Source organism: Streptomyces hamibioticus (assembly GCF_047946815.1).
Classification (GTDB): Bacteria; Actinomycetota; Actinomycetes; order Streptomycetales; family Streptomycetaceae; genus Streptomyces.
On the sequence record NZ_JBKKQY010000001.1, the window covers coordinates 5729869 to 5786483 of the forward strand.

The 56615-nt window shown below is 72.8% G+C and carries 48 protein-coding genes and 3 pseudogenes (2 of these 51 only partly in view); 30 read left to right on the top strand and 21 right to left on the bottom strand.

The window, feature by feature from the left end; all coding sequences use genetic code 11:
- On the bottom strand, positions 1-142 hold the start of the coding sequence (locus ACLGIH_RS25965) for a class I SAM-dependent methyltransferase (RefSeq protein WP_416529474.1). It extends 671 nt beyond the left edge of the window; the window shows 142 of its 813 coding nt (coding positions 1-142); its start codon is at positions 140-142; its stop codon lies beyond the left edge, outside the window.
- Between the two features lie 435 nt (positions 143-577).
- Here ACLGIH_RS25965 and rpsA point away from each other — a divergent pair, with 435 nt between their 5' ends.
- The 4 genes from rpsA (at position 578) to ACLGIH_RS25985 (ending at position 4421) form a co-directional block, all read left to right on the top strand.
- Positions 578-2071, top strand: a complete 1494-nt coding sequence (rpsA, locus tag ACLGIH_RS25970) for a 30S ribosomal protein S1 (protein ID WP_416527699.1) — start codon at positions 578-580, stop codon at positions 2069-2071.
- Positions 2072-2323: 252 nt separating this feature from the next.
- Positions 2324-3262 (top strand): PAC2 family protein, encoded by a 939-nt coding sequence (locus tag ACLGIH_RS25975; RefSeq protein WP_416527700.1) that lies wholly within the window; start codon positions 2324-2326, stop codon positions 3260-3262.
- A 90-nt stretch (positions 3263-3352) separates the two neighbouring features.
- Positions 3353-3958: a dephospho-CoA kinase gene (coaE, locus tag ACLGIH_RS25980; RefSeq protein WP_416527701.1), complete on the top strand. Its 606-nt coding sequence runs from the start codon at positions 3353-3355 to the stop codon at positions 3956-3958.
- Positions 3959-4040: 82 nt separating this feature from the next.
- On the top strand, positions 4041-4421 hold the full coding sequence (locus tag ACLGIH_RS25985; protein WP_416527702.1) for a tetratricopeptide repeat protein: 381 nt from the start codon (positions 4041-4043) through the stop codon (positions 4419-4421).
- Between the two features lie 127 nt (positions 4422-4548).
- Here the strand turns inward: ACLGIH_RS25985 and ACLGIH_RS25990 are convergent.
- Positions 4549-4809: pseudogene (locus tag ACLGIH_RS25990) on the bottom strand (DUF6343 family protein); the annotation flags it as partial.
- A gap of 120 nt (positions 4810-4929) precedes the next feature.
- Here ACLGIH_RS25990 and ACLGIH_RS25995 point away from each other — a divergent pair.
- Positions 4930-5622 (top strand): class I SAM-dependent methyltransferase, encoded by a 693-nt coding sequence (locus tag ACLGIH_RS25995; RefSeq protein ID WP_416527703.1) that lies wholly within the window; start codon positions 4930-4932, stop codon positions 5620-5622.
- A 217-nt stretch (positions 5623-5839) separates the two neighbouring features.
- Here the strand turns inward: ACLGIH_RS25995 and ACLGIH_RS26000 are convergent, their stop codons facing one another.
- Positions 5840-6559, bottom strand: a complete 720-nt coding sequence (locus tag ACLGIH_RS26000) for an RNA-binding S4 domain-containing protein (RefSeq protein ID WP_416527704.1) — start codon at positions 6557-6559, stop codon at positions 5840-5842.
- 106 nt (positions 6560-6665) lie between these two features.
- On the opposite strand from ACLGIH_RS26000, the gene ACLGIH_RS26005 reads away from it, so the two are divergent.
- The gene (locus ACLGIH_RS26005) at positions 6666-7403 is read left to right on the top strand and encodes a uracil-DNA glycosylase (RefSeq protein WP_416527705.1); all 738 of its coding nucleotides are present in this window, start codon (positions 6666-6668) and stop codon (positions 7401-7403) included.
- Between the two features lie 77 nt (positions 7404-7480).
- Here ACLGIH_RS26005 and ACLGIH_RS26010 read toward each other — a convergent pair whose 3' ends face one another.
- Complete coding sequence (locus ACLGIH_RS26010) at positions 7481-7951, bottom strand: GNAT family N-acetyltransferase (RefSeq protein ID WP_416527706.1); 471 nt, start codon at positions 7949-7951, stop codon at positions 7481-7483.
- A gap of 294 nt (positions 7952-8245) precedes the next feature.
- On the opposite strand from ACLGIH_RS26010, the gene ACLGIH_RS26015 reads away from it, so the two are divergent.
- From ACLGIH_RS26015 to ACLGIH_RS26035, 5 genes are all read left to right on the top strand, one after another.
- Positions 8246-9022 (top strand): nucleotidyltransferase domain-containing protein, encoded by a 777-nt coding sequence (locus ACLGIH_RS26015; RefSeq protein ID WP_416527707.1) that lies wholly within the window; start codon positions 8246-8248, stop codon positions 9020-9022.
- Between the two features lie 403 nt (positions 9023-9425).
- Positions 9426-11216 (top strand): FUSC family protein, encoded by a 1791-nt coding sequence (locus ACLGIH_RS26020; RefSeq protein ID WP_416527708.1) that lies wholly within the window; start codon positions 9426-9428, stop codon positions 11214-11216.
- Between the two features lie 37 nt (positions 11217-11253).
- A complete protein-coding gene (locus ACLGIH_RS26025; RefSeq protein ID WP_416527709.1) occupies positions 11254-12603 on the top strand; it encodes an amidohydrolase in 1350 nt (449 codons plus the stop codon).
- Between the two features lie 163 nt (positions 12604-12766).
- Positions 12767-13456: a DUF899 domain-containing protein gene (locus ACLGIH_RS26030; protein WP_416527710.1), complete on the top strand. Its 690-nt coding sequence runs from the start codon at positions 12767-12769 to the stop codon at positions 13454-13456.
- Positions 13457-13611: 155 nt separating this feature from the next.
- Positions 13612-13797 carry a hypothetical protein gene (locus tag ACLGIH_RS26035; RefSeq protein ID WP_416527711.1) on the top strand — a complete coding sequence of 62 codons (186 nt, stop codon included), beginning with the start codon at positions 13612-13614 and terminating at the stop codon, positions 13795-13797.
- Between the two features lie 78 nt (positions 13798-13875).
- On the opposite strand, the gene ACLGIH_RS26040 is transcribed toward ACLGIH_RS26035, so the two are convergent.
- The 3 genes and pseudogenes from ACLGIH_RS26040 to ACLGIH_RS26050 form a co-directional block, all read right to left on the bottom strand.
- Entirely contained in the window at positions 13876-15741 is a 1866-nt protein-coding gene (locus tag ACLGIH_RS26040) for an ABC transporter ATP-binding protein (RefSeq protein WP_416529475.1), read from the bottom strand.
- 407 nt (positions 15742-16148) lie between these two features.
- Complete coding sequence (locus ACLGIH_RS26045; protein ID WP_416527712.1) at positions 16149-16607, bottom strand: hypothetical protein; 459 nt, start codon at positions 16605-16607, stop codon at positions 16149-16151.
- Positions 16608-16819: 212 nt separating this feature from the next.
- Positions 16820-17449: pseudogene (locus ACLGIH_RS26050) on the bottom strand (ATP-binding protein); the annotation flags it as partial.
- 375 nt (positions 17450-17824) lie between these two features.
- Here ACLGIH_RS26050 and ACLGIH_RS26055 point away from each other — a divergent pair.
- Positions 17825-18685, top strand: a complete 861-nt coding sequence (locus ACLGIH_RS26055) for a helix-turn-helix domain-containing protein (RefSeq protein ID WP_416527713.1) — start codon at positions 17825-17827, stop codon at positions 18683-18685.
- Complete coding sequence (locus tag ACLGIH_RS26060) at positions 18686-18961, top strand: DUF397 domain-containing protein (RefSeq protein WP_416527714.1); 276 nt, start codon at positions 18686-18688, stop codon at positions 18959-18961.
- Between the two features lie 229 nt (positions 18962-19190).
- On the opposite strand, the gene ACLGIH_RS26065 is transcribed toward ACLGIH_RS26060, so the two are convergent.
- The 3 genes from ACLGIH_RS26065 to ACLGIH_RS26075 form a co-directional block, all read right to left on the bottom strand.
- Positions 19191-20681, bottom strand: coding sequence for a glutamate synthase subunit beta (locus tag ACLGIH_RS26065; protein WP_416527715.1), 1491 nt, complete (start codon positions 20679-20681; stop codon positions 19191-19193).
- Positions 20682-20840: 159 nt separating this feature from the next.
- Complete coding sequence (locus ACLGIH_RS26070) at positions 20841-21320, bottom strand: anthrone oxygenase family protein (protein WP_416527716.1); 480 nt, start codon at positions 21318-21320, stop codon at positions 20841-20843.
- 133 nt (positions 21321-21453) lie between these two features.
- A complete protein-coding gene (locus ACLGIH_RS26075) occupies positions 21454-22242 on the bottom strand; it encodes a DUF2293 domain-containing protein (protein ID WP_416527717.1) in 789 nt (262 codons plus the stop codon).
- A 66-nt stretch (positions 22243-22308) separates the two neighbouring features.
- Between ACLGIH_RS26075 and ACLGIH_RS26080 the strand changes: the two genes are divergently transcribed.
- A complete protein-coding gene (locus tag ACLGIH_RS26080) occupies positions 22309-22950 on the top strand; it encodes a nucleoside/nucleotide kinase family protein (RefSeq protein WP_416527718.1) in 642 nt (213 codons plus the stop codon).
- A gap of 35 nt (positions 22951-22985) precedes the next feature.
- On the opposite strand, the gene ACLGIH_RS26085 is transcribed toward ACLGIH_RS26080, so the two are convergent.
- Positions 22986-24113, bottom strand: a complete 1128-nt coding sequence (locus ACLGIH_RS26085) for a magnesium and cobalt transport protein CorA (RefSeq protein ID WP_416529476.1) — start codon at positions 24111-24113, stop codon at positions 22986-22988.
- A 292-nt stretch (positions 24114-24405) separates the two neighbouring features.
- Between ACLGIH_RS26085 and ACLGIH_RS26090 the strand changes: the two genes are divergently transcribed.
- Positions 24406-25200 carry a methyltransferase gene (locus ACLGIH_RS26090; RefSeq protein ID WP_416527719.1) on the top strand — a complete coding sequence of 265 codons (795 nt, stop codon included), beginning with the start codon at positions 24406-24408 and terminating at the stop codon, positions 25198-25200.
- 161 nt (positions 25201-25361) lie between these two features.
- Here ACLGIH_RS26090 and ACLGIH_RS26095 read toward each other — a convergent pair whose 3' ends face one another.
- Positions 25362-26273 carry a carbohydrate kinase family protein gene (locus tag ACLGIH_RS26095; RefSeq protein WP_416527720.1) on the bottom strand — a complete coding sequence of 304 codons (912 nt, stop codon included), beginning with the start codon at positions 26271-26273 and terminating at the stop codon, positions 25362-25364.
- On the bottom strand, positions 26270-27178 hold the full coding sequence (locus ACLGIH_RS26100) for a pseudouridine-5'-phosphate glycosidase (protein WP_416527721.1): 909 nt from the start codon (positions 27176-27178) through the stop codon (positions 26270-26272). Before ACLGIH_RS26100 ends, ACLGIH_RS26095 begins: the two co-directional genes overlap by 4 nt.
- A gap of 99 nt (positions 27179-27277) precedes the next feature.
- Here ACLGIH_RS26100 and ACLGIH_RS26105 point away from each other — a divergent pair, with 99 nt between their 5' ends.
- Complete coding sequence (locus ACLGIH_RS26105) at positions 27278-27706, top strand: VOC family protein (RefSeq protein WP_416527722.1); 429 nt, start codon at positions 27278-27280, stop codon at positions 27704-27706.
- Positions 27707-27745: 39 nt separating this feature from the next.
- Here the strand turns inward: ACLGIH_RS26105 and ACLGIH_RS26110 are convergent, their stop codons facing one another.
- Both ACLGIH_RS26110 and ACLGIH_RS26115 read right to left on the bottom strand, forming a co-directional pair.
- Positions 27746-28300: a methylated-DNA--[protein]-cysteine S-methyltransferase gene (locus ACLGIH_RS26110; RefSeq protein WP_416527723.1), complete on the bottom strand. Its 555-nt coding sequence runs from the start codon at positions 28298-28300 to the stop codon at positions 27746-27748.
- Positions 28301-28394: 94 nt separating this feature from the next.
- Positions 28395-29303 carry a glycerophosphodiester phosphodiesterase gene (locus tag ACLGIH_RS26115; RefSeq protein WP_416527724.1) on the bottom strand — a complete coding sequence of 303 codons (909 nt, stop codon included), beginning with the start codon at positions 29301-29303 and terminating at the stop codon, positions 28395-28397.
- A gap of 279 nt (positions 29304-29582) precedes the next feature.
- Here ACLGIH_RS26115 and ACLGIH_RS26120 point away from each other — a divergent pair, with 279 nt between their 5' ends.
- From ACLGIH_RS26120 to ACLGIH_RS26145, 6 genes and pseudogenes are all read left to right on the top strand, one after another.
- The gene (locus tag ACLGIH_RS26120) at positions 29583-30461 is read left to right on the top strand and encodes an MHYT domain-containing protein (protein ID WP_416527725.1); all 879 of its coding nucleotides are present in this window, start codon (positions 29583-29585) and stop codon (positions 30459-30461) included.
- A gap of 40 nt (positions 30462-30501) precedes the next feature.
- On the top strand, positions 30502-32652 hold the full coding sequence (gene uvrB, locus ACLGIH_RS26125) for an excinuclease ABC subunit UvrB (protein ID WP_416527726.1): 2151 nt from the start codon (positions 30502-30504) through the stop codon (positions 32650-32652).
- 141 nt (positions 32653-32793) lie between these two features.
- Positions 32794-33372: a TerD family protein gene (locus ACLGIH_RS26130; RefSeq protein WP_416527727.1), complete on the top strand. Its 579-nt coding sequence runs from the start codon at positions 32794-32796 to the stop codon at positions 33370-33372.
- Between the two features lie 169 nt (positions 33373-33541).
- A complete protein-coding gene (locus tag ACLGIH_RS26135) occupies positions 33542-35578 on the top strand; it encodes a TerD family protein (protein ID WP_416527728.1) in 2037 nt (678 codons plus the stop codon).
- Between the two features lie 272 nt (positions 35579-35850).
- Positions 35851-36852: a TerC family protein gene (locus ACLGIH_RS26140; RefSeq protein ID WP_416527729.1), complete on the top strand. Its 1002-nt coding sequence runs from the start codon at positions 35851-35853 to the stop codon at positions 36850-36852.
- Positions 36853-36993: 141 nt separating this feature from the next.
- Positions 36994-37492 (top strand): annotated as a pseudogene (locus tag ACLGIH_RS26145) (hypothetical protein).
- Between the two features lie 27 nt (positions 37493-37519).
- Here ACLGIH_RS26145 and ACLGIH_RS26150 read toward each other — a convergent pair.
- A complete protein-coding gene (locus tag ACLGIH_RS26150) occupies positions 37520-38800 on the bottom strand; it encodes an MFS transporter (RefSeq protein ID WP_416529477.1) in 1281 nt (426 codons plus the stop codon).
- 314 nt (positions 38801-39114) lie between these two features.
- Here ACLGIH_RS26150 and aroQ point away from each other — a divergent pair, with 314 nt between their 5' ends.
- Positions 39115-39588, top strand: a complete 474-nt coding sequence (gene aroQ / locus ACLGIH_RS26155; protein ID WP_416527730.1) for a type II 3-dehydroquinate dehydratase — start codon at positions 39115-39117, stop codon at positions 39586-39588.
- A 52-nt stretch (positions 39589-39640) separates the two neighbouring features.
- On the opposite strand, the gene ACLGIH_RS26160 is transcribed toward aroQ, so the two are convergent.
- Together ACLGIH_RS26160 and ACLGIH_RS26165 are read right to left on the bottom strand one after the other, a co-directional pair.
- Complete coding sequence (locus tag ACLGIH_RS26160) at positions 39641-40297, bottom strand: MBL fold metallo-hydrolase (protein WP_416527731.1); 657 nt, start codon at positions 40295-40297, stop codon at positions 39641-39643.
- 58 nt (positions 40298-40355) lie between these two features.
- Positions 40356-41042, bottom strand: coding sequence for a maleylpyruvate isomerase family mycothiol-dependent enzyme (locus ACLGIH_RS26165; protein WP_416527732.1), 687 nt, complete (start codon positions 41040-41042; stop codon positions 40356-40358).
- 223 nt (positions 41043-41265) lie between these two features.
- Between ACLGIH_RS26165 and uvrA the strand changes: the two genes are divergently transcribed.
- Complete coding sequence (uvrA, locus tag ACLGIH_RS26170; RefSeq protein ID WP_416527733.1) at positions 41266-44280, top strand: excinuclease ABC subunit UvrA; 3015 nt, start codon at positions 41266-41268, stop codon at positions 44278-44280.
- 287 nt (positions 44281-44567) lie between these two features.
- Here uvrA and ACLGIH_RS26175 read toward each other — a convergent pair whose 3' ends face one another.
- Positions 44568-45476: a carbohydrate kinase family protein gene (locus tag ACLGIH_RS26175; protein WP_416527734.1), complete on the bottom strand. Its 909-nt coding sequence runs from the start codon at positions 45474-45476 to the stop codon at positions 44568-44570.
- Complete coding sequence (locus ACLGIH_RS26180) at positions 45473-46519, bottom strand: LacI family DNA-binding transcriptional regulator (protein ID WP_416527735.1); 1047 nt, start codon at positions 46517-46519, stop codon at positions 45473-45475. The genes ACLGIH_RS26175 and ACLGIH_RS26180 overlap by 4 nt, the downstream gene beginning before the upstream one ends.
- A 195-nt stretch (positions 46520-46714) precedes the next feature.
- Here ACLGIH_RS26180 and ACLGIH_RS26185 point away from each other — a divergent pair, with 195 nt between their 5' ends.
- Positions 46715-47140: a Rieske (2Fe-2S) protein gene (locus ACLGIH_RS26185; RefSeq protein ID WP_416527736.1), complete on the top strand. Its 426-nt coding sequence runs from the start codon at positions 46715-46717 to the stop codon at positions 47138-47140.
- A gap of 259 nt (positions 47141-47399) precedes the next feature.
- Here ACLGIH_RS26185 and ACLGIH_RS26190 read toward each other — a convergent pair whose 3' ends face one another.
- A complete protein-coding gene (locus ACLGIH_RS26190; RefSeq protein WP_416527737.1) occupies positions 47400-48347 on the bottom strand; it encodes a hypothetical protein in 948 nt (315 codons plus the stop codon).
- 305 nt (positions 48348-48652) lie between these two features.
- Between ACLGIH_RS26190 and uvrC the strand changes: the two genes are divergently transcribed.
- The 5 genes from uvrC to ACLGIH_RS26215 form a co-directional block, all read left to right on the top strand.
- Positions 48653-50758, top strand: coding sequence for an excinuclease ABC subunit UvrC (gene uvrC, locus ACLGIH_RS26195; RefSeq protein WP_416527738.1), 2106 nt, complete (start codon positions 48653-48655; stop codon positions 50756-50758).
- Positions 50755-51909, top strand: coding sequence for an RNase adapter RapZ (rapZ, locus tag ACLGIH_RS26200; RefSeq protein ID WP_416527739.1), 1155 nt, complete (start codon positions 50755-50757; stop codon positions 51907-51909). Before uvrC ends, rapZ begins: the two co-directional genes overlap by 4 nt.
- Positions 51906-52997 carry a gluconeogenesis factor YvcK family protein gene (locus ACLGIH_RS26205; RefSeq protein WP_416527740.1) on the top strand — a complete coding sequence of 364 codons (1092 nt, stop codon included), beginning with the start codon at positions 51906-51908 and terminating at the stop codon, positions 52995-52997. The genes rapZ and ACLGIH_RS26205 overlap by 4 nt, the downstream gene beginning before the upstream one ends.
- A complete protein-coding gene (whiA, locus tag ACLGIH_RS26210) occupies positions 52988-53977 on the top strand; it encodes a DNA-binding protein WhiA (protein ID WP_416527741.1) in 990 nt (329 codons plus the stop codon). The genes ACLGIH_RS26205 and whiA overlap by 10 nt, the downstream gene beginning before the upstream one ends.
- A 176-nt stretch (positions 53978-54153) precedes the next feature.
- On the top strand, positions 54154-56615 hold the 5' portion of the coding sequence (locus tag ACLGIH_RS26215) for a M14 family metallopeptidase (protein WP_416527742.1). Its footprint extends 538 nt past the window's final position; only the first 2462 of its 3000 coding nucleotides appear in the window; it begins with the start codon at positions 54154-54156; the stop codon falls past the right edge of the window.

Sequence of the window (56615 nt, forward strand, 5' to 3'; positions counted from 1 at the left end):
CGTCCCCGAGGAAGGTGCCGTGCTCGACCTGGTACTCGTCCGCGTTGCGGTCCCACCAGCCCCGGTTGGCGCGGGAACTCTCCGCGACCCCGGCGTCACGGCGGGTGGCCTCCGGTTCGGGCGCTTCGGACTCTTGGATGATCGGCTCCTTCGTCGTACTCTGCCGTCCGGCTCGGCCGGCCCCGGCCCACCCGGCTCGTCATCGGTGTCACGCCCGGTGCCGGCAAGACGGCGACACGGGCGCCCCGAAGCCGATACGGGGGCGACACGGGCCCGTGTGGCCTCGACGGACGCTTCTTGTGCCGGGTATGCGGCGATCCGTCCCGGGTGGGCGGCTTCGCGCATTGACCCTGCCCCGCTGCCCCCGTATGCTACAAGTTGCGCTGCGGGCCTGCGCACCTCAGACGTAGCAGGCTGCGCTCGCATCTGTTGTATGTCCCCTCGGTTGTCGAGGCGCCACCGGGCACCCGGTGTCTGGATTGGCGCTTCCTTGGCTGTCCGGCTTCTGCAGAGCGAAACGGGCTCCGGCGTAAGCAGTACCTACGACTTCAATGTCCGTACCGGAGCCCTTTCCCACATGACGAGCAGCACCGAGACCACCGCCACCACCCCGCAGGTAGCGGTCAACGACATCGGTAACGAGGAAGCTTTCCTCGCCGCGATCGACGAGACGATCAAGTACTTCAACGACGGCGACATCGTCGACGGCGTCATCGTGAAGGTCGACCGGGACGAGGTCCTGCTCGACATCGGTTACAAGACCGAAGGCGTTATCCCGAGCCGCGAGCTCTCGATCAAGCACGACGTCGACCCGAACGAGGTCGTCGCCGTGGGCGACGAGATCGAGGCCCTGGTCCTCCAGAAGGAGGACAAGGAAGGCCGCCTGATCCTCTCGAAGAAGCGCGCCCAGTACGAGCGTGCCTGGGGCACCATCGAGAAGATCAAGGAAGAGGACGGGATCGTCACCGGTACCGTCATCGAGGTCGTCAAGGGTGGTCTCATCCTCGACATCGGCCTCCGTGGCTTCCTCCCGGCCTCCCTGGTGGAGATGCGCCGCGTTCGCGACCTCCAGCCCTACGTGGGCAAGGAGCTCGAGGCCAAGATCATCGAGCTGGACAAGAACCGCAACAACGTGGTCCTGTCCCGCCGTGCCTGGCTGGAGCAGACCCAGTCCGAGGTCCGCCAGACCTTCCTCACCACCCTCCAGAAGGGTCAGGTGCGGTCCGGCGTCGTCTCCTCGATCGTCAACTTCGGTGCCTTCGTGGACCTGGGTGGCGTCGACGGCCTGGTCCACGTGTCCGAGCTGTCCTGGAAGCACATCGACCACCCGTCCGAGGTCGTCGAGGTGGGCCAGGAGGTCACCGTCGAGGTCCTCGACGTCGACATGGACCGCGAGCGTGTCTCCCTGTCGCTGAAGGCGACCCAGGAAGACCCGTGGCAGCAGTTCGCCCGCACCCACCAGATCGGCCAGGTCGTGCCCGGCAAGGTCACGAAGCTGGTTCCGTTCGGTGCGTTCGTCCGCGTGGACGAGGGCATCGAGGGTCTGGTCCACATCTCCGAGCTGGCCGAGCGCCACGTGGAGATCCCGGAGCAGGTCGTCCAGGTCAACGACGAGATCTTCGTCAAGGTCATCGACATCGACCTCGAGCGCCGTCGCATCAGCCTCTCGCTGAAGCAGGCCAACGAGGCGTTCGGCGCCGACCCGTCGGTCGTCGAGTTCGACCCGACCCTGTACGGCATGGCCGCGTCGTACGACGACCAGGGCAACTACATCTACCCGGAGGGCTTCGACCCGGAGACCAACGACTGGCTGCCGGGCTACGAGAAGCAGCGCGAGGAGTGGGAGCGCCAGTACGCCGAGGCGCAGTCCCGCTTCGAGCAGCACCAGCAGCAGGTCATCAAGTCCCGCGAGGCGGACGCCCAGGCCGCTGCCGAGGGTGGCGAGGCCGCCGCTCCGGCCGCGACCGGTGGTGGCTCGTACTCCTCCGAGGGCGGCGACAACTCCGGCGCCCTGGCGTCGGACGAGGCGCTGGCCGCACTGCGCGAGAAGCTGGCCGGCGGCCAGAGCTGAGCGCAGTCTGCCGAGTCTGCTGAGCAGGAGCTGCTGAGCAGGAGCTCTTGAGCGAGCGACAGCTCGCCGGACCGAGGGCCCGCACCCGTGAAGGGTGCGGGCCCTCGGCGTGTCCGCACGCACGGTGCCCGCACGCACGGTGTGCGTGGCCCGCAACTCCCGGTGAGGAGAGCCTGATCAGGAGCGTGTGACGGGGAATGCCCACGGCCCGGCGCGCGTTGTGCAGTACGAACACGAGGAGGAGCGGTCACTGTGCTTGATCCGCAGGGTTTGTACGCATGGGAGCCGAAGGGCCTGGCCGTGGTCGACATGGCGCTCGCCCAGGAGTCGGCCGGTCTTGTCATGCTCTACCACTTCGACGGATACATCGACGCCGGCGAGACCGGCGACCAGATCGTCGACCAGGTGCTGGGCTCGCTGCCGCATCAGGTCGTCGCGCGCTTCGACCACGACCGGCTCGTGGACTACCGCGCCCGCCGCCCGCTGCTGACCTTCAAGCGCGACCGCTGGACCTCCTACGAGGAGCCCGCCATAGAGGTGCGGATCGTCCAGGACGCCACCGGAGCGCCCTTCCTGCTGCTGTCCGGTCCCGAGCCGGACGTCGAGTGGGAGCGCTTCGCCGCCGCCGTCAAGGAGGTCGTCGAGCGGCTCGGCGTCCGCCTCTCGGTGAACTTCCACGGCATCCCCATGGGCGTCCCGCACACCCGCCCGGTCGGCATCACCCCGCACGGCAACCGCACCGACCTCGTCCCCGGCCACCGCAGTCCCTTCGAGGAGGCGCAGGTGCCCGGCAGCGCCGAGGCACTCGTCGAGTACCGGCTCCTGGAGGCCGGCCACGACGTCCTGGGCGTCGCCGCGCACGTGCCGCACTACATCGCCCGCTCCCCGTACCCGGACGCGGCGCTGACCGTCCTGGAGTCGATCACGGCGGCGACGGGGCTGGTCCTGCCCGGCATCGCCCACTCCCTGCGCACGGACGCGCACCGCACGCAGACGGAGATCGACCGGCAGATCCAGGAGGGCGACGAGGAACTCACCGCGCTCGTCCGGGGCCTGGAGCACCAGTACGACGCCGCCGCGGGCGCCGAGACCCGGGGCAACATGCTCGCCGAGCCGGTGGAGATCCCGTCGGCGGACGAGATCGGGCGGGAGTTCGAGAGGTTCCTGGCGGAGCGCGAGGGCGACAACTAGGATGGGCCCGGTGCTTCCGCGGTCGGCGGGTTTCCCGGGTTGCCGGGGCCGTCCGCCGCCGGGCCGGCATCAGGCCCTAAGCTTCCGCTCATGCTGAAGGTGGGCCTGACCGGCGGAATCGGCGCCGGCAAGAGCGAGGTGTCGCGGCTGCTCGTCGAGTGCGGGGCGGTACTGATCGACGCGGACCGGATCGCCCGCGAGGTGGTCGCGCCGGGGACGCCGGGGCTGGCCGCCGTCGTGGAGGCCTTCGGTGAGGAGGTGCTCGCCGAGGACGGCAGCCTGGACCGGCCGAAACTGGGCTCGATCGTGTTCGCCGACCCGGAGCGGCTGCGAGTGCTGAACTCCATCGTCCACCCCCTCGTCGGCGCCCGCTCCCGCGAGCTGGAGGAGGGCGCCGCCGAGGACGCCGTCGTCGTGCACGACGTCCCGCTCCTCACCGAGAACGGCCTGGCACCGCTGTACGACGTCGTGGTCGTCGTCGACGCCGACCCGGCCACCCAGCTCGACCGGCTGGTACGGCTCCGGGGCATGACGGAGGAGGACGCACGCGCGCGCATGGCCGCCCAGGCGACCCCCGAGCAGCGGCGGGAGATCGCGGACATCGTCATCGACAACGACGTACCGCTGGAGGACCTCCGGCGCCGGGTGAAGGACGTGTGGGCCGAACTCGCCCGCAGGGCGCACGCGCCCCGCTGAGCACCTCGGCCGCCTCGAACGCCCCAGGAATAGCGCCCCTTGCGCGGGCGTTGAACCCTCCCAGTGAGGGAAGGACTCAGCCGTGCCCGAAGCCAGCGGATCGAACGGACGTACGCCGGAGACGGACGTCATCGACTTCCGTGCCGCCGAGCAGTTGCTCGCGGCGCGAGACCCGCGGGGCGCCGTGAAACTGCTCGACAGCGTCATCGCCGCGCACCCCGAGAACACCGCCGCGCGGTTGCTGCGCGCGCGTGCGTTCTTTGCGGCGGCGCAACTGCGACCGGCCGAGCTGGAGTTCACCGTCGTCCTGGAGCGCGAACCGGACAACGCGTTCGCGCACTTCGCCCTTGCCCGCACCTATGAGCGCCAGGGCCGTGCCGACCAGGCCAGGCGCCACTTCCGCCTGGCCGCCGCCCTCGATCCCAACCCCCAGTACCTGCGCCGGGCCGACTTCGACGGCTGACGGCCCGGGGCCGGATCCCGCCGGGGCCCTACGGTGAGTTCTGCGGGCCGGGGTCCTGGCCGCCCGGCGGAGGGCGGTCCGGGGAGTCCGGCCCGGCGGGGTCCGGGGAGTCCGGCGGGGAACGGTGAGGGCCGTCCTGGACCGGACGGTACGGCGGGATGTCACGGCCCGGCTGGTAGTGCGGGCCTTGTCGGAGGTGCCGGAGGACCACGGCCAGGTCGATCGTCACGATCAGCCACAGCACCCCGCAGGCGAGGGCCCAGCCGGGCCGTCCGGCGATGGCGAACGCGGCCGTCCCGAAGACCGTCCAGACCAGCCCCCACACGCTCAGCCAGAATCGCGCTCGCAGCGCACTGCGCGCGGTCGCCGGTTCACTGCCCGTACGCATCGCGATCACCCGCTCCCTCAGGGAAACGTACCTCTTTGCCGCGATCGGCGCGTGTTCACTCGGACGGGTGAACGAGGCTGTGGTGGGAACGGGCGTGCGGACGCGGTCCGTTGGACGGGCATGGAGCTGAAAATGCGAGAGGGACACCAGGGGACGGGGCCCGGGGCGGTGACCCCGGACGGCTGCGCGGTGGAGCTCTACTCGCGGCTGCCCGTCGGCCCGGAGCCGGACATCATCGCCGCCGCCGTGCCCGCGGGCGCCCACATCCTGGAGCTGGGCAGCGGCGTGGGGCGGATGACGCACCCGCTGCTGGAGCGCGGGTTCACGGTCACGGCGGTGGACGAGTCCGCGGAGATGCTGGAGCGCGTCCAAGGGGCCCGGACGATATGCGGTCCGATCGAGCGCCTCGACCTCGGCGAGACGTTCGACGTGGTGATGCTGGCGTCGTTCCTCGTCCACACCGGGGACACCGAGGTGCGCCGAGGACTGCTGCGCACCTGCGCACGGCACGTCGCGAAGGACGGCTGTGTGCTGATCCAACGGGAGGGCGAGGACTACCACACGAACGTGCCGAGGGAGCGGACCGACCCCAGCGGCTTCACCGTGCGCATCGTGTCGTCGGAACCGGTCGGCGACGGAGTCAACTCCGTACACGCGGAGTACGTGTTCCCGGACGCCGTCTGGACCCAGACATTCCGGGCCAGGCCGCTGACCCGGGAGCGGTTCGAGGAGGCGCTCGACGAGGCGGGCCTGAGGGCGGACCGGTATCTGACCGAGGACCGGATGTGGGTGCGGGCGGTGCCTGTGGCGTAGCGGTGCCCGTGACCCGACGGTGCCCGTGACGGACCGGGCGCTCGGGCGTGCGGAGGGGATGCCGGCGCCCCGGCGACGGGTTCGTTCCGGTTTCCGGGGGACAGCAACTGCCCCGGGCCCGTCAGCGGTCTCGGGCCGGGGTCGGTCAGCGGTCTCGGTCCCGGGTGGGTCAGCGTCCTTGGTCCCGGGGCGGTCAGCGTCTTCCGTCTCGGGCCGGTCAGCGGCCTCGGGGCCGGCCTCCGGGTCCGCTGCCCGGACTGCCCGGACCGCCCAAGCCGCCCAGTCCACGCAGGCGCTCCAGCTCCCGGCGGTCGCGCTTGGTGGGCCGGCCGGCGCCGCGGTCGCGGATGCCGGCGGGCGCGACGGCCTCCCGGGGCGGGGGCGGAGGAGAGTTGTCGATGTAGCACTGGGCGGCCACCGGGGCGCCGACCCGCTTGCGGATCAGCCGCTTCACGACGACGACCCGTTCGCGGCCCTCGTGCCGGAGCCGGACCTCGTCTCCGACGCGCAGGGCGTGCGCGGGCTTCACACGCTCGCCGTTGACCCGGACATGACCGCCCCGGCAGGCGGTCGCGCCGATGGACCGGGTCTTGACCAGCCGGACGGCCCAGACCCAGCTGTCGACGCGGACGGTCTCGCCGTTCTTCGGTCCGGCTGCCTCGGCGGCGGCGATCGCGGCGGCGACCTTCGGGTCGACGGCTTCGACGACTTCGACGGCTTCGACGGCCCCGACCGGCTCGTCGGCCTGCCCTGCGGCCCGTTCAGCGGCCCGCTCGGAGGCCGCCCCGCCCTCGGACCGGACACGGGCCCCATCCTCGGACCGGCCCCCGGCCCCGCCCCCGGACTGTGTCCCGGCCCCACCCTCGGACCGCGGCGCGGCGGAGTTCCGTGCGTCGGCCGCTCCGCGGTACCAGTCCTCGTCACGCTCGGAAACCATGTCCCCGACCTTAGCCTCCCGGCCGTACCCGGCGGGGCCCGGAGCGTCGGCTCCCCTCGCCGGGCCGGGACACTCGTGGCCGGACCGGCGGCCCTACGGTGGAGGCATGCACACCAGTGGCCTCGACGAACTCGACCGGCGGATCGCGGGCTGCCGGGCCTGTCCGCGGCTGGTCGACTGGCGGGAGGAGGTGGCCCGTACCAAGAGGGCGGCGTTCGCCGACTGGACGTACTGGGGCCGGCCGGTGCCGGGCTTCGGTCCGCCGGACGCCCGGCTGCTGATCGTCGGTCTGGCCCCGGCGGCGCACGGCGGGAACCGCACGGGCCGGATGTTCACCGGGGACCGTTCCGGAGACGTCCTGTACCAGGCGCTGTATGACGTGGGCCTCGCCTCGCAGCCCACCGCGGTGTCCGCCGACGACGGCCTGGAACTCTACGGCGTGCGCGTCACGTCACCGGTGCACTGCGCTCCGCCCGCCAACAAACCCACGCCGGGCGAGCGGGACACCTGCCGGCCCTGGCTCGTGCAGGAACTGCGGCTGCTGCGGCCGACGCTGCGGGCCGTGGTCGTGCTCGGTGCCTTCGGCTGGCAGGCGGCGCTGCCCGCGTTCGCCGAGGCGGGGTGGCCGGTGCCCAGGCCACGGCCCGCCTTCGCGCACGGCACCCGGGTCGCGCTGGAGGGGCTCGACCTCTTCGGCTGCTTCCACGTCAGCCAGCGCAACACGTTCACCGGTCGGCTCACCCCCGAGATGCTCCGCGACGTGCTGCGCACGGCGGCGCGGACCGCGGGCCTGCCGGTCGCCCCCGCGGAAGACGAGACGAGCGGGCCACGGCACGGGCGTTAGGGCGCGCCGATGACCCTCTGTCCGGAGATCGAACCCCACGGCCACGGCATGGCGGACCCTGGTGGCGACCGGTGCTCTCACGGGCGCCACGCGTACCGCACGTCCGGTTCCCGTTCCTCGTTGCGGGCGCCGTCCGTGAACTCGGCGGCGACGAAGCCGTGGCGCTCGTAGAAGCGCCGGGCGGGGCCGTTGACCTGGAAGGTCCACAGGCTCAGCCCATGAGGCCGGCGCTCCTTGGCCAGTGCGACGAACCGGTCGCCGATGCCGCGCCCGCGCCGCGCGGGATCGAGGTACAGCTGGGCCAGCCACTCTCCGTCGAGCACCATCACGCCGACAATCCCGTCCGGGCCCGCATCCGGTGACTCCGCGACCCATGTCTCCAGCGAGGGCACCACGAAGTCGCGGAAGTAGCCGCGCACCTCGTCGTCGGAGCGGGGTCTGACGACGGTGGGCAGCGAGGCGGCGAAGGAACGCAGCCACACCTCGGCCGCGGCGGCGGCATCCGGGACGGCGGCCCGCCGCAGGAAGACCGGCTTCTCACCGCTCACGGGGCATCTCCTTCATCGTCATCGCGAACCACCGTCCCCCAGGGGGCGCTGCGGGGCGGCGAGCGGTGCACGCCCCGCCCGGCGCCTTGATCGTCCGTACCCGGGCCCACATCCGCATCCGAATTTCGCCCCGCCCCTCCATGCCCCGGCACCTGACCGCACTCCGGCCGCCGAAAGGCGGGTGCGCCTCGGCTCCCGCCCTGCCATCATTCCGGCGTCGTCACAGTGAGTGACGACTCCATTGATACCGCGCACCACTGACAATCGCCCCTGACCGGCAGGAGCCCACCTCCCGTGCACTCCCTCACCGATCACGCCTTCCTCGACGCCACCGCCGCCCGTCTCGCCGCTCTGCCCGCCGTCCGCGCGGTCGCCCTCGGCGGCTCCCGCGCGCAGGGCACCCACGGCCCCGGCAGTGACTGGGACCTGGCGATCTATTACCGAGGCCCCTTCGCCCCGGCCGACCTGCGCGCCGTCGGCTGGGAGGGCGAGGTCTGCGAACTCGGCGCCTGGGGCGGCGGCGTCTTCAACGGGGGCGCCTGGCTGACCGTCGACGGACGGCGGGTCGACGTGCACTACCGCGACCTGGACGTCGTCGAGCACGAGGTGACGGAGGCGGAGGCGGGCCGCTTCCGTGTCGAGCCGCTGATGTTCCACCTCGCGGGCATCCCGACGTACCTGGTCGTCGCCGAACTGGCGGTCAACGAGGTGCTGCGCGGCGAACTGCCCCGCCCCGCCTACCCGCAGGCGCTGCGCCGCACCGCCCCCGAGCACTGGCACGGCATGGCCACGGCCACCCTCGCCTACGCCAAGGCCGGCCACGCCCCCAAGGGCGCCGTCACTCAGGTCGCGGGCGCGATCGCCCTCGCCGCGACCCAGACGGCGCACGCGGTACTGGCGGCGCGCGGGGAGTGGGTCACCAACGAGAAGGGACTCGTCGAAAGGGCGGGGCTGCGCGACGCCGACTCGCTCCTGGCCGGGCTGTCACCGGACCCCGAGGCGCTGGTCCGGGCGGTCCAGGAGGCCGAGACGCTGTTCGGCCGGGCAGTGGAGTCGGCCCGTGCGAGGTAGTCGGATCGTGTGAGGTGATCGGATCGTGTGAGGCAGCCGGACCGTGTGGGGGTGGGCGGGTACCCTGCCCGGGCACGGTCCCGCTCGCGGCAACAGGTACGGGGGCGCGTCGGCCGTCACAGGCCCGCAATGCGTCCGTTCCCTCCGCGCCGAGAACACCCCCTACCCTGGACAGCACACCCCGGCCCGGCCACCGTCGTCCGCAGGCTCACCGCGCCCCGCCGTGACGACAGGAGCCCCGCCACCCGTGCCCCGCCCCGCACACCCCGGCCGCCGAGCAGACACCGCACGCCCCGACACCGCACAACTCGCTCGCCGAGCAGACGTCGCACACCCCGGTCGCCGTGCCGCCCGCGCGCTTCCGCCCTGGCTCGCCCACGCCTTCCGGACCCAGCGCGGGCCCGTGCCCTGGAGTGCGGTCGTCAGGGGGGCGCTGGCCGGCGGGCCGCTGCTGTTCGTCGCCGTACTCGCCGGCCACGCCTCCGTCGGTGTGGTCGCCGCCATCGCCGCGATGCTGGCCGGGATCAACGACCGGCCGGGCAGTCGGCGGGCCTCCGTCCGGCGGATCGGGTTGCCCGCGCTCGCGGGCGCCACCGGGCTGTTCGTCGGCACCTACGCCGGTGAGCACCTCGGGGCCGTCGCGCTGACCCTCGTACTGACCCTGCTCGGGCTCGTCGCCGGAGGCATCAGCGCCGTCGGGCCCGTGGCGTCCGGCGCCGGTACTCAGCTGCTGGTCGCCGGCGCCGTCGGGGCCGGGATGCCGCTGCCCGAGACCGGGTGGCAGCGGGTGCTCGCCTTTCTCGCCGGGGCCGGGTGGCTGCTGGTGCTGCGGCTGGCCCTGCCCACGCCCGGTTCGCTGAACGGCGGCTTCCGCTTCGACGGGGAGCGGGCGGCCGTCGCCGGTGTCTACGACGCCGTCGCCGCGCTCCTCGACGCCGCCGGCACGGAACACGCCCTCGCCCGCCGCGCCGCGCTCACCGCCGCCCTGGACCAGGCGCAGGACGCGCTCGCCGGGCCGCGACTGCGCCGGCACGCCTCGTCCGCGGCCGAGCGGCGGCTGCACGCGCAGTACGCCGCCGCCCTGCCCCTCGCCGAGGCCGCGACCGCGCTCGCCTGGGCGGGGGAGGCGGTCCCGGCACGGGCCGGTGCGGGTCCCCGGCGGCTGGCCGCGGCCGTGCGCGGCGGCACGCACACCGGGCCGCTGCCCGCCCCCTCCCGGTCGGTGCCCGCCCTCCGTGCCCTCGACGACGCCCTGCTGCACGCCGCCGAGGTGTTCGACGCGGGTGGCCCCGGCGGCGACCTGCACACCCGCCGACGGTCGCCAGCCGCCCTGGCGCGCACGGTCCTCGGTGCCGGCGGACGCGAGTACGGACTGCGGGTCGCCCTCTGCTTCGGGGCCGGCGCCGCCGTCGCCCAGGCTCTGCACCACGCCCACTGGTACGGACAGCACCAGCACTGGTACTGGCTGCCCGCCACCGCCGTCTTCCTGGTCAAGCCCGACCTCGGGCCGCTGGTGTCCCGGGTGCTGTGCCGCGCCGCCGGAACCGTGCTCGGGGCGCTGCTGTTCGCCGCCTGCGCCGCCGTGCTGCCCCACCCGGGGGGCCTCGTCGCGCTCGTCGCGGTCTGCGGTGCCCTCATCCCCGTCGCCGCCCGGCACTTCGCCGCCCAGACCGCCGTCGTCACCGTCCTCGTCCTGGCCCTGGTGATGGTCGGCGGGGAACCGCAGGCCTCGGCCGGTCGCATCGGCGAGACCCTGCTGGCCTGCGCGATCGTGCTGATCGCCGGCCATCTGCCGATGCCGGGACAGCGCGGCGGCGGCGTCCGGGCCCGGCTCACGGCGGCGGGCGCCGCCGCCCACGCCTACCTCGCCCATGTGCTCAGCGAGTCCGACGACCGTGCCACGCGCTGGACGCTGCGCCGGGAGGCCTACCGAACGCTGGCCGAGGCCCGTACCGCGATCGCCCTCGCCGCCGCCGAACTGCCCGCCCTCGCCCGGCACTCCGAGGGCGCCGACGACCTCGCCGCCACCCTCGAACTCCTCGTCGACACCACCACCGCCTGCGCCGTGCACCTCGACGACACCGGTCGCCTCACACCCCGCCACGTCCGGCGGCTCGCCGAGCTGCGCGACGAACTCGCCCGGCGACGGGAGCGGGTGGCGCTGCGGCTCCCCGGCCTGCCGTTGGCCGGGTAGCGGCCCCGGCCCGCCCTCCGCGCCGTACGTTGTCCCCATGACGCACCCCGCGGACCTCGTCATCACCGGCTGTACCGTCCTCGTCCACGACGCACAGGAGCGGATCGGCTTCCAGGGGGAGGCGGGCATCGTCGTCCGGGACGGTGCCGTCGAGTCCGTGACGACCGCCGGAGCCGTCCGCGACGTCCCCGCCGCCGAACGCATCGACGCCCGCGGCCAGGTCGCCCTGCCCGGACTGATCAACTCCCACACGCACGCGCCGATGGTCGCCCTGCGCGGCCTCGCCGAGGACCTGCCCACTGAGGAGTGGTTCCACGAGGTCGTATGGCCCGTCGAGGCCAACCTGACCACCAGGGACGTCGAGCTGGGCGCGCGGCTCGCCTGCGCCGAGATGATCCGGGCCGGCGTGACCTGCTTCGCGGACCACTACTTCGCCATGGACGCCGTCGCCGGCGTCGTCGCCGAGTGCGGGATGCGGGCGGTCCTCGGGGAGGCGTACTTCTCCTCCCAGGGCCCGGAAGGGCGCGCGAGGTCCCTGGAGTTCGCATTGCACCACCGGGGCGCCGCCGGCGGCCGGATCACCACCGCCCTCGCCCCGCACGCCCCCTACACCGTGACCGAGGCCGACCTCGCCGCCACCGCCGACCTCGCCCACGAGCACGGCCTGCCCGTGCATCTGCACGCCGCCGAGAACCGCGACCAGACCGCCGCCGGCCTCGCCCGGCACGGCCGCACCCCGATCGAGGTCCTGGAACGGACCGGAATCCTCGGTACCGACGTGCTCATCGCGCACGGCACCGGCATCGTCGAGCGCGATCTGCCCGTTCTCGCGCGCGCGGGAGGACGTACGGCCGTGGCGAGCGCGCCGCGCGGATACCTGAAGTTCGCCTGGCCCACCACCACGCCCGTACGTGCCCTGCGCGAGATCGGCGTCCCCGTCGGGCTCGCCACGGACGGCGCCGCCTCCAACAACTCCCTGGACGTGTGGGAGTCGATGGCGCTCACCGCCCTGATCCAGAAGTCGACCGAGCGCGACCCCAGATGGCTGACCTCACGTCAGGCCCTGCACCACGCCACGCTGCAGAGCGCCCGCGCGGTCGGCCTGGGCGAGAGCGTCGGCAGCATCGCGCCGGGGCGGCGGGCCGACCTCGTCCTCGTGGACCTCACCGGACCGCACACCCAGCCGGTCCACGACCTCGCCGCCACCCTCGTGCACAGCGCCCGGTCCTCCGACGTCCGGACCACGATCGTCGACGGGCGGGTGCTCATGCGGGACCGGCGACTGCTCACACTCGACGTCCCCGCGGTGGTCCGTGAGCTGGGGGAGCGGCTGCCCGCCCTCACCGACCGCGGCCACGGCCGGCGCATCCAGGAGTACGACACCTGAGAAAGAGCGGGTGAGCGGTCGGCGAGTCCCGCTGGGCAAGCCCTGCTGGACCCGGGAGCCCTGGTGGGCGGGGCCCGCAAAAAAATTCTTGCCGCATCGCGATGAGTTCGGCTCCTCCCGCCGGTCACCACCCCCGGACGGACCGTTGCACAGGAGGAGCCCCATGTCGCTTCCCGAGATCGTTTCGCGCGATGCCTGGCGCGCGGCGCGCGAGGCCTTACTGGCCAAGGAGAAGGCGGCCACGCGCGCGCGTGACGCGCTCAACGCCGAGCGGCGCGGACTGCCCATGGTGGAGATCGACAAGGAGTACGTCTTCGAGGGCGGCGACGGGAAGGCAGCCCTGCTCGACCTCTTCGAGGGGCGGCGGCAGCTCGTCGTCCACCACTTCATGTTCGCCCCCGAGTGGGACGCCGGCTGCCGCAGTTGCTCGGCGTTCCTGGACCAGATCGGACATCTGGCGCATCTGCGGGCGCGCGACACGTCGTTCGCCGTCGTGTCCCGGGCGCCGTACACCAGGATCCTGCCGTTCAAGGCGCGGATGGGCTGGACGCTGCCCTGGTACTCGTCGTACGTCAGCGACTTCAACACGGACTTCGAGGTGACCCTCGAACGCGCGGGCGAGTCGGTGGAGCGGCCGGGCCTGAGCTGCTTCCTGCGCGACGGCGACCGGGTCTTCCACACGTACTCGACCTACGAACGCGGCCTGGACGGCCTGGGCTCGACCACCAGCCTCCTCGACCTGACCGCGCTCGGCCGGCAGGAGGCGTGGGAGGAACCGGAGGGGCGCGCGTCCGCTCTCGGGGCGCCTGCGGGAAGTGACCGCATCCGATACCACGACGAGTACGAGGACTGATACGCAGCGTCACGAAAACGGCCGAACAGCTGAGATGTTCATCACTCTTTGCGGTGAACGAATGTCAACTTCGTCTCAGTACCATCACTTCGCGAGGCGTTCACCTCATGGTTGGCGTTTAACTCTACGAGTACAGCGCTACATGGAGGTGCAGGGTGAACGGGCGAACGGTGCTCGAACGCTTTCCCGCCGGCGGGCCTCGTGGCTCCTGGCCCGCGGAGGAGTTCGCTCATGCGCGGCGCGCCGAGGGCCTGCCCGCCGAGGTCGTGATGGATCTCTCGACGGACATGTTCCTGGTGATCGTCCGGGCCGGCGACGCGGCCGGTGACGCCGCGGCCTGAGCTCCCCGTGCCCGCCCGCCAGGCCCACTCGCGCCCGCTGCCAGGCTTGCCCCGTGCCCGCTGCCGGCCCGGCCCGCCTCAGCCCGCCTTGGGAGCGGGCACCGGCGCCTTCGCGAACTGGTCCGCCTGGAGGGAGTACAGCTCCGCGTAGACGCCGCCGGAGGCGAGCAGCTCGTCGGGCGTCCCGGACTCCACCAGCCGGCCCTGGTCCAGGACGTGCACCAGGTCCGCGTGGCGCACCGACGCCAGCCGGTGGGTGATCAGGACGACCGTCTGGCCACTGCCGGCCAGGGCGCGGATCTTCTCGAAGATCTCCAGCTCCGCCCGCGCGTCCAGCGCCGCCGTCGGCTCGTCCACGACGAGGATCCGTCCCCGCCGGTAGGCGGCGCGGGCGATCCCGAGCCGCTGCCACTGCCCGCCGGACAGCTGGTGGCCGCCGCTGAAGTTGCGCGCCAGCAGGGTGTCCAGCCCGCGGGGCAGATCCGCGACCACGTCCTCGGCCCCGGCCTCGGTGACCGCGTCGGCCACGTGCGCGTCGTTCAGGGGGACCGAGGCGCGGCCCACGGCGACGTTCACCCGCGCGGTGAACGGCCACCGCTTGAAGTCCTGCGCCACCATCGCGACCCGCTCGGCGAGCGCCTGCCGGTCCGCCGTCGCGGCGTCCACGCCGTCCCACACGATCCGGCCGCGGTCCGGGGTGTAGAGGCCGGCGAGCAGCTTGACCAGGGTGGTCTTGCCGGAGCCGTTCTCCCCGACCAGCGCCACGATCCGGCCCGTCGGGAGGACGAGCGAGACGTCGTCGAGCGCCGGCCGGGCGGCGTCCCCCGGATAGCGGAACGTGACGTTCTCGAATCGGATCTCGCGCGGTTCCTCGGGCAGCGCAGCGCCGCCGACCGGGATCGCCCGCTTGGCCGCCTCCACGTACAGCCGTTCCAGGTCGCCGACGAACAGCGCCTCCTCGTGCAGCGCGTTCACCTCCACGACCAGGGTCTCCAGACTCTGCGAGCCGGTGCGGATCGCGATCACGGCCGTGCCCGCCACGGACAGCGCCATCGCGCCGCCGAGCAGCAGCCCGCCCAGCGTCGCGTACGTCGCCGCCGTCGCCAGCCCCGTCCAGGCCGCCGCGATCAGACCGGTACGGGCCGCAAGTCCGGCCAGCCGGGCCTGTTCCGCCTCCGCGGTCTCCGACATCGCACGGAAGTGCCCCAGCAGGAAGGCGCCCACGCCGTGCACCCGGATCTCCGGGGCGGCCTCGGGCTCGATCAGCAGGTTGCCGAGCAGCCGCCCCGCGCGCGCGTGCTGCACCCAGGCGTGGAAGGACTCGTACCGGCGGCGGGCCATCGTCAGCGCGCTCCAGGCGCTCGGCAGGGTCATCGTCACCAGCAGCGGCAGCAGCACCGGGTGCAGCACGGTCAGTACACCGGCCGCCGCGATCAGCGAGATCACCGCGTTCACCACGCGCGTGCCGTACATGATCATCCGACGGGCCGAGGAGGCGCCGTACTGGGCGGTGTCCAGCAGCTTGTGGAAGGCGTGGTCCTCGATCGCGCTCAGCTCCACCGCCGCCGCGCGCTCCAGATAGCGTTCCGTCGCCACCCGCTCCACCTTGGGCTCCAGTCGCCCGGTGGCGTACGTCGAGGTCGCCCGCAGCAGGGCCGCGAGCAGCATCATGGCGGCCACTGTGACCAGTGCGGGCAGGGCGCCGCGCAGCCGCTCCTCGATCGGGCCGCCGGCCAGCAGCCGGCCCAGCACGCTGTTGACCGCGAGCAGGCTCACCGCCTGCGCCAGGCCCCGGCCCACCTCCGTCGCCATCACCGTCCGGGCCGCCCGCGGGTCGGCCTGCCGGGCGAGCCGGAGGCTGGCCGCCAGCAGGGACGGCAGCCGGCGCAGCATCGCCCGGAAATCCAGCTCCAGGAAGGCGTCGGCGTGCTGGTTCCAGCCCATGTCGTACCGCAGCGGTCCGCCGAACAGCAGCCGCTCCGACTCCGACACCCCGGCCGGCTCCGCGCCGCGCTTCTTTCGCACCCTCGGCCTCCCCGATCCCGATCGTGGACGAACGGCCACTATGGCGGGGGTGGCGGAGGCGGGGCAGGGCGTGCACGGGGGAGGCGGAAGCGCGCGGGCGCACACCCGGCCGGGCAGTGGCGGACGGGGTGTGCGCGGGGTGAAGGGCGTGCGTGCCGGACGTCTCCGTGCCCACCCGGGCGGCTCCGTGCCCACCCGGACGTCTCCGTGCCCACCCGGACGTCTCCGTGCCCACCCGGGCGGCCTCCGTGCCCACCCGGGCGGCTTGCGCGCTCGCCCGGAGGGCTTACGCCCTCGCCCGGACGCTCACGCATTCGTCCAGACAGTCACGCGCTCAGCGGCCGCGACCAGCTCGGCGTCGTGCCCGTCACGCGGCACAGCGCCAGATAGAGCGGAATCGGCGGGGTGTACGGAACCGTTCCGTCCGGGCGGTGGATGAGGCCCGGGACGCCGGGTGCGCCGGAGGGGCCGGGGACGACCGCCCCGGTGGCGTACTGCGCGGGCGCGGGCCACTCCATGGCGTAGTCGGAGTCGGACGGGACGATCCACCACCACTGTGCGTCGTCGGCGTAGACGCAGCCGACGCGCGGCAGCCGGGGCATCACCAGCGGGCCGAGGTGGGCGGGCACCGCCACCGCGTCGCAGCCCAGCGGGGCGGTCATGCCCTCCGGCACGGGAAGCCGTCGGGGAGTGGCCGGCGTGTGCAGGCCGCGCTCGAGGCGGACCAGCGTGTCCAGGCCGAGCACGCGGGCACCGGCCGAGGCCCTGGCAGACCTCACAGCCATACGCCCCCCGCCCTGCGGTGCGTCCGGGTCGGTGCCTCCGCGGGGGCGGGGGGCTGCGGTGCATGTCCGCGGGACGCGGGTGCCTGCGGGGCCCGTGCCTGGGCCGCGGGTGCCTGCGCGCGTGCCTGCGGTGGGTGCCCCTGCGCGGCCCGCGTCTGAGGCGGGTGTCCCTGCGGGGCCCGTGCCTGGTGCGGGTGTCCCCGGGGCGTCTGGGCCCGTGCCTGCGACTCGTCCTCGTTGTCCGAGCCGTCGCCGGCCGGGCCCGGCTTGGGGCGGGCGCCCCAGCCCAGGTCGTTGCGGGGTTCGCGGGGGTCGCGCGGCGCGTCCGCCTTGCGGGGCAGTTCGGCCCAGACCAGCAGTCCGGGGCCGTGCTCGTGGGCGCCCCACGCGTGGCACATGGCGTCGACGAGGAGCAGCCCTCGGCCGTGTTCCTCCTCGGGACGGCTGCGGGCCGAGGCCCGGGGCTGACCCGGCGCGTGTCCCTCGTCGCGGACGGCTATGCGCACCAGGTCGGCACCGTCGTGCAGCTCGCACACTATGTGCCGGCTCGCGGTGTGGACGATCGCGTTGGTGACCAGCTCGGAGACCACCAGGGCAGCGGTGTCGCAGGTGTCCTCGCACACGGACCAGCCGCTCAGCCGGGCACGCGTCAGGCGTCTTGCCTGTGCGGGGGAACCCGGGTGCGCGGCCAGCTCGAAGCGGAACCGGCGCTCGGCAGCCGTCCCGGAGGGACCGGCTCCCGTGGCGACGCCGAGGCCGTGGGGGCCCGCGGTGGCGTCTGTTCCTAAGGGCGCGGACGGAATCACGCTTGCCACTATCTCCTCGCCGTGAACACTTGGCAAGTGTCACTCTGAAAATTGCAGAGTGCAGTGTGACGGCGCGAGCGGTCATGGCACACTGCTCGCACCAGCACGTCGAGCGGCGCCAGTTCGGATCGCCGGAGGTCTGCCCAGGCCTTCGAATAGGTCTTCGAATGGCGCCGCCGGGCTGTCCGCACGTTGTCGCGGCGACCCGTACGGTGCGGACGTCGGGACCACGGCGTCCGGAGCGGGCGTCCAGGGTGGGGTGCCCGGAACGGGCGCCCGGAGCGGGGCGTCCGGCATGTGGCGCCGAGCCGCGGCGGGCGGTACGCCTGACCGTGCCGTACGGGCGTGCCGTCCGGGTGTGCCGTATGGGCGTGCCGTCCGGGAACCAGGACTCTTCATGGAGGTGGAGCGGTGAGCGAACCGCGGTCTGCGCCGACGGTCGGCCAGGTCGTCCTCGGCCGACGCCTGCTGGACCTGCGGGAGCGCGCCGGGCTGAAGCGCGAGGAGGCCGCGCGCGTCCTGCGTGTCGCCCCGGCCACGATCCGTCGTATGGAGACGGCCGAGGTCTCCCTCAAGATCCCGTACCTCCAGCTGCTGCTGAAGGCGTACGGCGTCTCCGACGAGGAGGCCGACGCCTTCGTCCGGCTGGCCGAGGAGGCCAACAGGCCGGGTTGGTGGCAGCGGTTCCACGACATCCTCCCGGGCTGGTTCTCCATGTACGTCAGCCTGGAGGGCGCGGCCAGTCTCATCCGCTCGTACGAACCCCACTTCGTCCCCGGCCTGTTGCAGACCGAGGACTACGCGCGCGGGGTGCTGAAGTCGGGCGCCATCGGCCAGACCAGGCCCGACGACATCGAGCGCCATGTCGCCCTGCGCATGCAACGGCAGGAACTGCTCACCCGCGAGGACGCGCCCCGGCTGTGGGTGGTCATGGACGAGACCGTGCTGCGTCGCCCGGTCGGCGGCCCGGAGGTGATGCGTGCCCAGATCGGCCGACTGCTCGACGCCGCGAAGCTGCCCCACGTGACCCTGCAGATCGTCCCGTTCGCCAACGGGCCGCACCCCGGCACGTACGGGCCCTTCGTGCTGTTCCGATTCGCCATGCCGGAACTGCCGGACATGGTCTACAGCGAGTACCTGACCGGCGCCGTCTACCTGGACGCGCGCGCCGAGGTGGCCACCCACCTCGAGGTCATGGACCGCATGGCGGCACAGGCCGCTACGGCACATCGCACGAAGGAGATCCTCCGGGATCTCCGCAAGGAGCTGTGAATGGATCGCATCACGTCCCAGCCCACGCCGCTGTCCCGCGGCGAGCGGATCTACAACGGCATGCCCGCGCGGGAGCTGGGCACCGAGGGCTGGCACAAGCCGTGGAGCGGCGGCAACGGGGGCAACTGCCTGGAGGCCATGAAGCTCGCCGACGGACGGATCGCCGTCCGGCAGTCCACCGATCCGGACGGGCCCGCGCTGATCTACACCTCGGACGAGATGACGGCCTTCATCGAGGGGGCGAAGGCCGGAGAGGCGGACTTCCTGGTGTCCTGAACCTCGCGAAGGTGTGTTGCCAAGTCCTTGTGTTGCCGCACTCAGCCTGACCTGACACCGGGTTGACCACCGCCTCCCGGCGGGAGTCGCGGCCGGTGGGAGTCACGGCCGGCGGGTGCCGAGTCCGAGGGGCGGAGCCCGGGGCGCCGAGTCCGGGAGAGGCCGGGTCCGGGAGAGGCCGGGTGCGGAAAAAAAGGGGAGGGCCCGGGAGAGGGAGGGCGGCCGGTGATCAGGCCGTCATCGGCCGGTCGTAGGGCCCGATCGGCGCCGGCAGGCGCGTCGTGCCGCCGGTCAGGTGGCGGTCGACGGCCGCGGCCACCGCCCGCCCCTCCGCGATCGCCCAGACGATCAGCGACTGCCCGCGCGCGGCGTCGCCGGCGGCGAACACGCCGGGGACGTTGGTCGCGAACCGCCCGTCCCGCGCGATCGTCCCGCGGGGCTCCAGCTCCAGCCCCAGCTGGTCGACGAGCCCGTCCCCGCGGTCGGGCCCGGAGAAGCCCAGGGCGAGCAGCACCAGGTCGGCGGGGACGGCCCGCTCGCTGCCCGGCAACGGGCGGCGCGCCGCGTCCACGCCGACCAAATGCAGCCACCGCACATGCCCGTCCGTGTCGCCGGTGAGGCGCAGCGTGGACGCGGCGAACAGGCGTGCGTCCGCGTCGGCCGCCGGCGCCGACCGCAGCTCACACGCCTCCTCGTGCGCCGCCGACAGCCGGTACAGCCTCGGGTACGTCGGCCAGGGCTCCGCCTCCTCGTCGCGGGCCGTGCCGGGCCGCGCGTAGATGTCCAGCTGGGTCACGGACGCGGCGGCCTCGCGCACCGCCGTGCCCAGGCAGTCCGCTCCCGTGTCACCGCCGCCGACGATGACGACGTGCTTGCCGGCGGCCGACAGCGGGGAGGCCTCCAGATCACCCGCGCACACCCGGTTGGCCAGTGGCAGGTACTCCATCGCCTGGTGAACGCCCGTCAGCTCCCGGCCCGGTACGGGAAGTTCCCGCCACGCCGTCGCACCCGTGGCGATCACGACCGCGTCGTAGCGGCTGCGCAGCCCGGCGGCGTCGACGTCCCGGCCGACCGCCGTCGACGTGCGGAACCTCGTCCCCTCGGCCCGCATCTGCTCGATGCGCCGCTCCAGATGCCGCTTCTCCATCTTGAACTCCGGGATGCCGTACCGCATCAGCCCACCGATGCGGTCGTCCCGCTCGTACACGGCCACGGTGTGTCCCGCCCGGGTCAGCTGCTGCGCCGCGGCGAGCCCGGTGGGGCCCGACCCGATCACGGCCACCGTCCTTCCCGACAGCCGGTCCGGTGGCCGGGGCGGGATGAAGCCCTCCTCCCATGCCCGGTCGGCGATGGCGCACTCGACGTTCTTGATGGTCACGGCCGGCTGGTTGATCGCCAGCACGCAGCCCGCCTCACACGGGGCCGGGCACAACCGGCCCGTGAACTCGGGGAAGTTGTTCGTGGCGTGCAGCCGGTCGCTCGCCGCCCGCCAGTCCTCCCGGGAGACCAGGTCGTTCCACTCGGGGATCAGGTTGCCGAGCGGGCAGGCCTGGTGACAGAAGGGGATGCCGCAGTCCATGCAGCGGCCTGCCTGCCTGCTGACGATCGGCAGCAGCGCTCCCGGGGCGTACACCTCGTTCCAGTCCCGCACCCGTTCCCCGACCGGCCTGCGCGGCCAGTCCTCGCGGGGCGTCGTCAGGAAACCCTTGGGATCGGCCATGGCCGTCTTCCTTGTGTGCGCGGGTGGCGGGCCGTGCGTCGTTAGGCGGCACTCTCCCGGCCACGATACGTCCGCCCGGCCACGCGCGCAGTGCGGCCGGCAGCGCCTTCTCGCAGGCCGGACGGTATGCGCGGACAGGGGCGGGCGTGGCTGGGACACCTAGGTGAGGGCGAGCACGTAGGCGACCGCCGCCGCGGCCGAGGCGACCGTACGCACGTGGTTCCACGTCGTCCACTCGCGTATGTACGTCGGCCAGTACGCCGCCGCCTCCGCGCCGCCCGGCTCCAGCCGCTGAAGCGCCTCGTTGCGGGGCACGTTGGCGGCGACGGTGATGCCGAACGACCCGAACAGGTACAGCGCGCTGCCCAGCAGCAGTTCCACCGTCCCCCGCTCCGGCCACACCACGAACGTCGTCACCGCGATCACCGCGCACAGCACCGCCGAGCCGAGGAACAGCGCCATGAAGGGCGGCGTCACGGCGGCCCTGCTGACCGCCTGCATCGCGGCGACGCCCTGCGCCGGGGGCAGGGCGCCGAGGCCGCGCATGACGAAGGCCGAGAAGCCGGTGAAGACACCGGCCACCAGCCCCGTCCCGAGCGCAGCCAGCAAGGTCAGCACGAAGTACGGTCCGTCGATCATGGCGTGTCAGCTCCCCCTTCGGGCCCGGGCGACGCCCGGAACCTCCGTCTTCCCACTACTGTCAGTCGAGCGCGGCAGCCGACCCCGCGCCATGGCCGAGCGGCGCCGGCGTATACCCGGGCGTCCAGGCGGGCTACGGCCCGGTTCCCTCTTCGCTCTCTCGCCGCCAGCCCCGCAAGACCGCCTGTACCTCCGCCGCGATCCGTCGTCGAGCCTCGTGCCGGGGCACCCCGCTCATCAGCAGCCGGTCGTACGGCGTGTCCAGGTGCCGCACGGACGCTGCGACCGCCGAGGTCACCGCGCCCTCGGCCAGGGCGCGCCCCGCCGCGCTCCGGCCCACCCGCCCGCTGCCCCGCACCGACGCGTGCGCGGCGACGGCCCGCGCCCGCTCGTCAGGGCACCTGGGGAACAGCCGCCGGATCTCCGCCGCGAACGCCTCCGTGAAGCGGAGGTCCTGCGCCGCCCGCCGCGCCGCGTCCCGCATCCGGCGCCGCCGACGCGCCTCCGCATCCGCCAGGCAGCGCTGCTCGGCGCGGGCGAGCGCCTCCTCTTCCACCAGGACGCCCTGCCGCTCGTACCGGCCCCGGCGCCGGTTGAACCGCACCACCACCGCCGACAGCGTGCTCTCCTCCCGCGACCTGCGGGTCAGGGCGGTGTCGCCGCGCGGCAGGTACACCAGGTGCCCCAGGTCCGCGCAGTCCAGGCACCGGGGGGTGCCCTCCTCCAGGACCAGCAGTGGCAGCGGACCGCGTTGGCACGCCGCGCAGTGCCGCCGTCTGACGGGCCGGTATACGACAAGTCCGGGACGGAGGAGGGGAGTCGGTCCGGGCGGCCGAGCCGGGGCACGCGGCGGAGGCGCCGCGGGCGGCGGAACGGGGGGCGGCGGAACCGGAGGCGTCGGGACGGTCGCGCGAGAGGTCATGCCCTGGTCATTCCCCGTGCCGCTGCGGCGGCCCGCCCCTGCGTTCCACCCGGCGGCTGACGCATCATGGGCCGTGTGCGACTCGAAGCGATCACGTGGGACCGGCTCGGCGACCTGCTCGCGGAGCGCCTCCTCGACCTGGAGCCGGCCGACGGCAGCCCCTGGCCGCGCATCGCCTTCGACGGCGCCCCGGCCGCCCGCCCCGGCGACCTCGCAAGCCGCGTCCATGAGGCGCTGCGCGTCCGCGGCCGGCCCGCCCTGGTCGTCGGCACGGCCGGCTTCCTGCGTCCCGCCTCGGTCCGCCTGGAGTACGGACACCGGGACGTCGACTCCTATTACGACGGCTGGTACGACACCGGCGCCCTGTGGCGCGAGGTCTTCGGCCCGCTCGAACCCGGCGGCGACGGACGCGTCCTGCCCGACCTCTGGGACCCGGTCACCGACCGCGCCACCCGCAGTCCCCGTGTCCCCCTCCCGCTCGGCGGCTTCCTGCTGCTGCACGGTCCCTTCCTCCTGCGGCACTGGTTCCCCTTCGACCTGAGCGTCCATCTCTCCCTCGGCCCCGGTGCCCTGCGCCGCCGCACCCCGGAGGACGAGCACTGGACCCTGCCCGCCTTCGAGCGCTACGCGCACGAGACCGGCCCCGCCGACGCCGCGGATGTCCTGGTGCGCGCCGACGATCCACGGCATCCCGCCTGGAGCGGCTGACCGGACTGCGGCCCGTGTCCTGCCCGGGTGCCGTCTCAGAGCCAGCCGTTGCGGCGAAAGCCCCGGTACAGCGCCAGGCAGGCGACGGTTATGACGCCGATGACCAGTCCGTAGCCGTATCGCCAGCCAAGCTCCGGCATGTGGTCGAAGTTCATGCCGTACACCCCGCACACCATGGTCGGTACGGCGACGATCGCGGCCCACGCCGTGATCTTCCGCATGTCCGAGTTCTGCGCGACGGTGACCTGGGCGAGGTGCGCCTGAAGGATCGAGTTGAGCAGTTCGTCGAAGGCGGCGATCTGCTCCGTGGCGCGCAGCAGGTGGTCGGAGACGTCCCGGAAGTAGGCCCGTGTCTCGGGTGCGACCACCCGGATCGGCCGGGTGGCGAGTTCCTCCAGCGGCCGGCCGAGTGGCACCACGGCCCGCTTCAGCTCCAGGAGTTCACGCTTGAGCTGGTAGATCCGCCCCGGGTCCACCCGGGCGCCGTTCTCCGCGAACACCTCCGACTCCACCAGGTCGACGTCCGTCTGCACCGCGTCGATGGTGGTCAGGAAGTCGTCCACGACATGGTCCGCGATGGCGTGCAGCACCGCCGACGGCCCCTTGGCGAGCTGTGCCGGATCGGACTCCAGCTCCTCGCGGACCGGGCCCAGCGAGCCGTGCCGTCCGTGCTGCACGGTGACCACGAAGTCCTGGCCGACGAACACCATGATGTCGCCGGTGCTCACCACCTCGCTGGTGGCGGTCCCCTCCTCGTGCTCGACGTGGCCGACCGTCTTGAACACGGCGAAGAGCGTCTCGTCGTACCGCTCCAGCTTCGGGCGCTGATGTGCTTCGACGGCGTCCTCGACCGCCAGGGGGTGCAGGTGGAAGAGGTCCGCGAGGCCGGTGAACTCCTCGTCCGTCGGCTCGTGCAGACCGAGCCAGACGAAGCCCGCGCCGAGCCTTCGCACCTGCTCCACGGCGTCGACCGGGTCGCCGCTCGCCGGGGTCCGGACACCGTCCCGGTAGGTCACGCAGTTCACCACCGAGGAACCCAGCGGGGAACGGGCGGGGTGACTCAGATCGACGCGTGGCCGCCGCCGGGCCAGCCGCGTCACCCGGCGCAGGCCGCCGACGCTGCGGAGACCGGTGACCCTCCGCAGATTCCCGCCCATGGACATCCGGACCTCCTCGCGTGCGTTCCGTCGCACCGCGCTTTCCGCGCTGTGGCGCGCCAGTCTGCCAGTCGGGCCGGAACGGCGCGGGGGCCTGTGGAAACGCCGCATTCCGCTTGGTTCCCGGCTGTGGACGGATCGGCTCCCGGTTGTGGACGGGACCGGCTCCCGGGTCGTGGAGGGGCCGCACCTGCCCCGGTGCGAAGGCGGCCGGTTCCCGGCCGGGCGTTTGCCCCGCCCGGGTCGCCCCGGAGCGTCGTCCCCTTCCGACAAGCCGGGCAACTGGGATGATCGTCGCATGACGCGAACCGACGGACACCTCCTCGACAACCGACAGACCGAGGCGGCGGAACGCTTCGACGCCTTCGCCGCCCTCTTCGACCCCACGACGTTCCGGCACCTCGCAGCGCTCGGTGTCGGGCCCGGCTGGCGCTGCTGGGAGGTCGGTGCCGGAGGCACCTCCGTGGTGTCGTGGCTGGCCAAGAAGGTGGGCCCGACCGGCAGGGTCGTCGCCACGGACATCGACACCTCGCGCCTCGCCCCGGCCGCCCGCCCACCGGTCGAGGTCCGGGTGCACGACGTGGGGGCGCAGGAACCGCCGGGGGAAGGGTTCGACCTGGTCCACGCCCGGCTCGTCCTCGTCCATGTGCCGGAGCGGGAGCGGGCGTTGCGCTCGATGGTCAAGGCGTTGCGCCCCGGCGGACGTCTGCTGGTCGAGGACGCCGACCCCGCGCTGCAGCCCCTGCTCTGCCCCGACGAGCACGGCCCCGAGCAGCAGCTGGCCAACCGGCTGCGGCACGGCTTCCGCCAACTGCTCGCCCGCCGGGGCACCGACCTCTCCTACGGGCGTCAGCTCCCGCGGCTGCTCCGCGAGGCGGGGCTGCGCCGGGTGGAGGCCGACGCCCACTTCCCGGTGACCTCGGCCGCCTGCGCCACCCTCGAGTCCGCCACCATCCGGCAGGTCCGCGACCAGCTCGTCACCGCGGGGCTCGCCACGGACGAGGACATCGACCGCCACCTGGCGAACGTCGCCTCGGGCGCCATGGACCTGGCGACGGCGCCGATGATCTCGGCCTGGGGGCGCAAGGGATAGGACGGCCCCGCCGGAAGCCCGCATCGCGGCCCGCTTCCGGACTCCCTTTCGCCGCTGTTGACTCCCCTTCGCAACTGTTTCGGGCTCTGCTCCGGAGCCTTCCGGCTCCCTCCCGAGCCGCTTCCGGGCGCTCCTGCGAAGCCGCCCGACCCAGCGGCCGCCTACGGCCCGGGCGGCCTCCCTCCGATCCGGGCGACCGCCACGGCACCCGCCCGGCACCCCTCCTCCGCGGCTTCCTCCGGTCCGGCCCCGGCGAGCAGGGCGGCGAGGAACCCGCCCGTGAAGGCGTCACCGGCCCCTGTGGTGTCCCGGGGCCGTGCCGGTACGGCGGGGACGCGGGCGGTCACGGCGCCCGAGGACGCCACCAGCGCTCCGCCGGGGCCCAGCTTGACGACCACCAGCGGTACCCGGCGGCTCAGCTCGGCCGCCGCGGCCGCCGCGTCGGGCAGCCCGGTGAGCAGGCACGCCTCGTCGCGGCTCGGCAGCAGGACGTCCACCCCGCCGGTCAGGCCCAGGAAACGGCCGGCGCCCAGTTCCCTGAGGAATCCCGCCGAGGCCGGGTCCAGGCTCACCGGTACGCCACGCGCGCGTGCCGCCGTGAGGGCGGCCTCCACCAGCGCGCGGCTCGGCCCGGAGAACAGCAGGTAGCCCGACAGATGCAGGCGCGCGACACCGTCGAGCAACGCGTCCGACCAGTCGTCCGGAGCGAGCCGCAGCGATGCCCCACTGTCCGTGAGGAACGTCCGCTCGGCCGCGGCGCCCCCGTCGACCAGGCAGATCACCGTCCCGGTCGGCGCCTGCTCGTCCACGACCAGAAGCGGGCGAACGCCGCAGGCCGCCAGTGCCCGCTCGTGCCAGTCCGCCGCGTCCGTGCCGACCCGTCCCAGCAGCCGCACCTCCCTGCACCCCCGATGGGCCGCCCAGCAGGCCACGTTGGCGCCCGCCCCGCCGGGCAGCCGCCGGATCGAGGCCGCCGTGTCCGTACCGGCGGCCAGCGGGCCCCGGTGCCGGGCGACGACGTCCGTGACGACATCCCCGACGACCAGCAGCGCGCCCCCCGGCGGCGCGGTCACACCGCGGTCCAGGACGCCGCGATGCGCGCCGCGAGCCGTACGTTGCCGCGCACCGCCGCCAGGTTGGCCTCCAGCGAGGCCCCGTCGGTGTGCCGCACCAGGTGGTCGAGCAGGAACGGCGTGACCGCCTGGCCGGTGATCCCCTCCTCCTCGCACGCGCGCAGCGCGTCGGCGAGCACGCGGGCGTGCACCTCGGGATCGAGCTGCTCCTCCTCGGGCACCGGATTGGCGACGACCAGGGCCGACTCCGGCGCCCCGAGCGCGTCCTGCGCCCGCATGACCTGCGCGACCTGCTCCGGGGTCCGCAGCGTCCAGTCCACCGGATGCCCGGAGTCGGACAGGTAGAAGCCGGGGAAGCGGTCCGTGCCGTACCCGGCCACCGCGACGCCCAGCGTCTCCAGCCGCTGCAACGTCGCCGGCACGTCCAGGATGGACTTCACGCCCGCGCACACCACCGTGATCCGGGTACGCGCCAGCAGCCCCAGGTCGGCCGACTCGTCCTGGGTCACCGTCCACTCCCGGTGCACCCCGCCGAGGCCCCCGGTGGCGAACACCCGCACGCCCGCCAGGGACGCCAGCAGAGCGGTCGCCGAGACGGTGGTCGCGCCGCTCGCACCCGAGGCCACGGCGAGCGGCAGGTCACGATGGCCGAGCTTGCGGATGCCGTCCTCGTCGGCGACCCGTTCCAGCTGCTCCTTGGCCAGACCGACGTGCGGCCGCCCGTCCAGCACGGCGATGGTCGCCGGTACCGCACCCTCCTGCCGCACCAGCCGCTCCAGCTCCCCGGCCACCTGCAGATTGCGCGGACGGGGCAGCCCGTGCGCGATGATCGTGGACTCCAGGGCCACCACCGGGCGACGCGCGTCGATCGCCTCCCGCACCTCTTCCGACACCACCAGCACCACGGGTATGCCTCCTGTCCGCCGGGTCCTCCCTCATCCCTGGCGGGGGCCGTACCGGATCAAACCCTTGCGGGCGGCCGGGGAGGCCAGGAACCTGGGACCATGACCGACAACACGACGCGACTCGACCACGTGGTCCTCTGGGTGCGCGACCCCGTCGCCGCGGCGGCCTTCTACGAGAAGGCCCTGGGGATGCAGCCCCTGAGGGTCGCCGAGTTCGCCGCGGGAACGGTGGCGTTCCCCTCGGTGCGCCTCAACGACGAGACCATCTTCGACCTCGCACCGCTCACCATGGCGGAGCGCATGGGCATGCTGCCCGGCGCCGCCGCGAGCGCCGGCCACGCCGTCAACCACGTCTGCCTGGCCCTGCCGGAGCAGGACTTCGACGCGCTGCGCAGCCGACTGGAGGAACAGGGCGTTCCGGTCTCCGGCTTCTCGTACGACGCCTACGGTGCCCGCGGCCCGGCCCGGCGCAGCTTCTACTTCCGCGACCCCGACGGCAACATCTTCGAGGCACGGCACTACGCCTAGCCGGCCGGCGGCAGGGCGCCGGAACCCCGCGGCGGCACCTCAGAACAGCGGCTCGGGCAGCACGCCCTCCAGCGCGAGCAGCTGCCGCTTGGTGTCCAGACCGCCCCCGAACCCCCCGATGCCGCCGTCGCTCTCCACGACCCGGTGGCAGGGCACGACGACCGGCAGCGGATTCGCCCCCATGGCCATGCCCACCGCCTGGGCGGCGCCCGGCTGGCCCAGGCGGTGGGCGAGATCGCCGTAGGCGACCACCGAGCCGTAGGGAACGCCGGACGCCAGCGCGCGCAGCACCTCCCGGTTGAAGCCCGAGATCAGCGACCAGTCCAGCGGCAGGTCGAAGGCGACCCGGTCGCCCGCGAGGTACGCCTCGACCTGACGTATCGCCTCCGCCAGCAGCGGAGAGCCGGACTCCTCGACGGGCTCGGCGCCCAGCCGGGAGGCGAGCCGCTCCAGCGCCCGGTCGCGCACCGGGCCCTTGGCGTGGAACACGACGTTGACCAGGCCCTCGCGGGTGGCGGCCAGCAGCAGCGGACCGATCCGGGTGTCGGTGAGCGCCCACACGACCCGCTGCTCGTACTGCCCATGGCTGTCCATGCGCCCACCGTACGACGGGCCACTGACAACGCCGGGGCCACGGGCCGTCGTCCGCCGCCGGCGACGGTCCGCGGCCCCCTCGACGCGGTGCGGATCAGACGTCGTCCGAGTCGGCCCACCCGCGCACGGCGTCCTTCCCGCGCACGGCGTCCCGGACCACGTCGGGCTTGTTCGTGATGATGCCGTCGACTCCGTACCGGGCGACCCGCCGGGCCGTGTCCGCGTCGTCCACGGTCCAGGTCAGCACCTCCATCGGCCTGCCGTGCGGACCCGTGAACGCGTGCACGGCGGACACGTAGCTCATCGAGAGGCTGCCGTGCGAGGGGTTGATCTGGTCGGCGAACTCGGAGTACTCGGGCAGCTCGTTCACCGACGGCGTGCCGAGGAAGCCGGTCTTGACGGCCGGCTTCAGCTCGTGGACGGTCCGGATGCTGTCCGCGCTGAAGCTCTGCACGATCAGCCGGCCGTTGACGTGCCGCCGGTCGAGCCAGCCCTCGTTGGCGAGGACCTTCAGGGTGTCCCGTTCGATGCCCGGGTACAGCTGGGGATGCTTGAGCTCCAGCAGCAGCTTCTGGCGGTGCCGCTCGACGCGCTCGACGTACTGCTTCAGCGTCGGCACGCGCGCGCCCGCGTAGTCGTCGTCGAACCAGCTGCCGGCGTCCAGCCGCGCGATCTCGGCGGCGGTGAAGTCCTTCACCTTCCACGGTGCCCGGTCGGGGAAGACCTGTTCGACGTTGGTCGTACGCTTCAGGTTGTCGTCGTGGAGGACGACCAGCTCGCCGTCCTTGGTGCGCTGGACGTCGTTCTCCACCCAGCGGATGCCCAGCTCGGCCGCCTTGTCGACGGCGGCCAGAGTGTTCTCCGGGGCGTACGCGGAGGCGCCCCGGTGGGCGACCACCGTCGGCCCGGAGCCGGTGTGGGTGGCCTGGGCCGGGGAGGCCGGGGCCATCGCGGTGGCCCCGAGGAGCGCGGTGGTCGTGACGGCAACTGCACGCGCGTGCATGCGTACTCCTCGCGTCGATCGATCACGGACAGCTTCACTGTGACAGCAGAGGGTCAACAGCAGAGGGGTACGGGATGGCCATTGACTGAATGGAGATGCTCAACTCCGCTCACCGGGGCGGCACAACTGGGGCAGAGCCGTGATTCTTTGCCGCAGAATCGTTCGGCCATTCCGGTGGGAGTCATACTCTCTGCCTCAACCCTGACCGTTCGTGCGGTCCTGGGAGGGGGCGCACAACGGGGAAATCCGGGACGGAAGAGGGCGGAGGGACAGCCGCGCATGCACGGCACGGTCGACGGATTCAATTACGGGATCGTCACACCGCTGGTGGCCTATCTCATGGCCTGCCTCGGCGGCGCGCTCGGTCTGCGCTGCACCGCCAGGTCCCTGCGGGTCGCCCAGTCCTGGAGGCCCGGATGGCTCGCCCTCGGCGCGGCGGCGATCGGCTCCGGCATATGGACCATGCACTTCATCGCGATGATGGGCTTCGCGATCGAGGGCACACCGATCCGCTACGACACGGCGATCACGTTCGCGAGCCTGGCCGTCGCCATCGTCATGGTGGGTATCGGGATCTTCATCGTCGGCTACCGCGGCGCCCAGGGCGCGGCCCTGTTCACCGGCGGCACCATCACCGGGCTGGGGATCGCCTCGATGCACTACCTGGGCATGGCGAGCATGCGCTTCGACGGCGAGCTGAGGTACAACACCTTCACCGTGGCCGTGTCCGTGGTGATCGCCATGGTCGCCGCCACCGCCGCCCTGTGGTCGGCCGGGCAGGTCCGGGGGCTGCGGTGGAGCCTGGGGGCGAGCCTGGTGATGGGCCTCGCCGTGAGCGGCATGCACTACATGGGCATGGCCGCGCTCGAGGTCCACGTCCACGGCACGGCCGAGCCCAGCTCCGGCGAGTCGCCCGCAGCCCTGCTGGCACCCATGCTGATCGGCCCGCTCGCCTTCCTCCTCCTGGCAGGGGCCGTGGTGCTGTTCGACCCGCTGATGCTGGGCGGACAGCCCGCCTGGGTACCGGCCGAGCGGAAACCGGGCGTCCCCGCCCGCACGGCCGTCCGCCACGTGCCCCACCACCCGGCGCACCACCCCCCGCTGCGGACCCGCCGTACCGTCGTCCACCGCCGCTCCCGCACCCCGCAGAGCCGCTGACCCCGGCCCGTTGTCAGTGCGGAGTCGTACGGTGGATCCCATGCGGCCCGTTTCCCAGATCGAACGCACGGTGGCGCCCTTCGAGGTCGTCAGCCCCTACCAGCCCAGCGGCGACCAGCCGGCGGCCATCGCCGACCTCGCCCGGCGCATCGAAGCAGGTGAGAAGGACGTCGTCCTGCTCGGCGCCACCGGCACCGGCAAGTCCGCCACCACGGCGTGGATGATCGAGAAGCTCCAGCGCCCCACCCTGGTGATGGCCCCCAACAAGACGCTGGCCGCCCAGCTGGCGAACGAGTTCCGCGAGCTGCTGCCGAACAACGCGGTCGAGTACTTCGTCTCGTACTACGACTACTACCAGCCCGAGGCCTACGTCCCGCAGTCGGACACCTACATCGAGAAGGACTCCTCGATCAACGAGGAGGTCGAGCGCCTGCGCCACTCCGCGACCAACTCGCTGCTCACCCGCCGTGACGTCGTCGTGGTCGCCTCGGTCTCCTGCATCTACGGCCTGGGCACGCCGCAGGAGTACGTGGACCGCATGGTCCCTCTGCGGGTCGGCGACGAGATCGACCGGGACCAGCTGCTGCGCCGCTTCGTGGACATCCAGTACACGCGCAACGACATGGCCTTCACCCGCGGCACCTTCCGGGTGCGCGGCGACACCATCGAGATCTTCCCGGTCTACGAGGAGCTCGCCGTCCGCATCGAGATGTTCGGCGACGAGATCGAGGCCCTGTCCACGCTGCACCCGCTCACCGGCGAGATCATCAGCGACGACCAGCAGCTCTACGTCTTCCCGGCGTCCCACTACGTGGCGGGTCCCGAGCGTCTGGAGCGGGCCGTCAACGACATCGAGAAGGAGCTGGCCGAGCGCCTGGCCGAGCTGGAGAAGCAGGGCAAGCTCCTGGAGGCCCAGCGCCTGCGGATGCGCACCACGTACGACATCGAGATGCTCCGCCAGATCGGTTCCTGCTCCGGCGTCGAGAACTACTCGATGCACTTTGACGGCCGCTCACCCGGCTCCCCGCCCAACACCCTGCTGGACTACTTCCCGGACGACTTCCTCCTCGTCATCGACGAGTCGCACGTCACCGTGCCGCAGATCGGCGCCATGTACGAGGGCGACGCCTCCCGCAAGCGCACCCTCGTCGACCACGGCTTCCGGCTGCCCTCCGCCCTGGACAACCGCCCTCTGAAGTGGGAGGAGTTCCAGGAGCGCATCGGCCAGACCGTCTACCTGTCGGCCACCCCCGGGCAGTACGAGCTGTCCCGCTCGGACGGCGTCGTCGAGCAGATCATCCGCCCCACCGGCCTCGTCGACCCGGAGGTCGTCGTCAAGCCCACCGAGGGCCAGATCGACGACCTGGTGCACGAGATCCGCAAGCGCACCGAGAAGGACGAGCGCGTCCTCGTCACCACGCTCACCAAGAAGATGGCCGAGGACCTCACCGACTACTTCCTGGAACTGGGCATCCAGGTCCGCTACCTGCACAGCGACGTCGACACCCTGCGCCGCGTCGAACTCCTCCGCGAACTGCGCGCCGGCGAGTACGACGTCCTGGTCGGCATCAACCTCCTCCGGGAGGGCCTCGACCTGCCCGAGGTGTCCCTGGTGGCGATCCTCGACGCCGACAAGGAGGGCTTCCTGCGCTCCGGCACCTCCCTGATCCAGACCATCGGCCGTGCGGCGCGCAATGTCTCCGGCCAGGTCCACATGTACGCCGACAAGATCACTCCGGCGATGGAGAAGGCGATCGAGGAGACCAACCGCCGCCGGGAGAAGCAGGTCGCCTTCAACAAGGCGAACGGCATCGACCCCCAGCCGCTGCGCAAGAAGATCAACGACATCGTCGCGCAGATCGCCCGCGAGGACGTGGACACCGAGCAGCTGCTCGGCTCGGGATACCGCGGCCAGGCCAAGGACGGAAAGGGCGCCAAGGCCCCGGTGCCCGCCCTCGGCGGCAAGGGGGCGAACGGCGCCAAGACGGCCAAGGGCAAGGGCAGGGCGGCCAAGGAGACGGTGCCCACCGACCGCCCCGCGGCCGAACTCGCCGAGCAGATCGAGGAGATGACCTCGCGCATGCGGGCGGCCGCCGCGGACCTCCAGTTCGAGATCGCGGCCAGGCTGCGCGACGAGGTGTCCGAGATGAAGAAGGAGCTGCGCCAGATGAGGGAGGCCGGACTGGCCTGACGCCGCGCCCGGGCACGCGCTGTGTTGCAAGACCGACACAAAGCGCGGGCCTGGGTACGGCACTGTCAGTGCCCCTGCGTAGGGTTCTGGTCAACCGCGGGCGCCGCGGCAACAGGGGACAGTTCGAGAGGGGATCAGCCCGTGACCGTCAACATGACCAAGGGTCAGGCAATCAGTCTGCAGAAGGACGACGGCGGCAGCCTGACGTCGGTGCGCATGGGTCTCGGCTGGCAGGCGGCTCCCCGGCGCGGCCTGTTCGGGTCGCGTACGCGGGAGATCGACCTGGACGCCTCCGCCGTCCTGTTCGCGGACAAGCAGCCGGTCGACGTGGTCTTCTTCCGCCACCTGGTGAGCGACGACGGCTCGGTGCGCCACACCGGCGACAACCTCGTCGGCGGTGTCGGCCAGGGCGGCGACGACGAGGCGATCCTCGTCGACCTGCAGCGCGTCCCGGTCCACATCGACCAGATCGTCTTCACCGTGAACTCCTTCACCGGCCAGACCTTCCAGGAGGTGCAGAACGCCTTCTGCCGCCTGGTCGACGAGGCCAACGGCCAGGAGCTCGCCCGCTACACGCTGGCCGGCGGCGGCGCCTACACGGCCCAGATCATGGCGAAGGTGCACCGCGCGGGCCAGGGCTGGTCCATGACGGCCCTCGGCGCCCCGGCCAACGGCCGCACCTTCCAGGACCTGATGCCGGCGATCCTGCCCGCCCTCTGAGACGACCGGACGACACTGCCGGACGGGGGGCAGCCGGACGGCACGGCCGGACTGGACAGCGGACTGGACGGCCGGACGAGACGGACGCCGGCCGGCCCTGTCCGGCGACCGGTCGGCCAGCCGCACGACAGAGCACGAGTGACACGCGAGTGACGCAGGGGGGAAGGCGATGACGGCCGAGCTGGTGCGAGGGCAGAACCACCCGCTCTCCCGGACCCGCCTGGAGATCCGGGTCTCGGCCGGCACACCGGTCGTTGCCGCGGCCACGTCAGCCGACGAGAACGGCAAGGTCCACGGGGCCGAGTCGGTCGCCCACCCCGGTACGCCCACGCGGCCCGGCCTGGAGGTCTCCCGCCAGGCCGCCGCCGACCACCGCCTCGCGGTGGACCTGGACGCCGTGCCGGACGCCGTGCACCGCGTCACCGTGCTGCTCGCGCTGCCCACCGCCGGTACGGCGGCCCAGGCCCCGGCCCGCTTCGGCGCCGTGGCCGCCCCCTTCGTCGCCGTCACCGGTCTCGACGGCGCGGAGATCGCCAGCTACACCATCACCGGCCTCGACGCCGAGTCGGCCGTCGTCGCCCTGGAGATCTATCGCAGGCAGGGCGCGTGGAAGGTCCGCGCGGTCGGCCAGGGCTATGCGGGCGGCCTCGCCGAGCTGCTCACCGATCAGGGCCTGCCCGAGGCCCACTCGCTCGCCGCGGGCATCCACGAGGCGGTGGCCCGCGGACTGGCCCGCTCGGTGCCGGCCCCTCCGCCACGCACCGCGGACGGCGACCGCTCCTGGCAGGCCGCCGCCCCGGCCCTCGGCCCGGACCACGGCGGCACGGCACCGCAGGCCGCCCCGGGGCCCGTGCCGCCGACAGGCCCGTACGACGCTCAGGGCACGCCCGGCGCGCCGGGACGGCCCGGCCCGCAGCAGCAGCCGTACGCCGGTGGCGCGGGGGACACCCCCGCCACCGAGCCGTCGGCGCCGACCGCCGGGGCGCCCATCGACTACAGCCACCCACGCCGCCGGAACGCCGCCCCGCCCCCGCCCCCGCCGACCGCACCCCCGGCCGCTCCCGGACAGCCCGCGCAGCCCGTGGCCGGCGACGCGACCGGCTGGTCCATGGACGAGCGGCTCTACAACCAGGTGTGGGGCATGTTCGAGGACCTGGCCCGCACCACGGCCGCCTACCGCAGCGCCGTCGACTTCGCCGACTCCCGCATGGAGAAGGAGCTCGACCAGGTCCTGTCCGACCCGCGCAGCCGCACCGGCGGACAGGGCGACGCCGCACGCGAGGCGGCCCGTGCCCGGCACGGCGCGCTGGTCGCCCAGGCCGCGGAGGCCCTCGACCGCGACCTCGCCCAGCTCGCCGCCGAGGCGGAGGTGGTCGAGCCCGCCCTGCCGCCCGCCTACGCCCGCTGGGACAACCCCGTCTGGCACGGCTACCGCGTGCCGATGGAGATCCCCATGGCCCTGCGCCTGGGCGACCTGCATCTGCCCGAGGCCGACCGGATACGCATTCCGCTGCTGGTCCGGCTGCCGCTGGAGCGCGGACTGTGGATCGACAGCGGACGGGCCGGCTCGCCCGACGGGACCTTCGCCGACTCCCATGAACTGCGGCGCCTCGCCCTGGAGGCGGCCGTGGCGCACGCAGCCCGGCTGCTCGCGGTCCACCCGGCCGGCGAGTTCACCGTGCACGTGGCCGACCCGGCCGGATCGGGCGCTCAGGCACTGACTCCGCTGGTGCGGGCCGGCGTGCTCGCCGGCCCGCCCGCGCTCGGCGCCGCGGGCGTCGCGGACGTCCTCGCCCGGCTCACCCAGCGCGTCGACCTGGTGCAGATGGCGGTGCGCGGCGGCGCCGCCGACTCGCTCCCGCCCGGCTTCGACACCTCCCAGCAACTGCTGATCGTCAACGACTTCCCGCACGGCTTCGACGACCGGGCGGTCAACCAGCTCCGCTACCTCGCGGACGAGGGCCCGTCCGTCGGTGTCCATCTGATGATGGTCGCCGACCGCGAGGAGTCCACCGGCTACGGCCCGCTGCTCGACCCGCTGTGGCGGGCGCTGCTGCGTCTGACCCCGGTGGCCGACGACCACCTCGCCGACCCGTGGGTCGGGCACGCCTGGACGTATGAGCCCTCGCTCGTGCCGCCCGGCAGCCAGGTGCTCCAGCAGGTGCTCACCCAGGTCGCCGCGGCCCGGCGCGCGTGGAACCGGTAGGTCCATGAGCAGGTAAAGGGCTCCCACCAGCCCCTTTGAGCTTTATTTGCAAATCTCTTTACCTTCCCTTGGGGAATCAAGTAGTGTCCTCCGTACGGAGGGGAGTACTCCCTGTCTGCTGCGGCGTACCCGTCAATACGGATCAGGCCAGATCCCGGGGCGTCGGCCCGCGGGCTTCCATGCGCGTCACACGCGCCGGACGCCCGGGGTGGAAGAGACCTCCGGCAGCGACGACGCTGACATCTGCCGTGTGACGTACTGCCGGAGGCGTAGTGGAAGTTTCGACGACCCTGTGGGTCCTGACCGTCCTGGGCCTTGCCGCCCTCATTGCCGTCGATTTCTTCATCGGCCGCAAACCGCACGATGTATCGATCAAGGAAGCCGGAATCTGGACGGTCGTCTGGATCGTCCTGGCCGGTCTCTTCGGTATCGGCCTGTTCGTCTTCGGCGGCGGCCAGCCCGCCGGTGAGTTCTTCGCCGGCTTCATCACCGAGAAGTCGCTGAGCGTCGACAACCTCTTCGTCTTCGTCCTGATCATGGCGAAGTTCGCGGTGCCGTCGCAGTACCAGCAGCGTGTGCTGCTCATCGGCGTGCTCATAGCCCTGGTGCTCAGGGCCGTGTTCATCGCCGCGGGCGCCGCGATCATCGCCAACTTCTCGTGGGTCTTCTACCTCTTCGGCGCCTTCCTGATCTGGACCGCCTGGAAGCTCATCCAGGAGGCCCGGGCCGAGGAGCAGGACGAGGAGTACGAGGAGAACAAGCTCCTCAAGGCCGCGGAGCGCCGCTTCGGTGTCGCCGACCGGTACCACGGCACCAAGCTGTGGATCCAGGAGAACGGCAAGCGGGTCATGACCCCGATGCTGGTGGTGATGCTCGCGATCGGCACCACGGACGTGCTCTTCGCGCTCGACTCGATCCCCGCGATCTTCGGTCTGACCCAGGACCCGTACATCGTCTTCACGGCCAACGCCTTCGCCCTGATGGGGCTGCGGCAGCTGTACTTCCTCATCGGCGGCCTGCTGAAGAAGCTGATCCACCTCTCGTACGGTCTGTCGGTCATCCTGGCCTTCATCGGCGTCAAGCTGGTGCTGCACGCGCTCCACGAGTCCGGCGTCCATGTCCCGGAGATCAGCATCCCGGTCTCGCTGGGGGTCATCTGCTCGGTCCTGATCATCACCACGATCACCAGCCTGCGCGCCTCCAAGAAGCAGGCGGCGGCCGAGGCGGAGGGCTCCCAGGGCGGTGGCGTCACCAAGGACAGCGTCGACGTCTGACGCCCTCCGGACACCGGGGCCCCGGGCGGAAAACCTTGAGCGCCGGGAGCGGTGCGCGGCGAGAGCCGGCCGCCGCTCCCGGCGCTCCCGCCGTGGCACGACCGGCGTGCGGGGCCCGTGCCCCTCTGCGACGATCACTGCATGATCACTCGGTCCAGGGCGCTCATGACGCAGTGGACGACCGTCGTGCCCGTGGTCGCGGTCGTGCTGCGTGTTCACCTGGGGACGCGATCTGCCCGGTGTGGTCGTCGCCCTGGCGACGCTCGTCCTCGCCGGGTCCGTCCTGGCCGCCGTCCATCATGCCGAGGTCGTCGCGCACCGGGTCGGCGAGCCCTTCGGCTCCCTGGTCCTCGCCGTCGCCGTCACGGTCATCGAGGTCGCCCTCATCGTGACCCTCATGGCGGACGGCGGCGACAAGGGCTCGGCCCTGGCCCGGGACACCGTCTTCGCCGCCGTCATGATCACCTGCAACGGCGCCGGGCCGCTCGTCCTCGGCCTCGGCTCCACCCACATGGTGCTGCTCGCCCTGACCGTGGTGGTCGGCTCGCTGACCGTCGTACCGGGCCGCGCCACGCCGCTGCAGGGTGGCGTCCACCCGGTGCTGTTCGCGGCCTATCTGGAGCTGGCCGTCAACCCGTAGACCGGCGCTGAGCCCATGGACCCGCGCTCAGCCGGTGGAGACGGGCTTCACCGCGACGGCGGGCTCCGGGACCGGGCGCGTCTCCGGCAGCAGCGCGAAACAGCCCAGGCTGAGCAGCGCGACGCCGGTCAGGTAGGCGCCCACACCCCAGGGCACCCGACCGCCCTGCTCGGCCAGCGCCGTCGCCACGATCGGGGTGAGTGCGCCCCCGAGGACCCCGCCGAGGTTGTAGCCCACGGCGGCGCCGGTGCACCGCACCCGGGGCTCGTACAGCTCCGGCAGATAGGCGGCGATCACCGCGAACATCGTGATGAAGGCGAGCATCGCTCCCAGGAAGCCGAGGAACATCGGCAACGGCTCGCCGGTGGCCAGCAGCGCCACCATGGGGAACATCCACAGGGCGGCGGCCGTGCACCCGGCCAGGCACAGCGGCCGGCGCCCGTGGCGGTCGCCGAGCAGCGCCGCCACCGGGGTGAGCGCGCCCTTTACCAGCACCGCGGCCATGATGCAGGCGAGGACCACGCCACGGTCCACGCCGAGCCGCTCCGTGGCGTACGCCAGGGACCAGGTGGACACGGCGTAGAAGATCGCGTATCCGACCGCGAGCGCCCCGGCGGTGAGCAGGACGAGCCGCCAGTGGTGCCGCACCACCTCGGCGAGCGGCACGCGCGCGTGGTCGTCGATGGCCAGGAAGCCCGGGCTCTCGGCGAGCGACGACCGCAGCCACAGCCCCACCAGCGCCAGCACCCCCGCCACCCAGAACGGCACCCGCCACCCCCATGCGGCGAACTGCGCGTCGGTCAGTACCTGCGACAGCGCCAGCACCACGCCGTTGGCGAGCAGGAAGCCGAGCGCCGGCCCGATCTGCGGGAAGCTCGACCACAGCCCGCGCCGGCCGGCGGGCGCGTGCTCCACGGTGAGCAGTACGGCACCGCCCCATTCCCCGCCCAGCCCCAGTCCCTGAAGGAAGCGCAGGGTGACCAGCAGCAGGGGAGCGGTCAGGCCGATCGTGTCGTACGTCGGCACGCAGCCGACCGCGACCGTCGAGGCACCGGTCAGCAGCAGTGAGGCGACGAGGACCGGACGCCTGCCGTGCCGGTCCCCGATGTGCCCGAACAGCACCGAGCCCAGCGGCCGGGCCAGGAACCCGACCCCGAACGTCGCGAACGCGGCCAGCGTCCCCGCCAGCGGCGAGAACGTCGGGAAGAACAGCGGCCCCAGCACCAGCGCCGCCGCGGTCCCGTAGACGAAGAAGTCGTAGAACTCGATCGCCGTCCCGGCGAGCGACGCGGTGGCGAGCCGCAGCATGGAGGGAGCGGCCTGGGCTTTGCTGACGGGGGATACATCGTTCACGCCGCGTCAACCACCCGCGGCGATCACCGGTTACGGGGCGCGCGGGGAGTACCGGGGTCAGTAGGTGACGGTGATGCGCCGCACGGGACCGTCGACGCGGACCACACCCCCGTAAGGGACGAACCGCCTCGCGCTGTTCCTTCGCGTACTGTGCGCGCTCCTCCGGGCTGTGGGAGGCCGGTCGCCGTGGCCGTGCACCGTGATAAACCGGGTGTCGGCAGCGGTCCGGCCGGACCGCCCATCGCGAACCGGACCGGAGGAACCCCACCGTGCCCCGCACCCTGGCCAACGCCCCGATCATGATCCTCAACGGCCCCAACCTGAACCTCCTCGGCCGACGGCAGCCGGAGATCTACGGCTCCGACACCCTCGCCGACATCGAGGCGATGTGTGCGGAGGCGGCGGCGGCGCACGCCGGCACGGTGGACTTCCGGCAGTCCAACCACGAGGGGGAGCTGGTGGAGTGGATCCACGAGGCGCGGCTGCATCACTGCGGGATCGTGATCAACCCGGCCGCCTACTCCCACACGTCCGTCGCGATCCTGGATGCGCTCAACACCTGTGACGGCCTTCCGGTGGTGGAGGTCCACATCTCCAACATCCACAAGCGTGAGGAGTTCCGGCACCACTCCTACGTGTCGCTGCGTGCCGACGGCGTCATCGCGGGGTGCGGGGCCCAGGGGTACGTGTTCGGCGTCGAGCGGGTCGCGGCCCTCGCGGGGGCGGCACACGCCGCCACCTGAGCCCGGGCCCCCGGGCCCCGGAGGGGCACGCCTCACCCGCGCGGCGCCCGGCTCACCACCCGCGCGCGTGCCACTCCGGCAGTTGCGGGCGCTCCGCGCCCAGCGACGTGTCGTTGCCGTGCCCGGGGTAGACCCACGTCTCGTCCGGGAGCGCGTCGAAGAGCTTGGTCTCGACGTCGTGGATCAGGCTCGCGAACGCCTTCGGGTCCCGGTGGGTGTTGCCGACCCCGCCGGGGAAGAGGCAGTCGCCGGTGAAGACGTGCGGGTGCCCGTGCGGGTCGTCGTAGATCAGGACGATGGACCCCGGCGTGTGGCCCACCAGGTGGCGCGCGGTCAGCTCCACGCGCCCCACCCGGATCGTGTCACCGTCGTCGACCAGGACGTCGGTCGGCACCGGGATGCCCTCGGCGTCGTACCGGCCCGCGTAGGTGCGGGCGCCGGTGGCGGCGACGACCTCGCCGAGTGCCTGCCAGTGGTCGCCGTGCCGGTGGGTGGTGACGACGGACGCGATGCCGTCGCCACCGATCGTCCCCAGCAGCGTCTCCGCGTCGTTGGCGGCGTCGATGAGCAACTGCTCGTCGGTGGCCCGGCAGCGCAGCAGATAGGCGTTGTTGTCCATCGGACCGACCGCGATCTTGGTGATCATCAGGTCCTTGAGCTCGTGCACGTCGGCGGGCCCGCCGACCTGCACCTCTCCGCTGTACGTCATGTCCGCCAGCCTAGCGCCGGAGAGCGGTCCGCAGACGGCTGACCACCGGCTGTGGCGGCTACAGCGGCGGCAGCTTCGGCAGTGCCCCGCCCGTCACGGTCAGTCCCGAGCCGTCGCGCCGCCCGGCGAGCCAGCCGAGCAGGTCGGCGGCCGTGCCCTCGACGGTGACCGGGCCGCCCTCGGCGCCGCCGCCCGTGCTCCACGCGCGCGTGCCGTCCGTGAGCCGGGTGGCCGGGACGTCCTTGTGGCCGGCGAACCGCTCCGCGAGGAACTCGATCTCCCGCTCCGTGAACTCCGCCGGGAGGTCCTCCAGCTCGTACCCGATGCCGAGGTCCACGTGGTGCAGCTCGACCTCGACCCACCGGCGGAACGGCACCCGGGACGCCGAGTCGGTGACCCCGTTGCGCAGTTCCACCGTGCGCGACCAGTCGGCCGGCGCGGCCCCGGTCTCCTGGAAGCGGGCCCCGCTGTCGCGCACGTCGGCGAGCTGGGCGTCCAGCGGGCGCGGGGCGTCCCGCTCGATGTCGGCGTCCCGGGCCTCGGCGGAGGCGTACATGGGGCGGCCCTCGAGGACGTTCACGAGCGCGTCCGCATTGCGGGCGATGTGGGCGAGGACATGGCCGCGGGTCCAGCCCGGCAGCCGTGACGGCTCGGTCACGTGCGCGTTGCCCAGTTTGCCGACCGCGGTGAGCAGCCGGTCGGTCGCGTCACGTACAGACGCCAGGTCATGAGCGTGATCAATCATGGTGCTGACCCTAGCCCCGGCCACACCTTCGGGTGAAGGTTCCGGACCGCGCCCGCAAATCGAATGCGCGTGCTATATGGTCGAGTGCGGCGTCGGGCATGCTGGAGAGCCGGGGTTTGTTGTCAACCCGTGAATCCGACCGGCGTTGTCAGTGGCTCCCCCTAGTCTGAGAAGGACGGGGGCCCCGCCCCTGTCGCTTCTCTCAAGAAAGGTGCGGACCGGCGTGGCCGACCGTCTCATCGTCCGTGGCGCGCGCGAGCACAATCTGAAGAATGTGTCGCTCGACCTGCCCCGGGACTCGCTCATCGTCTTCACGGGCCTGTCCGGCTCGGGCAAGTCCTCCCTGGCCTTCGACACGATCTTCGCCGAGGGCCAGCGCCGCTACGTGGAGTCGCTCTCCTCGTACGCCCGGCAGTTCCTCGGCCAGATGGACAAGCCGGACGTCGACTTCATCGAGGGTCTGTCCCCGGCGGTCTCCATCGACCAGAAGTCGACCTCGCGCAACCCGCGCTCCACGGTCGGCACGATCACCGAGGTCTACGACTACCTGCGCCTGCTCTTCGCCCGCATCGGCAAGCCGCACTGCCCCGAGTGCGGCCGCCCGATCTCGCGCCAGTCGCCGCAGGCGATCGTCGACAGGGTTCTGGAGCTGCCCGAGGGCAGCCGCTTCCAGGTGCTCTCCCCGCTGGTGCGCGAGCGCAAGGGGGAGTTCGTCGACCTCTTCGCCGACCTGCAGACCAAGGGCTACTCCCGCGCGCGCGTGGACGGCGAGACTGTCCAGCTCTCCCACCCGCCCACGCTGAAGAAGCAGGAGAAGCACACCATCGAGGTGGTCGTCGACCGCCTCACGGTCAAGGACTCCGCCAAGCGCCGGCTCACCGACTCCGTCGAGACCGCGCTCGGCCTGTCCGGCGGCATGGTCGTGCTCGACTTCGTCGACCTCCCCGAGGACGACCCGGAGCGCGAGCGCATGTACTCGGAGCACCTGTACTGCCCGTACGACGACCTGTCCTTCGAGGAGCTGGAGCCCCGCTCCTTCTCCTTCAACTCGCCCTTCGGCGCCTGCCCCGACTGCACCGGTATCGGTACGCGCATGGAGGTCGACCCCGAGCTGATCGTCCCGGACCCGGACAAGTCCCTGGACGAGGGCGCCATCCACCCCTGGTCGCACGGTCACACCAAGGACTACTTCGGCCGCCTGATCGGCGCCCTCGCCGACGCGCTCGGCTTCCGCACCGACATCCCCTTCGCCGGGCTGCCGCAGCGTGCCAAGAAGGCCCTGCTGCACGGCCACAAGACCCAGGTCGAGGTCCGCTACCGCAACCGGTACGGCCGCGAGCGCCGCTACACCACGGCCTTCGAGGGGGCCGTCCCGTTCGTCAAGCGCCGGCACAGCGAGGCCGAGAGCGACGCCAGCCGGGAGCGGTTCGAGGGCTACATGCGCGAGGTGCCCTGCCCCAGCTGTGCGGGGTCACGCCTCAAGCCCGTCGTCCTGGCGGTGACGATCATGGGGAAGTCGATCGCCGAGGTCTCCGCGATGTCCATCAGCGACTGCGCGGACTTCCTGGGCGAGCTGAAGCTCACCGCCCGCGACAAGAAGATCGCCGAGCGGGTGCTGAAGGAGGTCAACGAGCGGCTGCGCTTCCTGGTCGACGTCGGTCTGGACTACCTCTCGCTGAACCGCGCGGCCGGCACACTCTCCGGCGGCGAGGCCCAGCGCATCCGCCTGGCGACCCAGATCGGCTCCGGTCTCGTCGGCGTCCTGTACGTCCTCGACGAGCCGTCCATCGGCCTGCACCAGCGCGACAACCACCGGCTGATCGAGACCCTCGTCCGGCTCCGCGACATGGGCAACACGCTCATCGTCGTCGAGCACGACGAGGACACCATCAAGACCGCCGACTGGATCGTCGACATCGGCCCCGGCGCCGGCGAGCACGGCGGCAAGGTGGTGCACAGCGGCTCGCTGAAGGAGCTGCTCGACAACGCCGATTCGCAGACCGGCCTGTACCTGGCCGGCAAGAAGGCCATCCCGCTGCCCGACATGCGGCGCCCGCGCGACCCGTCCCGGCAGCTGACGGTGCACGGTGCCCGGGAGAACAACCTCCAGGACATCGACGTCTCCTTCCCGCTGGGCGTGTTCACGGCCGTCACCGGCGTGTCCGGCTCCGGAAAGTCGACGCTGGTCAACGACATCCTGTACACCCACCTGGCCCGTGAGCTGAACGGCGCCCGCAGCGTGCCGGGGCGGCACACGCGCGTGGACGGCGACGACCAGGTCGACAAGGTGGTCCACGTCGACCAGTCGCCCATCGGCCGCACCCCGCGGTCGAACCCGGCGACGTACACCGGCGTCTTCGACCACATCCGCAAGCTGTTCGCCGAGACGACCGAGGCGAAGGTCCGCGGCTACATGCCCGGACGCTTCTCCTTCAACGTCAAGGGCGGCCGCTGCGAGAACTGCGCGGGCGACGGCACCATCAAGATCGAGATGAACTTCCTCCCGGACGTCTACGTCCCGTGCGAGGTCTGCCACGGTGCCCGGTACAACCGGGAGACCCTGGAGGTCCACTACAAGGGCAAGTCCATCGCCGACGTCCTGGACATGCCGATCGAGGAGGCCACGGAGTTCTTCGAGGCCGTCCCGGCGATCGCCCGCCACCTGAAGACGCTGAAGGACGTCGGCCTCGGCTACGTCCGGCTCGGCCAGTCCGCGACCACCCTGTCCGGCGGTGAGGCACAGCGCGTGAAGCTCGCCAGCGAGCTGCAGCGCCGCTCCACCGGGCGCACGGTCTACGTCCTGGACGAGCCGACCACCGGCCTGCACTTCGAGGACATCAACAAGCTGCTCAGGGTTCTGTCCGGCCTGGTCGACAAGGGCAACACGGTCATCGTCATCGAGCACAACCTCGACGTGATCAAGACCGCCGACTGGATCGTCGACATGGGTCCCGAGGGCGGCGCCGGCGGTGGCCTGGTCGTCGCCGAGGGCACGCCCGAGCAGGTCGCCGCGGTCCCGGCCAGCCACACCGGCAAGTTCCTGCGGGACATCCTGGGCGCCGACCGGATCAGCGACGCGGCACCCGTGAAGGCCCCGCGCAAGGCGGCGGCGAAGACCGCGGCCGCCACGACGGCCACGAAGAAGACGGCCACCAGGAAGGTCGACGGCACGGCCGCCAGGACGGCCAAGACCACCAAGTCCGCCGCGAAGAAGACCACGCGGGCCCGCAAGGCCTGACGTCCGGCGGCAGCGCGACGCGCCGCGCCTCCCGGCAAGCACCGGGGGCACGGCGCGTTCGTACGCGCACAGCGGGTCCGTACGCGCACAGCGGGTCCGTACGCGCACAGCGGGTCCGTACGCGTACCGCCCGGCTCGGATCCCGGCTCGACCGGTCCCCGAAGAGCGGCTCCGCCTCCCTGGCGCCCCGCCGGCCACATCGCCACATCGCCCCATCGCCCCGGCGCCCTGCGCGCCGTACGTCCGGCCGGCCGGGTGACGGGGCCCGACCGACCGGCCGGGCCCCGTCAGCCGGCCACCTCGTGCGCGTACGGCGGCTGCGCCCCGGCGCGCGAGCAGGTGACCGCCGCGGCCCGGGCGGCGAAGCGCAGCAGGTCCGCCCAGCCGTCCGGGCCCAGCGCGGCCGACGCCCGCTCGTCGAGCGCGTCCCGCACCGCGAGCCCGTGCAGCAGCGCCGCGTTCACCGTGTCGCCCGCGCCGATCGTGTCGACCACGTCGACCCGCTCGCCCGGCACCGCGTACTCGCCGCCGTCGCGGGTGAAGACGGTGAGCCCGTCGCCGCCCCGGGTGATCACGACCGCGGCCGGTCCGGCCGCCAGCCACTCGCGCGGGCCGCCGCCGAGCCACTCGGCGTCCTCCGCGGACAGCTTCAGCAGCGACACCGACGGCAGCCAGCTCTTGAAGCGGGCCCGGTAGGCGTCCGGGTCCGCGATCAGCCCGGCCCGGATGTTCGGGTCCAGCGCCGTGAACAGCCCCCGCGCCGCCGCGTCCCGCATCAGCTCCTCGTACGCGCTCGCCCCGGGCTCCAGCACCAGGGAACAGGTGCCGAAGGCCAGGGCCCGGGTGCCGGGCGGCAGCGCGGCGGGGGCGGTGAACAGCCGGTCCGCGGTCCCCTCCACGTAGAAGGAGTACGCGGCCGAGCCGTCCGCGCCGACCGAGGCCACCGCGAGCGTCGTCGGCTCGGCGCCGCGCTGGACGGGGGACACGTCCACGCCGGACTCGCGCAGCCGCTCCAGCAGCGCCTCGCCGAAGGCGTCGTACGACACCCGGGAGCAGAAGGCGACGGGGGAGCCGAGCCGGCCCAGCGCCACGGCCGTGTTGTACGGACCGCCGCCGAGCGCCGGAGTCAGCGCGGCCAGGGCGCCCGTGCCCTGCGGTACCAGGTCGATCAGTGCCTCACCGGCGACGACGATCATGCGGGGGTTCCTTTCTCGGCCGGCTGTTCGGGGCAGCCGCACGAGGTGCGGTGGACGAAGGAGCAGGGCAGCCGCACGGTCCGGACGGGCCGGTCCGGATCGGCGAGGCGTTCCAGGAGCACCCGGACGGCCTGGGCGCCGATGTCCCTGCCGGGCTGGGCGATCGCCGTGAGCCGGGGTTCGAACAGGTCCGCCCAGGCGAAGTCGTCGAAGCAGCACAGGGCGATGTCACCGGGCACGGACAGGCGCCGGTCGCGCAGGGCCCGCAGCGCGCCGATGGTCATCGCGTTGTTGGCGGTGACGAGCGCCGTGGGCGGTACCGCCAGGGACAGCAGGGCCTCCGTCGCGCGGCTGCCGCCGGCCGCCTCGGAGTCGCCGTGCACCAGCAGCCGTTCGTCGTACGGCAGCCCGGCCGCCGCCAGCCCGTGCCGGTACCCGGTGATCCGCTCCCGCGTGGTGCTGAGGCCGGGCCGGCCGGCGACCAGGGCGATCCGCCGGTGGCCGAGCCCGGAGAGATGGGTGACCAGCCGGGTCGTCGGCTCGGCGCTGTCGGCGCACACCTGGTCGAAACGCGGGCCGCCACTGTCCTCGGGGAGGTCGACGACCCGGTCCAGGAACACCGCGGGCACGCGGTGCCTGCCGAGGTAGGCGACGAGATCCCGCGGGTCCGCGGAGGGCGCGACGATCAGGCCGTCCACCCGCCGCTCGTGGAGCAGTTGGACGACCGTGCGCTCATGGCCGGGATCGTCGTGCGGGTCGGCGATGAGCAGGCCGTACCCCTGCTGGAGGGTGGCCGCCTCGACCCCCTGGAGGATCTCCGTGAAGTACGGGTTGCTGATCGCCGAGACGGCGAGCCCGATGGAGCGGGTGCGGGCGGTCACCAGGGACCGGGCGAGGGTGTTGGGGGTGTAGCCGAGCTTCTCGACGGCGTCCAGGACGGCCTGGCGGGTGTGGGGGAGCACCGGCCGGGTGCCGTTCAGGACGTGAGAGACGGTCGCCACGGAGACGCCGGCGCTCCGCGCCACGTCGGCCATGGTGGCCATCGGCGTGCTCCTCTCCTGCGGTGTGTCGCCGGGACCGTATCCCATTCGGAGACGGCCGTAAACGCTTGCGCAAGCGCTTACGGCCGTCTCCACGCCAGGGCCGACCCGGTCCCGCCGGGCGCGGTACCCCTCGCTATCGTCGATGGGCAGGCCCGGATCGGACCTGCCCAAGCCCCTGACCAGTGGAGAGTCCCCATGCCCGGCCGCCCCGCCCCGAGCCGTCGTACCGTCCTGCGGGGAGCCGCCGTCGCACCGGTCGCCGGTCTCGGCGCCGCCGCCTGCTCGCCGGGTGACGGAGTCGAGGGGCCCGGCAGGCCGGCCGAGCCCGTGGAGCTGGGCGGCGAGAAGGAGATCGCCGAGGGCGGCGCGAAGCTGTACCGGGACCAGAAGGTGGTGGTCAGCCGGGCCGCGGACGGCTCTCTCAAGGCGTACAGCTCGGTGTGCACCCACGCGGGGTGCCCGATGACCAAGCTGGAAGGGACGACGCTGACCTGCTTCTGCCACGGCAGCGAGTTCGACGCCCGGACCGGCGAGGTACTGCGCGCCCCCGCCACGGTGCCGCTGAAGGAACTGCCGGTCCAGGTGGAGGACGGCAGGATCGTCGCGGGCCCGGAGGCCTGACCCGCGCCGCCGCGTCAGCCCGTCCCGGTGACTCCCGGTCCCAGCCGGTGCCGGTCACTCCAGGCCCCCCGCCGGTGCCGGGGCCACTCCAGGGCCCCCGCCGGTGCCAGGTCACTTCAGGTCCCAGCCGGTGCTGGACCGGTCCCGGCCGCCTGCCGGTGCCGCCGGGCCACCCCCGGTGCCCCGCTCGTGCCGCCGGGCCACCCCCGGTGCCCCGCTCGTGCCGCCGGGCCACCCCCGGTGCCCCGCCGGTGCCGGGTCAGTCCCAGTCCCAGCCGATCCCGACGATCCCCGAGCGGACCCGCGGTTCCACCAGGTGCACCGAGTGGTGCCGTCCGCTGAGCGCCAGCTCCCGGCGGCCGCCGCGCGGTGCCGCCGCCGAGCTCTGGGTGAACCGGTGGCACCGCACCGGCAGGGCCGCCGCGTCGAACCGCACCTGGAGCGCGTACTGCCCGCCCGACGTGTCGAACCCCTGCACGCACTCGCGCGACACGCCCGCCGTGCCGTCCTCGACGCCGTAGCCGAACAGGTGCGTGTCCCCGGCCCGCAGCCGTGTGTCGAGGAGCAGCTCGACGACCAGCAGCCCGGCCTCGTGGTGGCGGCGGACGCGGCCGGTACGGCAGTTCTCCAGCGCGTGGACGGCCATCCGGCCGGGCGCGCACCCGGGGTCGCCGTGGTGGACGGCGAGGAAGCGGTCGACGCCGTCCCGGTGGGCGCGGACGATGAGGCGCGATTCGCGGGCCGCCAGTTCCCGGTGCGGGCCGATCCGGACCCGCTCGTGGTGCGCGACGGCGTGCAGCCCCCCGTCCGGCGGGTGGTCCAGGTCGGCCAGCAGCCGGTCCAGGATGCCGGAGGCCGCCACCCGCGCGCGGTAGGCATGAGGGGCGGGGCCCTGCTCCACCGTGGGGGATCCGGTCTCGGCGAGCAGCCGGATCAGCGACTCCTCGGGCAGTTCGAGGATCTCCTCCAGCGCTCGCACGGCCCGCAGCGACTCCGGGCGCTGCGGACGCCGGGCGCCCTGCTGCCAGTAACTGAGGCTCGTGACGCCCACCCTCACCCCGTGCCGGGACAGGTGGTGCTGCACGCGCTGCAACGGCAGTCCGCGTGCGGCTATCGCGGCCCGCAGGGCGATGTGGAAGGGGCCACCTCGCAGAGCGGAGTCGAGCTCCGCGGTGGCGACGTCCGCGTGCTGTGTGGCGTGCGGCATGCAGGGGCCTTTCTGTGAATGTTCACCACGGCTGGTCAGACCGTTCGACGCGGAAACCCGGGGCCGCCCCCGACACGGCGCAGAGGAGTCTGCACATCCGTACGCCGCCGTTCAGGACCCCGAGTTCCCCCGCATTGAAGCGTGTTGACCAAGTCCCGACAACACCCTCGTCGCGACGTCGACGGTCTCCTGGCCGAGATCGCACGGGCCGCCCGCCGGGCGGGCGCGGACGTGATCCACAGGCCCCGCGGGGCGTCGTCCACAGGCCCGCCGGAGTGTCGGTCCGCGCCAGTAGGGTGTGAGTCATGGCCGACCCCTCCAGCTACCGCCCCAGTCCGGGACAGATCCCGGACTCGCCCGGGGTGTACAGGTTCCGCGACGAGCACCGCCGGGTGATCTACGTCGGAAAGGCGAAGAGCCTGCGCCAGCGCCTGGCGAACTACTTCCAGGACGTGGCGAACCTGCACCCGCGCACGCGCACCATGGTGACCACGGCCGCGTCCGTGGAGTGGACGGTGGTGTCCACGGAGGTCGAGGCCCTGCAGCTGGAGTACTCCTGGATCAAGGAGTACGACCCCCGGTTCAACGTCAAGTACCGCGACGACAAGAGCTATCCGTACCTCGCGGTGACGATGCACGAGGAGTTCCCCCGCGTCCAGGTGATGCGCGGCCACAAGAAGAAGGGCGTGCGCTATTTCGGGCCGTACGCGCACGCGTGGGCGATCCGCGACACGGTCGACCTGCTGCTGCGCGTCTTCCCGGTCCGCACCTGCTCGGCCGGCGTCTTCAAGAACGCCGCCCGTACCGGCCGCCCCTGCCTCCTCGGCTACATCGGCAAGTGCTCGGCGCCCTGTGTCGAGCGCGTCTCGGCCGGGGAGCACCGGGAGCTGGCAGAGGAGTTCTGCGACTTCATGGCCGGTCGCACGGGCACCTATCTGCGCCGCCTGGAGAAGCAGATGGCCGAGGCGGCCGAGGAGATGGAGTACGAGCGGGCGGCCCGGCTGCGCGACGACATCGGCGCCCTGAAGAAGGCCATGGAGAAGAACGCGGTCGTGCTCGCCGACGCGACCGACGCCGACCTGATCGCCGTCGCCGAGGACGAGCTGGAGGCGGCCGTCCAGATCTTCCACGTGCGCGGCGGACGGGTGCGCGGCCAGCGCGGCTGGGTCACCGACAAGGTGGAGGAGATCACCACCGCCGCCCTCGTCGAGCACGCCCTCCAGCAGCTGTACGGCGAGGAGAGCGGAGACGCCGTCCCCAAGGAGGTCCTGGTCCCGGCGCTGCCCGACCCGGTGGAGCCGGTGCAGGAGTGGCTGGCCGGCCGGCGCGGCTCCGGCGTGTCCCTGCGCATCCCGCAGCGCGGTGACAAGAAGGCCCTGATGGAGACCGTGCAGCGCAACGCCCAGCAGGCGCTCGCCCTGCACAAGACCAAGCGCGCCTCCGACCTGACCACCCGCTCGCGCGCCCTGGAGGAGATCGCCGACGCCCTCGGCCTGGACAGCGCGCCGCTCCGCGTGGAGTGCTACGACATCTCGCATCTCCAGGGCGACGACGTGGTGGCCTCCATGGTCGTCTTCGAGGACGGGCTGGCCCGCAAGAGCGAGTACCGGCGGTTCCAGATCAAGGGATTCGCCGGCCAGGACGACGTCCGCTCCATGCACGAGGTGATCACCCGGCGCTTCAAGCGCTACCTCGCCGAGAAGGAGAGGACCGGCGAGTGGGCCGAGGAGTCCGGCGGCGGCGAGCGGCCGGTGAACGGCGAGGTCCCGCCGGGCGGTGAGGTCCCGGCCGCCGGGCAGGGGCTGACGGACGACGACGGGCGGCCCAAGCGTTTCGCCTACCCGCCGCAGCTCGTCGTCGTCGACGGCGGGCAGCCGCAGGTGGCCGCCGCGCAGCGGGCGCTGGACGAGCTGGGCATCGACGACATCGCCGTGTGCGGCCTGGCCAAGCGGCTGGAGGAGGTCTGGCTGCCCGGCGAGGACGACCCGGTGATCCTGCCCCGCACCAGCGAGGGCCTGTACCTGCTGCAGCGCGTCCGCGACGAGGCCCACCGGTTCGCGATCACCTACCAGCGCACCAAGCGCGCCAAGCGCTTCCGGTCGAGCCCCCTGGACGACGTTCCGGGCCTCGGCGAGACCCGCAAGCAGGCGCTGATCAAGCACTTCGGTTCGGTGAAGAAGCTGCGGTCGGCGACCCTGGACCAGATCTGCGAGGTGCCCGGCATAGGCCGCAAGACGGCCGAGACCGTCCTCGCGGCCTTCGCCCGCGCGGCCCCGGCCGCACCCGCCGTGAACACGGCGACCGGAGAGATCATGGAAGACGAGGACGGGGTGCCCGAGACGACGGCGGACGCCCCGGGGGAGCCCGTGACCGCGGGCTCCTCGGACGAACGACGGGGGCAGGAGAGATGACCGAGTACGAGACACACCCCACAGCGGACCCGGCCCGAGCCGACAGCCCGGCCGGCAACACGGCGGGACCGGGCCCGGCCCCGGGACCGGCCGGCGGTACGGCGGGGCCGGACCGGGCCCAGGGGGCGACCGGCGGCGCGGCCGGGACGGGCCCGGACCAAGGCACGACCGGCGGTACGGACCGCACCCCGGCCGGGGACGCGCCGCCGGGCGAGGAGGGCCCCGGACGGAGCCACGACGACGGAGCGCAAGTGAGTACGGGCAAGGACAACAACGGCGCCGCCGACGCGGCCATCCCCGAGCTGGTGATCATCTCCGGCATGTCCGGGGCCGGCCGCTCGACGGCCGCGAAGTGCCTGGAGGACCTCGGCTGGTTCGTCGTGGACAACCTGCCGCCCGCGCTGATCCCCACCATGGTGGAGCTTGGCGCCCGCTCCCAGGGCAACGTGGCCCGGATCGCGGTCGTCGTCGACGTCCGCGGCCGGCGCTTCTTCGACGCCCTGCGCGAGTCCCTCGCGGATCTCGACGCCCGTGGCGTCACCCGGCGGATCGTCTTCCTGGAGTCCTCCGACGACGCCCTGGTCCGCCGCTTCGAGTCGGTGCGCCGCCCGCACCCCCTCCAGGGCGACGGCCGCATCGTCGACGGCATCGCCGCCGAGCGCGAGCTGCTGCGCGAGCTGCGCGGCGACGCCGACCTGGTGATCGACACCTCCAGCCTCAACGTCCACGAGCTGCGCGCCAAGATGGACGCCCAGTTCGCCGGCGAGGAGGAGCCCGAGCTGCGGGCCACGGTGATGTCCTTCGGCTTCAAGTACGGCCTCCCGGTCGACGCCGACCTGGTCGTGGACATGCGGTTCCTGCCCAACCCGCACTGGGTCCCGGAGCTGCGCCCCTTCACCGGCCTGAACGAGGAGGTGTCGGCGTACGTCCTGAACCAGCCCGGCGCCAAGGAGTTCCTCGACCGCTACGCCGAACTGCTCCAGCTCGTCGCCGCGGGCTACCGTCGGGAGGGCAAGCGCTACGTGACCATCGCCGTGGGCTGCACGGGCGGCAAGCACCGCTCCGTGGCCATGTCGGAGAAGCTCGCCGCCCGGCTCGCCGCCGAGGGCGTGGAGACGGTGGTCGTCCACCGGGACATGGGACGGGAATGACCGAACGTACTCCGCGGCTGAGCAGGCTGCGCCGGGTGATGCCCGAAGGGCGCGGCGGCCGTGGCGGCGGCGCCCGCACCGGCCGGCCCGCCGAGGCGCGCGGCGGCCGGCCGCGCCGCCGGGGCACCCAGCCCAAGGTCGTCGCCCTGGGCGGCGGCATGGGCCTGTCCGCCTCGCTCGCCGCGCTGCGCCGGATCACCGGCGACCTGACCGCCGTCGTCACCGTGGCCGACGACGGCGGCTCCAGCGGCCGCCTGCGCGACGAGCTGGGCGTGCTGCCGCCCGGCGACCTGCGCAAGGCGCTGGCCGCGCTGTGCGGCGACGACGACTGGGGCCAGACCTGGGCCCGCGTCATCCAGCACCGCTTCCAGTCCAGGGGCGAGATGCACGGCCACGCGGTCGGCAACCTGCTGATCGTCGCCCTGTGGGAGCAGCTCGGCGACCACGTCCAGGCCCTGGACCTGGTCGGCAAGCTGCTCGGCGCGCACGGCCGCGTGCTGCCCATGTCCGCCGTGCCGCTGGAGCTCCAGGCCCTGGTCAAGGGCCACGACCCGGAGCGGCCCGAGGAGGTCGACACCGTCCGGGGCCAGGCGACCGTCGCCCTGACCCCGGGCGAGGTGCAGACCGTCCACCTCGTGCCTGCCGACCCGCCCGCGGTCCCCGAGGCGGTCGAAGCCGTCCTCGACGCCGACTGGGTGGTGCTGGGCCCCGGCTCCTGGTTCTCCTCGGTCATCCCCCACCTGCTGGTGCCCGACCTGCTGGACGCGCTCAGCGAGACCAAGGCGCGCCGGGTACTCTCGCTGAACCTCGCCCCGCAGCCCGGAGAAACCGAGGGCTTCTCCCCGCAGCGTCATTTGGAGGTTTTGGGACGACACGCCCCTAAACTCGCCCTGGACGTGGTGCTGGCCGACGAGGCCGCCGTGCCCGACCGGGACTCGCTGACCGACGCCGCAAAGCGGTTCGGCGCCGCGGTCGAGCTGGCTCCGGTGGCCCGGACCGACGGGACCCCGAGGCACGACCCGGAGCTGCTGGCCGCCGCGTACGACCGTATTTTTCGGATGCATGGAAGGATCGGCCCATGGCGATGACGGCAGCGGTGAAGGATGAGATCTCCCGGCTTCCCGTCACCCGTACCTGCTGCAGAAAGGCGGAGGTCTCCGCCACGCTGCGGTTCGCCGGCGGCCTCCACCTGGTCAGCGGGCGCATCGTGATCGAGGCGGAGCTGGACACCGCGATGGCGGCCCGCCGGCTCAAGCGGGACATCCTGGAGATTTTCGGCCACGGCTCCGAGCTGATCGTGATGGCGCCCGGCGGACTGCGCCGCGGCTCGCGCTACGTCGTCCGGGTGGTCGCCGGCGGTGACCAGCTGGCCCGCCAGACCGGCCTGGTCGACGGCCGGGGCCGCCCGATCCGCGGGCTGCCCCCGCAGGTGGTCTCGGGAGCCACCTGCGACGCCGAGGCCGCCTGGCGCGGTGCCTTCCTCGCGCACGGCTCGCTCACCGAGCCCGGCCGCTCCTCCTCCCTGGAGGTGACCTGCCCGGGCCCCGAGGCCGCGCTCGCCCTGGTCGGCGCCGCCCGCCGGCTGTCGATCGCCGCCAAGGCCCGCGAGGTGCGCGGTGTGGACCGGGTCGTCGTCCGCGACGGCGACGCCATCGGCGCCCTGCTCACCCGGCTCGGTGCGCACGAATCGGTGCTGGCCTGGGAGGAGCGGCGGATGCGCCGCGAGGTCCGGGCCACCGCCAACCGCCTCGCCAACTTCGACGACGCCAACCTGCGCCGCTCCGCCCGTGCCGCCGTCGCCGCGGGCGCCCGGGTGCAGCGCGCGCTGGAGATCCTCGGCGAGGACGTCCCCGAGCACCTCGCCGCCGCGGGCCGGCTGCGGATGGAGCACAAGCAGGCCTCCCTGGAGGAGCTGGGCGCGCTCGCCGACCCGCCGCTGACCAAGGACGCCGTCGCCGGCCGCATCCGCCGGCTGCTGGCCATGGCCGACAAGCGCGCCGCCGACCTCGGCGTTCCGGGCACGGAGGCCAACCTCTCCGAGGAACTGGCCGACAACCTCGCGGGCTGACCCGCCGGGCAGCCGAGCCGAACGGCCCGCCCCCCCGTCAAGACGCCGGTGCCGGGACCCACTTGGGTGACCGGCACCGGCGCTGTGCGTGTCGCTGACGCACCCTTGACTCGATCATGGACTGTCATGAGCCTGGCAACGTTCGCTGCTGTGGCGGACCCACCCCAGGGGGGTTCATGAGACACAAAGCGAGATCGATCCTCGCTGTCGGCGCGCTCCTGCTCGGCGGAGCGGGCGTCGCACCCATCGCACAGGCGCAACCCGGCGCCCAGGCACGGCCCGGCAACCCCGCGAGCACGGATGCGGACGAAGTGAAGGTCTTCCGCGCCGACGTCACCCAGCAGCAGGTACCGCTGCTGCTGGCCGCCGGCCAGGACGGCCACGAACTCGGCGAGCAGGTGCCCGAGAAGGGCACGGCCACCGTCGAGGTCTACCTCACCGACCAGCAGGCCGAGAAGCTGGAGGAACAGGGCGTCGAGCTCACCGAGCACACCCTGTCCACCAAAGCCGAGAAGCGCGTCGAGAACGCCGCCGAGGGCGTCTTCCGGCCCTACGGCGGGCGCGGCGGCCTGAAGGAGGAGATCCTCCGCACGGCCCAGGAGCACCCCCGTCTCACCAAGGTCGTCTCCATCGGCAAGACGATCAAGGGCCAGGACATCCTGGCCCTGAAGCTCACCAAGCACGCCGACCGGACCCGGGACGGTGCCAAGCCCGCCGTCCTGTACCTGTCCAACCAGCACGCGCGCGAGTGGATCACCCCGGAGATGACCCGGCGGCTGATGCACCACTACCTGGACAACTACCAGAAGGACCGGCGGATCAAGAAGATCGTCGACTCCACCGAGCTGTGGTTCGTGCTGTCGGCCAACCCCGACGGCTACGATCACACCTTCGCGAGCGACGACAACCGCCTGTGGCGCAAGAACCTGCGCGACGTCAACGGCGACGGCGCCATCACCACCGGCGACGGCGTCGACCTCAACCGCAACTTCGCCTACAAGTGGGGCTACGACGACGAGGGTTCGTCCCCCAGCCCCACCAGCCAGACCTACCGCGGCGCGGGCCCGAACTCCGAGCCCGAGACCAAGGCCCTCGACGCCTTCCAGAAGCGCATCGGCTTCACGTACGGCATCAACTACCACTCCGCCGCCGAGCTGATCCTCTACGGCGTCGGCTGGCAGGTGGCCACCCGCACCCCCGACGACGTGCTCTACGAGGCGCTCGCCGGAACGCCGGAGAACCCGGCGATCCCCGGCTACCGCCCGCAGGTCTCCTCGGAGCTGTACACCACCAACGGCGAGGCGGACGGCCACGCCGCGAACGTCAACGGCCTGGCGATGTTCACCCCCGAGATGTCGACCTGCCAGACCGTCTCCAACGCGCACCCGGACGACGAGTGGGAGGCGCGCGACTGCCGGTCGATCTTCACCTTCCCGGACGACGAGAAGCTGATCCAGGAGGAGTTCGCCAAGAACGTCCCGTTCGCGCTCTCGGTCGCCGAGTCCGCCGCCCACCCCGACCGGCCGGACTCCGCGGTCGGCCTGGAGGCCGCCGACTTCACGCCGGCCGAGTTCACCACGTCGTACGGGCGCGGCGCCGACCAGGAGGTCTCCGTCGTCGTACGGAAGTCGCTGCGTGACAAGGAGCTGAAGTACCGCGTCAACGGCGGCCGGGTGCACGACATGCGCCTCCGGCCCTGGAAGGGCGGCGAGACCTACGGCGGCGAGGACAACATCCACTTCGACGAGTACCGCGCCGAGGTGAAGCACGGCGAGCCGGGCGACAAGGTCGAGGTGTGGTTCACCGGCCGGACGGGCCACGGCAAGCACGGCAAGCACGGCAAGCACGGGAAACCGGTCTCCAGCGAGCCCTTCACGTACACGGTCGCCGAACGGCCGCGCGCCGACGTCCTCGTCGTCGCGGAGGAGGGCGCGAAGGCCACGCAGGCCGAGGCCTATGTCGACGCGCTCAGGGCCAACGGCCGCCGGGCCGTGGTGTGGGACGTCGCCGAACGGGGCGCGCCGGACGCACTCGGCGTGCTGTCCCACTTCGGCACCGTCGTCCACTACACCGGCGCGGCCGGCCCGGGCAACGCCACCCAGCTCCAGCTGCGCGCGTACCTCAACGAGGGCGGCAAGCTGATCGAGGCCGGCGAGCAGGCCGGCGGTAGCGTCGACCTCGGCGGCGGCACCCTGTCGAACGACTTCAGCCAGTACTACCTGGGCGCCTACACCCGCACCTCCACCCCCGGCGCCACCGGCTTCACCGGCTCCGGCCGCCTCGGCGGCGCCGGCGGTCCGCTGGGCGACGCCCCGGGCAACCCGCTGGACAAGGCCGGAACGTACAGCGTGACCTCGGACGAGCTGCCTGTCGGCAGCCACCCGCAGTTCGCGAGCGAGGGCGCGGGACAGTTCGCCGGGACCGCCAACCCGTACGGGCCCTACGCGGGCGACTTCATGGCCGCCGCCGTGCACACCGACGACGCCTACAAGCGCCTCACCCGCACCGTCGACCTCGGCGGGGTGAGCGCGGCGCAGCGGCCCACCCTGCGCACCCAGCTGCTGTGGGACACCGAGAAGGGCTACGACCACGTGCTGGTCGAGGCCCGCACCGCCGGGTCCGACGACTGGACGACGCT

What these genes read in the sequence shown, in the direction of transcription:
- rpsA (WP_416527699.1), top strand. Translation starts at nt 578, where the DNA reads ATGACGAGCAGCACCGAGACCACCGCCACCACCCCGCAGGTAGCGGTC.
- coaE (WP_416527701.1), top strand. Translation starts at nt 3,353, where the DNA reads ATGCTGAAGGTGGGCCTGACCGGCGGAATCGGCGCCGGCAAGAGCGAG.
- ACLGIH_RS25995 (WP_416527703.1), top strand. Translation starts at nt 4,930, where the DNA reads ATGGAGCTGAAAATGCGAGAGGGACACCAGGGGACGGGGCCCGGGGCG.
- ACLGIH_RS26000 (WP_416527704.1), bottom strand. Translation starts at nt 6,559, where the DNA reads ATGGTTTCCGAGCGTGACGAGGACTGGTACCGCGGAGCGGCCGACGCA.
- ACLGIH_RS26005 (WP_416527705.1), top strand. Translation starts at nt 6,666, where the DNA reads ATGCACACCAGTGGCCTCGACGAACTCGACCGGCGGATCGCGGGCTGC.
- ACLGIH_RS26025 (WP_416527709.1), top strand. Translation starts at nt 11,254, where the DNA reads ATGACGCACCCCGCGGACCTCGTCATCACCGGCTGTACCGTCCTCGTC.
- ACLGIH_RS26030 (WP_416527710.1), top strand. Translation starts at nt 12,767, where the DNA reads ATGTCGCTTCCCGAGATCGTTTCGCGCGATGCCTGGCGCGCGGCGCGC.
- ACLGIH_RS26040 (WP_416529475.1), bottom strand. Translation starts at nt 15,741, where the DNA reads ATGGGCTGGAACCAGCACGCCGACGCCTTCCTGGAGCTGGATTTCCGG.
- ACLGIH_RS26045 (WP_416527712.1), bottom strand. Translation starts at nt 16,607, where the DNA reads ATGGCTGTGAGGTCTGCCAGGGCCTCGGCCGGTGCCCGCGTGCTCGGC.
- ACLGIH_RS26060 (WP_416527714.1), top strand. Translation starts at nt 18,686, where the DNA reads ATGGATCGCATCACGTCCCAGCCCACGCCGCTGTCCCGCGGCGAGCGG.
- ACLGIH_RS26065 (WP_416527715.1), bottom strand. Translation starts at nt 20,681, where the DNA reads ATGGCCGATCCCAAGGGTTTCCTGACGACGCCCCGCGAGGACTGGCCG.
- ACLGIH_RS26070 (WP_416527716.1), bottom strand. Translation starts at nt 21,320, where the DNA reads ATGATCGACGGACCGTACTTCGTGCTGACCTTGCTGGCTGCGCTCGGG.
- ACLGIH_RS26075 (WP_416527717.1), bottom strand. Translation starts at nt 22,242, where the DNA reads ATGACCTCTCGCGCGACCGTCCCGACGCCTCCGGTTCCGCCGCCCCCC.
- ACLGIH_RS26080 (WP_416527718.1), top strand. Translation starts at nt 22,309, where the DNA reads ATGGGCCGTGTGCGACTCGAAGCGATCACGTGGGACCGGCTCGGCGAC.
- ACLGIH_RS26085 (WP_416529476.1), bottom strand. Translation starts at nt 24,113, where the DNA reads ATGTCCATGGGCGGGAATCTGCGGAGGGTCACCGGTCTCCGCAGCGTC.
- ACLGIH_RS26090 (WP_416527719.1), top strand. Translation starts at nt 24,406, where the DNA reads ATGACGCGAACCGACGGACACCTCCTCGACAACCGACAGACCGAGGCG.
- ACLGIH_RS26105 (WP_416527722.1), top strand. Translation starts at nt 27,278, where the DNA reads ATGACCGACAACACGACGCGACTCGACCACGTGGTCCTCTGGGTGCGC.
- ACLGIH_RS26110 (WP_416527723.1), bottom strand. Translation starts at nt 28,300, where the DNA reads ATGGACAGCCATGGGCAGTACGAGCAGCGGGTCGTGTGGGCGCTCACC.
- ACLGIH_RS26115 (WP_416527724.1), bottom strand. Translation starts at nt 29,303, where the DNA reads ATGCACGCGCGTGCAGTTGCCGTCACGACCACCGCGCTCCTCGGGGCC.
- ACLGIH_RS26120 (WP_416527725.1), top strand. Translation starts at nt 29,583, where the DNA reads ATGCACGGCACGGTCGACGGATTCAATTACGGGATCGTCACACCGCTG.
- uvrB (WP_416527726.1), top strand. Translation starts at nt 30,502, where the DNA reads ATGCGGCCCGTTTCCCAGATCGAACGCACGGTGGCGCCCTTCGAGGTC.
- ACLGIH_RS26135 (WP_416527728.1), top strand. Translation starts at nt 33,542, where the DNA reads ATGACGGCCGAGCTGGTGCGAGGGCAGAACCACCCGCTCTCCCGGACC.
- ACLGIH_RS26150 (WP_416529477.1), bottom strand. Translation starts at nt 38,800, where the DNA reads ATGCTGCGGCTCGCCACCGCGTCGCTCGCCGGGACGGCGATCGAGTTC.
- ACLGIH_RS26160 (WP_416527731.1), bottom strand. Translation starts at nt 40,297, where the DNA reads ATGACGTACAGCGGAGAGGTGCAGGTCGGCGGGCCCGCCGACGTGCAC.
- ACLGIH_RS26165 (WP_416527732.1), bottom strand. Translation starts at nt 41,042, where the DNA reads ATGATTGATCACGCTCATGACCTGGCGTCTGTACGTGACGCGACCGAC.
- ACLGIH_RS26175 (WP_416527734.1), bottom strand. Translation starts at nt 45,476, where the DNA reads ATGATCGTCGTCGCCGGTGAGGCACTGATCGACCTGGTACCGCAGGGC.
- ACLGIH_RS26180 (WP_416527735.1), bottom strand. Translation starts at nt 46,519, where the DNA reads ATGGCCACCATGGCCGACGTGGCGCGGAGCGCCGGCGTCTCCGTGGCG.
- ACLGIH_RS26185 (WP_416527736.1), top strand. Translation starts at nt 46,715, where the DNA reads ATGCCCGGCCGCCCCGCCCCGAGCCGTCGTACCGTCCTGCGGGGAGCC.
- ACLGIH_RS26190 (WP_416527737.1), bottom strand. Translation starts at nt 48,347, where the DNA reads ATGCCGCACGCCACACAGCACGCGGACGTCGCCACCGCGGAGCTCGAC.
- uvrC (WP_416527738.1), top strand. Translation starts at nt 48,653, where the DNA reads ATGGCCGACCCCTCCAGCTACCGCCCCAGTCCGGGACAGATCCCGGAC.
- rapZ (WP_416527739.1), top strand. Translation starts at nt 50,755, where the DNA reads ATGACCGAGTACGAGACACACCCCACAGCGGACCCGGCCCGAGCCGAC.
- ACLGIH_RS26205 (WP_416527740.1), top strand. Translation starts at nt 51,906, where the DNA reads ATGACCGAACGTACTCCGCGGCTGAGCAGGCTGCGCCGGGTGATGCCC.
- whiA (WP_416527741.1), top strand. Translation starts at nt 52,988, where the DNA reads ATGGCGATGACGGCAGCGGTGAAGGATGAGATCTCCCGGCTTCCCGTC.